Consider the following 57,671-nt stretch of genomic DNA (forward strand, 5'->3'; position numbering starts at 1 on the left):
GCGGGGCTGGACCGAGTCCGGCTCGCCGCCGGGATCGCAGCCTGTCACCACCGCGAGCGCGCAGACGAGCGCGCCAAGACTGACAGATTGGACCAGATGAAACGTGAGAGCGTGCTTCGACATATGCTTGATCTCTTGGGGGCGGGCTCTAGTCGAGCAGGTGGGTGGCGACTTCCCACCAGTTGGCGATTGGCGTGCGCAGCACGTTGGTGCCGCAGTGAACCTCGCCAAGCGCGACGTGATAGGTGTTCCAGTCGTCGACGAAGATCGACTCGGTCCCGTCGGGCATCGACGCGGCGAACGAAGTGAGCAGCGGATCACTGCCCTGATCGCCGTTGTCGGCGCGCAAGAAGGGATCGGGGATGAACAGCTTGGTCGGCTCGCCCTCGACGTTGGCGACGATCAAGTTGGCCATTCCGGGGATCAGCGCGACCACGGCCCCGCCGCAGCCGTTGACCGGCTCGAAGATGCTGGGGACGCTGATGATGTCGCTGTCGTCGAGCGCGAACTCTTGCTTGAACTGGTCCCGGATCGGGTTGAGGTAGTCGTCGCGGACGTCGTCGTTGAGCGCGCGGAGGTTGGCGTCATCGACGATCTCGCCGACCGTGGCGAAGCCGTGGTCCGCCGCGTAGCGCGGCAGCGAAGTGTTGGGATCCATGCTCTCGAGCAGCTCGTAGCCAGCGTCGATGTCGCCAAGCAGGACCTTGAAGCCCTTCGGCGAGCTTGGATCGGGCACGAACGAGGCGAACTCGTCGACGTGGCCGACACACAGCCACGTGGTGTCGATCTCGACCGGGGCCTGCACCGTCTGTGAATGCAGGAAGTCCGCGAGGATGTCGTTGATGCCCCACTGCGGGGTCTTGCCGAAGTAGATCCGCCCAAACGGGTACTCGACCCCATCAACGGTGATCGGCGGCGTGGCTTCGAGGTTGCCAAACGAGTCGAAGCTGGTCTCTGTGCCGGGGACGCCCCAGGTCTGCTTGAAGATGTTGGGCTGGATGATCTGGCTGGGGAAGCTGTTGAGACCGCGGTCGCGGATCGAGTCGATGATGATGTTGATCCGACCGATCGGCGTGACCTGGGTAGCGAACTCGATCTCGTCTTGGATCCACACGTCGTAGCCGACGGTGTTGCCCGCGACCGGCGAGAACTTGCTGCCAAGCGCCGACGCGTAGCTGTTGATCATGGCGCTGTTGGTGCCCACGTCGACCACCCAAAAGTGCTCGGCTGGCTGCAGGTGGTGGTTCATGATCAGCGGCGCCGATCGGACCTCGACCTCGGCGGTTGCGACGATCTCACCGTCGGCGTCGAGGTGGTTGACCGTCAGCGCATAGCCGTGGTTGTAGTCGTCGAACTCGACTGAGAAGCGCTGCTCTTCGCCGTTGGGCGTGAACACGTAGGTGGTGCGGACCTCGCTGACGTCGTGGCCGAGCACCGGGCTGGTGCCGTGCCAGAACCGCACGAACTCGGGCTGGGCGCCGGCGAGGACCAGCTCGACTTGGTCGCCTTCGGCGAACCCGGTGAACGCCTCGGCGGGCATGACCCACTCGACGATGTCATCGTCTGCGTCGGTGGGGACCTCGAGCCAGTCGCGCTTGCCGCTGGCGTCGTCGTCGTCCGAGTTGGTGACGCCAAGCACATCGCCGAACTCCCACGGCCCTAGCTCCACGCCGGTGTCTTCGGTTCCGGTGTCGCCGGTGTCGGCCTCGCCCGCGTCGCCGACGTCTTCTTTGTCGTCGCCTTTGCAGCCCGCGAGCGACAGCGGGGCGACGATCATGCCGACGAGCGAGAGCGCCGCCACGCGCTTCGACATCGCAGTGGGAAAAGTAATGGGCCAGGTCGCTACACGCATCGTTGCGATAGTAGCCATTGGCGGCTGCAGGACAAAGCACGAACGGGGCGCGGGCCGGGGCTCGTTCGTGTGGTCACGCGCGCAGGTCGGTTCGCCTCTCTAGTGGCCCGCCAGCTCCGCTGGACACAGCTGGGGCGCGGCTCCAAGCGCGAACGTGCCGATCGGCGCCGAGGGCTCGTGGTCGCCGGCGCGTAGCTCGACCTGGCCGGTCTTGGTCAGCCATTCGAGCTCGACCGAGCGGGTGCGGAGCTCGGGGGGCCCGTCTCCAGCGATCGTCGCGGAGCGGGTCTTGGCGGCCCGCGTGAGCCCGATGAGCCAGCGTGGGGTCCCGCTTTGCAACATCAGGACGCCCAGCCGATCGACCGACCAAGTCGTCTCGATGTTGGCGCCAGGATCGATCGCGTGACCCTGCACCGACCACTCGATCACCAGCTCGGGGAGGCCGCCGGGGGCCAGCTGTTCGGTGCGCAGCTGTAGATCTGCCAAGTTCTCGTCGGCGTATCCGACCTCGGGATGATCGACCCAGGTCAGCTCGCTGGTGTACCAGCGTTGATCGAGGACGGCGTTGAGCACGAAGATCTCCCGGGACCCGCCGGCGCCGTGCTCGAGATACGAGAACACGGCGACCTTGCTGGCCCCGTCGAGCTCGAGGTCGTAGACCGTGACAGGGCCAGACTCACCCGCCGCGCTGTGTTCGTAGGCGCAGGTCGGCGGCGGGTCCCCCGGCGCGAGCGTGCGCAGGTAGGCCGGGCACAGGTGCGCCGGTGCTGGGCCGTGGTCGATCCACCCACACTCGCTGTGGCTGATGACCTCGGTCCCGCCCGTCAGCGTCGTCAGCCGGGCGGCGACCAACTCGTTGGGGCGGAGCTCCAGGCTCTTGGTGTAGTGCTCGGTCGCAACCGGGATGTCGGCGCGAGCCTCGGCCACGCGGCCAAGCTCGAACTCAATTGCGGCGCGGGTGTGGAGATCCGTGGCGTGGTGCAGCGCGCGGTCGAGGGTGGCTTGGGCCTGATCGAGCTGACCCGCCTCGAGCTGCGCCCAACCGAGCTCGCGCGAGATCGTGGGTTGGGTTGGGTTGATCGCAGCGGCCGCCTGCAGCTGCGCGATGCCGGTTGGGGGATCCTGGGCCGCGATCGCAGCGCGGCCGGCGTCGAGGTGGCCCTGCAGCGCCAGCTTCGAGCGCTCGAGCTGCTTGGCGGTTGGTGGCGTGAAGCGGTTGGTCGCCGGGGAGCGGGGCGCGGCGGGAGCGTTGGCGGTGGGGGTTGTGGGTGGGTTGGCGTCGGCGCGCGTGGCTGCTGCGGCTCGCTCGTGTGGGGGCGGTTCGGATCCGCCACATGCAGCTGCGAGGATCGCCAACGAGACGACGCAGGCCGATCCCAACGAGGCGCGCACGCGTCGATGGTGGCATGGCTTGACAGGGATCGCACGAGCCCAGACAAGCCCCAAAGCGCGAGCCGATGTTGCTCACCCTGGCGTGCCGTCGGCCCAACCCTCGAACCAACCAGCGTACTGCTCACGCAGCGTCCGCTTGAGGAACTTGCCCGTGGCCCCGCGCGGGATCTCGTCGCGGACCACGTAGGCGTCGGGCAGCCACCACTTCTCGAAGCGCGCGGCGAGGTAGGCCGTCAGCGCCGCCTCGTCGATCTGCTTGCCGTCTTTGGCCACGACCACCGCGATCGGTCGCTCGCTCCACTTGGGGTGGGGGACCGCGATCACGGCGGCCTCGGCGATGTCGGGGTGGCCCATCAACGCGTTCTCGAGCGCGACGGAGCTGATCCACTCGCCGCCCGACTTGACCAGATCTTTGGTGCGATCGGTCAGCTGCATGTAGCCGTGGGCGTCGATCGTCGCGACATCACCGGTTCGAAACCAGCCGTCGGTGGTCCACTTGTCTTGCGAGTCGACGCCGCCGTGGTAGCCGTTGGCGACCCACGGCCCGCGGACCTGCAGCTCGCCAATTTTAACGCCGTCCCACGCGACCTCGCGGCCCTCGTCATCGACGATGCGCATGTCGACGTAGGGCGGGGCGACCCCTTGCTTGGCGCGAATCTTCAGCTGCTCGGCCGCGGGCAGCTGCGCGTGCAGAGGCTGCAAGCGCGAGACGGATCCAAGCGGCGTGGTCTCGGTCATGCCCCACGCATGGATCACGCGCATGCCCAGCTCGTCCATGGCTGCGATCATGGACTCGGGCGCCGCCGAGCCGCCCACGACCATGCGCAAGCCCGGCTGCAAGGGCCACTTGCCCGGGTCTTGTTCGACCAGCTTCTTGATCCCCATCCAAATTGTCGGGACGCCCGCGCTGACGTTGACGCGCTCTTTGACCCACAGATCCAGCAGCGCGTCGGGCTGCAAGTGCGGGCCCGGGTTGACCTGCTTGGCGCCGACCATGGTCGCCGTGAACGGCAGACCCCACGCGTTGACGTGGAACATGGGCACGACCGGACACAAGGTGTCTTGCACCGACAGATCGAGCGAATCGGGCAGCGCCGAGGCCAAGCAATGCAGCACGGTGGCCCGGTGGCTGTAGACCACGCCCTTGGGCCGGCCCGTGGTGCCGGACGTGTAGCACATTGCGATCGGGTCATTCTCGTGGGCGGGCGGCGGCTGCCATTGCGCGGGGGCGCCCGCGCCGATCAGGCCCTCATAGTCGAGCAAGCCAGGCGGCAGCGCTTGGTCGGTCCAGCGGACCACGAAGATCCGCTCGAACGGCGGCGTGGGGCCAAACTTGGCCAGCAAGGGCAGCAGCACGTCGTCGATCACCAAGTAGCGATCCCCTGCGTCGGCCACGATATGGGCGAGGTCCTCGGGCGACAGCCGCAGGTTGAGCGTGTGGTACACGCCGCCGGCCAGCGGCACCCCAAAGTACACCTCCATGTGCGCGTGGTGGTTCCACATCAAGGTCGCTACGCGGTCGCCCTTTTGCAGGCCTGCCGCGAGCAGCCCGTGGGCCAGCGCGCGCGAGCGGGCGTACAGATCGGTGTAGGTGTGGCGGACCAGCGAGCGGTCGGGGGCCTGGCTGACGATCTCGATCTCGCCGAACAACTTGGCTGCCCGCGCGATCAAGTGGTGGGTCGTCAGCGGATAGTTCATCATCGTGGCGTGCATGTCGGCGTCCGGGACCGGCATCATGCCACGGGCGCTCAGGCGCGAGGGACGATACAGACGCCGATATCCTGGTACTCGGGCGGCGCCATTTCATCTTCGAAGAAGTCCGTGCACTCGGTCCCCGGCTGCGGGCACACAGGCTGGCTGAGGCTGCAGAAGCTCCCGCAGCAGGTCGCGCCATCGCAGTCTGGAAGCGTGGCGGCGGGCAAGCAGGCCAAGCCGGGCGTGCAGGCGGCGATGGCGTCGCAGGGTTGACCGAGCGCAGTATCTTGCGTGGTGAGCAAGCAGCTGAATTCGTCGTTGAGCCAATAGCAGCCCAACCCGTCCGGGCACGCTTGCAACAGCGGGTCGCAGGTCTCGATACACAAGCTGATCACCTCGTTGTTGGCGATCAAGCACGAGGTCTGTTGCGGGCATATCGGATCCTCGAGGGTGCCCGTACAAAAGTCGGCGCAGGTGCCCGTGTCGTCCTGTTTCACGTTCCAACAAAACGAGAAGGGGCCACAGTCGTCGGTCGCCTCGGCGATGCCGCCAGACAGGCAAGGCTCGCCGTGCTCGCCGTCACCCTGGACCGGCACGCACTTCTTGGCGTCCCAGACCCCGCCGACGCTCGCGTAGGGGACACGCGTGCGCTGAGCATAATTCAGCTCGGGCGAAACCTCGCCCGAGCTGAACACGAACAGAAGCGAGCAGCCTCAGCTGCCGAGGGCTTTGTCGAGCTCGGCGGCGACCGCTGCGGCGTCGGTCGCGTTGCCGACCCGGACGCCGTTGATGAACATCGTGGGCGTACCTTCAACGAACACCTCTTGGCCAAGCGCGAGCTCGTCGTCGACGGTCTGCTTGTAGGTGCCGTCGTCGAGCGCGGCCTTGAAGGCCTTCATGTCCAGGCCGATCTCTTCGGCGTACTTCTCGAGGTCTTCGCGACCGAGCGCCTTTTGATTGGCGAACAGCTTGTCGTGGAACTCCCAGAACTTGCCCTGGGCGTGGGCGGCCAGCGAGGCCTGTGCGGCGAGGTGGGCCTGCTGGTGGAAGCTGAGCGGGAACTGCCGGAACACGAAGCGCACGCGGTCGCCGTGCGACTTCTTGAGCTCGGTGAAGGCGGTCGCCGCGGCGCTGCAGTACGGGCATTGAAAGTCGGAGAACTCGACGATCGTGACCTTGGCGTCGGCGGGGCCGTAGCTGGGGACGTCGCCAGCGGCGATCTTCGCGACGGCCTCGGCCGGGAGCGGCTTGTTCTTGGCCTCCATGCGCTGCAGATCCGCGAGGACCTTGTCGTACTCGGCGGTCATCTGCTGGCACTGCTCGGCGGGCATCTTTGGCGCTTGGTCTTGGACCATCTTGCAGGTCTGGGTCTCGGGCCCAAGATCCTTGCACAGCCGATCCGTCAGCTCTTGGCAGACCTTGCCAGCGTCGGCCAGCTTCTGCGTGGTGAAGGCGAAGTCGGCCAGACCGGCTGCGCAGGCCTTGGGCGACAGCAGGGTCGTCGTCTGGGTGACCGCGGCGCAGGTCGGGTTCTGGGCGCCGCCGACCGCGTCACAGACTTGCTTGGCAAAGGTCGCGCACGAGTCGGTGGCGCCAGCACCCTCGGCCGCAACGGCTCCCTCGTCGGGCGTACCCTCAGCCGCAGCAGCGCCGGCTTCCTGGGCGCCTGCTTTGGTCGACCCCGCGGGCGGGGGAGCGTCACAGGCGAGTAGCGGGAGCCCTGCGAGGGCGAAGAGCATCGAGAAAGCGTTGACTTTCATCGGCGCACGATGTGCGAGCGCCGAACGGGTGTCAACACGGCGCAGCCGCAAAGACCCTGCTGCGTCTCGGTCCGGGCAATGCTTGCGTCGGGGAGACACGCGGCCAGCGCGGCATCGCCGCCCCGCCCCCTCGACGTGGAGCGGGCTTGGATCTGATGTCCTCGCGTGCCCGCTGAGCTGGTTGGCGTGGCGGGCCTAAGAAACGCGGCGGCCGGCGAGGATCTGCACGAACGATCGCATCTGCAGCTCCGCCTCGGTGAGCCCGGTGACCTCGATCTCCTCGAGCGACACAGCCCCACACCCGAGCGCGCGCAAGAAGTAGTTGAGCAGGCCCTGACCGGTCGCGGCGTCATCGAACACGTCGCCGACCAGCGTGGCCTTGGCGGCTTGGTCAATGAAGTTGCGCAAGCGCTTGGCCGCCGGCTCGAAGCTCTCGAGGAAGAACGCGTAGCAGGCCGCGTAGCGGATCGGCAGCTGGGCAGGGTGCAGGTCCCAACCTTGATAGTAGCCACGCGTGAGCGAGCGGCGAATGTGGCGATGACACAGGTGCCAGGCCGCGTGCACGGCCGCCCGGTTGTCGCGGGTCTGCTCCGATGTCAGATCCCCGCCGCGGTGCAGCGGGACCGGCATCACGTTGGTGGCGCCGTCCGACAAGAACACGCCGGTCTCCGCGAACGCGGCCTTCATGAGGTCCAGCGCGAAGTCGCAGGCGGGGTGGTCCATGCGCTGGTGGGCGGCCGTGACCCCGTAGCTGGCGGTGAAGTCGTAGGTGCCAAAGTGGGCGGCGACGCAGCGGCCCTCGGCGGCGGTCAACAGCTGCGGCAGCAGCAGCTGGCCGCGCTCGTCGTAGAGCCCGTGGGCCAGCTCGATCATCAGCTCGAGCTTCATGCTCCCAGGCGCGAGGCCGTGTCGGCGCTCGAGCACCTCGAAGGCGCGGACCAGCGTCGTGACCTGCTCGGGCACGGAGATCTTGGGCAGCGTGACCACGAAGTTGTTGGGCAGCGCCCCGGTCGCGCGCACGACCGTGCTGACGAACAGATCCAAGGTGCGAAGCGAGCGAACCAGCAGCGCGCCCTCGAGCGGCTTGATTCGGATCCCGCAAAACGGCGGCAGGGTGCCCGCGCTCATGCCCGCGGCGACCTCTTGCGCGGCGCCGACGGCGGTGGCGTCTTCTTCGTCGTCGGGGCGGTTGCCGTAGCCGTCTTCGAAGTCGAGCCGAAAGTCCTCGACGGGCTCGGTCTCGAGCTTGCCACGCACCCGATCGTAGACGGCGATCGCCAGCCAGGTGTTGGGATCATCGCGGCGCAGCGCGTCGGGATCCGTGATGTAGAGCGACTTGGCGGCGGCTTCGTCGCTCGTCAGCTCGCTGGATCCAGGCAGGCCAAGCGCCCGCGCGAAGGTGAAGGGATCGGGCGCGTAGCTGTCGAGGCTTCGCAGGGCCAGCTCGCCCAGCTTGGCGGCGGAGTTGCGGGAGAACAGGTGGGCGCCGCCGTAGACCACGTGCACGGGCTGGCGCGAGGCCGGCTCACCTGGGTGGCGCGCGGCGAAGCGCTCGCTCGCCGCCTCGAGCGTGGACAGAGTCGTGGTGAGCTCGCTGGCGAGGTCGCTTTGGTATTTGATCATGGGCACGGCGGTTCAGCTCCCGCGATAGGTCGAGTAGCCAAAGGGGTTGAGCAGCAGCGGTACGTGGTAGTGGGCGCTGGGATCGCTGACCAAGAACACGATCTCGGCCCACGGGTAGAAAAACTCCGGGGTCTCGAGCTGCTCGAAGTAGACGGCGGTGTCGAAGCGGATCCTGTGCACGCCTTCGCTGAGGCTGCCCGCCGCGAGCAGGTCCGTCACGCGCCCGTCGGCGTTGGTCGTGCCCTTGCCGAGCAGCTCCCAGGTTGGCTCGCCCGCGTCCAAGTCGACCCCCGACACGCTGTAGAGGGTGACAGGCACGCCAGCGGCCGGGCGCCCAAGGGCGGTGTCCAGCACGTGCGTGGTGATTGGGCTGCGCAGATCGGTCATGGCGAGGTCTTGTCGGTGGACAGGGCTTGAAGTCGCAAGCGGGTGATCTTGGCCTGCTCGGCGGCGGCGATCCGCAGCTCCTGCTCGGGGTCGTTGTGGAGCCGAGACTCGAGGATCTCGGCCATCGCGGCGGCGCTCTTGCCGGTCGCACACACGATGAAGATGTGTCCGTAGCAAGCCTCGTAGGCCAGGTTGCCGTCGCGCAGGCGCGCAAGCTCGGGCTCGGTCGCGCGCTGGGCCCCGGCTTGCTCGCTCGCGGCCAGGGCTGCGGTGCTCGAGAATTTTTCGCGCAGCGCCTCGATGCTGGCGCCGATCCGGGGGTGGTGATCGAAGGCCTCGAGGATGTCGGCGCGGCTCATGCCGGCCCAGATCTGCGCGGCGTGGGCATGGACCGCGTCATCGTGACCAAACGGGCGCGCCGCGAGCATGCCAGCGACCCAGGCCGAGGCGCCGCAGCAGCCAGTGAGTGCCGCCCGGGCCTCGGCTTCGGACATCGCGTCGAGCGTGCTGGCCACGCTCACGAGGGGTCTCCGTCTGCGTCACCAGCCGCGGCGCGGGGCTTGGGCGCGGGCTGGCCATACACGCGCAGCCGCGCGACGCCGCCGTCGGGAAAGGTCTCGAGCCGCACGTGCGTGAACGGGCCGCGGGCCTCGAGCTCGCTGATGAACTCGCGGCGATCGGGACCCAGCGCGTGCTCGGCAACGATCCGCTCCCAGCGATCCGCGGCGATCGACGAGGGCGGCAGCACCTCGTGCCAGCCGCCGTGGGACCGATCTTGGCCCAGCAGATCGGCCAAGCTCGCCCCGGGCGCGTGCACGCCCCACACCGAGCAGCGCTGGGCGTTGTTGCCGTGAAAGTGGCCGGTGTCGACCTCGATCACGCTGAGGCTGCCGGCCGCGCCGAGCTCGAGCAGGATCCAGTCGTGGCCGGGGCCGCGCTTGCGCCGGGTCTCCCAGCCGCCGCCCATGTACGTGGACCGGCCCGGCGCGATCAGGTTGTTCATGGGCGAGAAGAACATGTCGCTGCAAGCCAGCGCCCGGCCGCCGTTGCGCAGCGCGGCCAGGTCGACGTCGCCGGGGGAGATCGTTGGGTGCGTGGCTTGGTCGGGCTGGCGATCCCAATTGGGGATCACCCGGCCCATCGCGCGCAGCCGCGCGACGCCGCCGTCTGGGGTGATCGTCAGGCGCAGGTGGGTGATCGGGCGCGACTGCGTGACCGTGAACAGGTTGTGGCTGCCAGGCGCGAGCGCCGACTGCTCGAGCACGGGGAACCACTCTGGGCTGTCGGCCGCGGGCAGCTTGTCAACGGTGCGGGCGCCGGGGCAGTGGCACGCGTCGACCCGCGCGAGCGGGGCGTGGTTGCCAAGGAAGTGGCTGGTGTCCAGGTTCAGCGCGTGCAGCTGCCCGCGCACGCCAAGCTGAATCACGCACCAATCTTCGCCGACCGATCGCCGGCGGCGGCTCTCCCAGCCGTCCATCCACTTGCCGCGCTCGGTGTAGCGATCGGGATCGAAGATCGCCGGGGTCGTCGTGAGCAGGTTCGAGGCCTCGGCGAAGAATTCGTTGCTGCAGCCGAGCACCTCGGCGCCAAAGCTGGCGCTGGCGAGATCGACGAGGGCAGGGAAGCTGGGGGCGGGAGGGGCGGTGATCATGGGGTGCGTAGCAGCGGACGGCCGCGGGGGGCGGCGGCGAAGTGGGGGGTGCGATCGATGGCGTAGATCAGCTGGCCGCGCAACCACGTCCGGTGGATCCGGCCGCGCACGCGTCGGCCGAGCCACGGCGAGACCTTGTGGCGAAAGTGCAGGTGCTCGGCGCCAACGGTGAACTCTTGGTCGGGATCAAACGCGAACAGATCCGCGTCGTGGCCTTTGGCGATCGCGCCCTTGTGACCGGCGAGCCCGGTCATGCGCGCCGGGGCTGCGCTCATCCACTCGACCAGAGACTCGAGCGCGACGCCGCGCCGCGACGCCTCGGCCCACACGCTGGACAGCCCGAGCGAGAGCGAGGCGATGCCGCCCCACGCCTCCATGAACCCGCCGGCCTTGAGGTCGGGCGTGCACGGCGAGTGATCCGTGACGACCAGATCGATGACCCCCTCGCGCAGCGCGGACCACAGCCCCTCGCGGTTGGCGGCCTCGCGCACGGGCGGCGCGCACTTGAACAGGGTCGCGTCGGGGGGGACCTCTTCGGCGCACAGGCACAGGTAGTGCGGGCAGGTCTCGACGGTGATCGGCAGGCCTTCGGCCCTGGCTGCGCGCAGCGATGGGATCGCGCTGGCGGCCGAGAGGTGCACGATGTGGACCGCGCACCCGGTCTCGCGGCACAGGCGGATCAGCAGGGCGATCGCGGCCTCTTCCCACGCGGCGGGGCGCGCGTGCAGCCAGCACTCGTAGCGGGATGGATCTTCGTTGGGGGCCTGCGACGGGTCGGCGTGGACTGGGCCCTCGAGCTCGGCGTGGGCCAGCAGCGGGATCCCAGCCTTGGCCAGGGCGACCATCGCCTCGCGCAAGGTCGCCTCGTCGCTGGCCGGGAACTCGTCGATGCCCGAGTCGCACAAGAACGCCTTGGCCCCCAGGATCCCGCGGGCGGCCAGGCCCGGGAGCTCGCCCGCGTTGCCCGGGACGACGCCACCCCAGAACCCCGCGTCGATCCACAGGCAGCTGCGACAGTCCGCGAGCTTGGCCTCGAGGCCCGCGACCGTGGTCGTGACCGGCAGACAGTTGAGCGGCATGTCGACGAGGGTCGTGACCCCGCCAGCGGCGGCCGCAGCGGTCGCGGTGTCAAACCCTTCCCAGTGCGTGCGGCCCGGTTGGTTGACGTGCACGTGGCAGTCGACCAAGCCGGGCAGCAGCGCGAGCTCGCCCAGATCTACGCGGGCCAAGCCGGCCGGGACGGCCGTGATCTCGACGACGTCGAGGATCCGCTCACCCTCGATGATGACCGCCGCCGGGCCGACGCCTTCGGGGGTGTAGACCCGCTCGCTGGTGATGACGTGGCGATCGCTCGCTTCGATTGGCATGTCGCTCATCTGTTTGGGGCCCATCTTTCAGGGTGCGTCTTTCAGGGCGCGTCAGCGACCGCGTTGACGTCGGCGCCCTGGGCGATCCAAGCCGCGATGATGTCGCGCTCTTCGTCGGTCATCCCGGTTTGATTCGCCAGTGGCATGGTCTTGGCGATCACGACCACGCTGTTGATGCGTGGGGCCAGGCGCACGATGTGCTTGGGATCGTCGAACATGACCCCCTGCGGCGCCGCTTTGTAGGCCGCGTGGGTTGGCGAGGCCGAGTGACAGGTCACGCAGCGATCACCGACGATCGTGCGCACCTCTTCAAACGTGACCGTGCGGTAGTCTGCGTAGCTCTTGGGCTTGGTCACGAACGCCAGCGCGAGCATCGCCACGGCCGCGGCGGGGAGCAGCCAGACGTTGGAGATCCCGCGCCCGCGCAGGTTGAACCAGTGTCGGGTGCCGCCGCCGATCAACGACAGCGCCGCGAGGATCGCCCAGCTCCACCCGTGGCCGTAGGTGAACGGGAAGTGGTTGCTGATCATGATGAACAGCACCGGCAGCGTCATGTAGTTGTTGTGCAGCGAGCGCTGGCCCGCGTCGTGGTTCCACTTGGGATCGGGCTGGGTGCCGGCGACCATCGCCGCGACGGTCTTGCGCTGGTTGGGGATGATGACGAAGAACACGTTGGCCGCCATCATGGTCCCGAGCATCGCGCCAACGTGGATGTAGGCGGCGCGGCTGCCAAAGGTCATGAACAGGCCATAGGCCACGCCGGTCATCGCCGCGAACCCAACCAGCGCGAACACCCCCGCCATGCGCCCAAGCGGCGATCGGCAGGCGAGGTCATACACGACCCAACCGACGATCAGCGAGCCCACGCCGATCCCAACCGCGACGGCCGGGGACAGCTCGCGGACGGCGGCGTCGACCAAGAACTGATCGCTGTCGAGGTAATAGACGAAGGTCAACAACAGCGCGCCCGTGATCCAGGTCAGGTACGCCTCCCACTTGAACCAGTGCAGGACCTTGGGCAGCTGCGCGGGCGCGACCTTGTACTTGAGCACTCGGTAAAAGTGCCCGCCGTGGATCGACCACAGCTCGCCGTCGACCCCCTCGCCGCCGACCCCGTCCGGGTGCTCGGGCGGGCGGATGTGGTTGTTGAGCCAGTTGAAGTAAAACGAGGTCCCGATCCAGGCCGCGCCGAAGATCAGGTGGGCCCAGCGGACCACGAGCTCGAGCCAGTCGATGGCGTAGGTTCCCATGCGCGTGGCCGGGATGATTGCACGAGTCCGGCCGATTTTGGGCCAGGGGGCTACATCTGACGGTGCTCGGCGAGCGTGCAGCGATCCTGAACGACCTCGATCCCGGCCGCGATCAGCTGGGCGGCGACCTCGTCGTTGCGGATCCCCAGCTGAAACCACACGACGCGCGGTCGCGGCTGCATGCCAAGGAGATCGGCGAGGTGCTGGGGCAGGGCGCGCGGGTGGCGAAACACATCGACGATGTCGATCGGCCGCTGAAGCCCAGCCAGGTTGGGTTCGAAGGGCGCGCCCCAGCGGGACTCGCCGACGTGCAGGGGGTTGACCGGGATGATCTGGTAGCCGACCGCGTGGAGGTAGTCCGGCACGTAGAAGGCTGGACGCTCCGGTTTGAGCGAGGCACCAAGCACCGCGATCGTGCGCGCTTGGGTCAAGATCTCGCGCACCCGCGCGACGCTGTCGACCTCACCGACGACGCTCATTGCTGACCCCACCCGCCCTGACCATGACCGGCATGACCAGCATGACCAGCATGACCAGCATGACCACCGCCAAAGCTGCCAGGCTGGGCGTGCGGTGGCTGCTGGGCGTGTGGATGGTGGTGTTGCGGGGGCGCGTAGTGGGGCTGCTGCGCGTGGTGGGGCTGGGGCTGCTGCGCGTAGTGGGGCTGCTGCGCGTAGTGGGGCTGCTGCTGCTGCTGCTGCTGCTGCTGCTGCTGCTGCTGCTGTGCGTAGTGGGGCTGCTGCGCGTACTGAGGCTGTTGCTGAGGCTGTTGCTGACCCCACGCTTGCTGGCCCCACGCGCCTTGGGCCTGCTGCCAGTTGGCCTGGACGGGAGCGTGGGTCTGCACGCGCGCGTTGCAGTACGGGCAGGTGAGCTGCTCGCCCTCGAACACGATCTGGCTGCCGAGCGAGCCCCCGCAGCTCTGGCAGCGCTCCGCGATCTGGCCCCCGCGAGACAGCCGATCGAGCCGCAAGTAGCGACCGCTTGGACGGTGCATGACCAGCGGCAGCTGGTACTTGGCGATGTCGCGGTTGAGCATGGCCTGCGCCTCTGCGGGGGGCTTGCCGATGTGCGCGCCCAGCTCGGTGATCGAGAACGCGTCGTGCGAGCGGACGAACCCGACCATCTGTTCCTCCGTCGCGGTGCGTCGTTGGCCCAGCAGGCCGTTGCGGAGCAGCAGCCCGCCCGGGACCCCGAACAGGCCCCCGAGGATCACCAACCCCATCACGGCGCCCCCGTTGCCATCGATCGCGGCGAAGGGGATGCACAGCACGAACAGGCCGCCCGGAACGAGCAGCAGCGACCCGAGCACCTTGAGCAGGGAGTTCACGACCGCAGCTTAGCAGCTTGGGGGGGGCGGCTCAGCCCTGATTGATCTCGATTGAGCCGGTCCCGCCAGCGCTGCTGTCGAGGTTGATGAGCAGGATCTCGCCCTCGGACATTGGGATGATCAGGTCCTGCTGGGGCATGCATTCGTCCGAGAGGATCGGGAAGCAGTCGTACTCGCTGAACTCCAGCAGCCAGCCGTCCAAGCCATTCGAGAGCAAGGTGAACACGTAGGTGCCCGTCGACGGCGCGACGAATTGGTAGACTTGGTCGGGGCCGGTGCCGTCTAGCGAGCCGCAGCTGGACGTGAAGGTGTTGGATGCATCGGTGATGTCGACCGCGTTGCTGCCGAAGGTGAGCGGCAGCGCTTCGACGGCCTCGGGGCACACGGGCGGCCCGCCGTAGTCGGCCCCGCTCGATTCGGTGTCGGTCTCGGTGTCGCCGTCGCCGTCGCCGAGGGTCGTGCCGCTCTCGGTGGTCGTCGGGTCGGTGGTCGTGCCGCTCTCGCTGGTGGTCGTGTCGGTGTCGGTGCCGGTGGTGGCGGTGGTCTCGCCCGCGTCGTCCGGCTCGGGCTTGCACGCCAGCAACATCAAGCCAGCCGCGAGCGCGACCGAGGAGATCCGGGCCGAGGTCGGTGCCGGCGTGACAGCCAGCGGGACCGCGCAAAATGGACAGGCGAGCGCGTCAGTGCGGACGTGGCGATGGCAGCCAGAGCAAGGGATCATCGCGCCAGTGTACCAGAGCGGCAGCGACGCGAGAACGAGTCTAGCGAATGTCGTCGCAAGCGGGCGAGCAGCCCTCGCCCGCGCGCACAACACCCCGCTCAGTCGTCCCAGACGTATTGGTTCTCAATCACGAAGTCGCGCGGGTGGGGGGCGGGCACCCGCATGAACCCGACCCGGTCGCCGTCCAGCGGCTCGGGCACGATCCGGCAGTCGGGCTCGCAGCGCAGCGTCTGCATCCAGTGGTAGCGCAGCACCACGTCACGGTCCGGATCGGTCCCAGACACCGCGATCCGGTTGACGCTCGCGTCGACGCGACCGGGCCCGTCGAGCAGGGCGATCTTCACGTTGACCCGGTACACGATCATGCCGTTGACGAAGCCCTCGCGGGTGAGCAGGCGCGGGTGTTTCTCCCACCACGGATGCAGTTCCGACTTGGGCACGACCACCCAACCCACCGCGTAGGTCTGCAAATAGCGCTGGAACGCGTCGGGTGAATACGGCGGCGCGCCGGCGTGGCGAAACCAATTCGCGTCGCTGTGCTGGATGTTGCGGACCCGGAACCCGCCAATGATCTGCGCGTTGGTGCGCGCCATCAGGTACTCGCCCTGGACTTGGTCGGTCACGAGCCAGCGCGACTGTCCGTCGTCATGTTCGTCGATCCACGCGATCAGCTGCTCCCAGTCGTCTTGCTGGTCATACCGATAGCTGGGGGTGTAGGCGTGGCCGAGGGTGTTCATCAGGATCTCGACGCCGTCATCGGACGCTTGGGTGGCGCGCATCGAAGGGACGAAAAAGTACGCAGCGTCGCGGACCAGCAGCGCGGCGGCCAGCGTGGCCAAGATCGCCATCAGCGCGCGGCCCCCGTCTCGCCCCCCGTCTCGCCCCCCGTCTCGCCAGGGACGGGCCGCGATCGTCTGCGCCAACCACCACCCAGCCGGGATCGTCAGCGCAAACCCGAGCGGCAGCGCGTGGCGGTAGGGCTGGATCTGCGCGGCCGGGGTGTAGCCGCCCAGGTACGTCAGCGCAGCCATGCACCCGATCAGCACGATCAGCGGCAGCCAGCGCCGATCGGCTTGGCGCCGCCAGCTTCGCAGCGCGAACACGGTGGCGCCCGCGGCCAACAAGCGCACGCCCGTGTGCGGGCCGATCATGCCCTGGGTGCTGGGGTCGTGGAGCAGGCCGAGCGCGTCGTAGGCAACGAACTCGATCCCTCCCTGCTCGTAGAACGCCGAGTCCAAGATGTAGTGAAAAAATCGCTGGGCGGTCCGCAGCCACCAAAAATTGCCGGCCACGGTGAGCCCGGCGATGCCCCAGGTGATCGCGTGATCGGCCGGGCTCAGATCCCGCTCGATCCACGCCGCGCGGGCGTACATGGCCAGCATCGGGGCCACGAGGATGAAGAACATGTAGGGGTGCAGGAGGTGGCCCAGCGCCATGCACAGCCCACAAGCCAGGGCGAACACGGGCCGCCGATCCTCGAGCCAGCGGTAGCACAGCGCGAGGGGCAACAGCGCAAAGTAGGACACCTGCACGTAGGTGACCGTGCCGATGAACCACATCCAGTGCGTGAACGAATCAAACGACCACAGCAGCACGCACAGGGTCGTGCTGGCGAGCGCCGCCCAGCGATTGAAACCAAAGGTCCGCGCGGCCGCGTACACGACCACCGGCATGCCCAGGTGCACCAACAACACGTAGGCGTTGTAGGCCCGGCCCTGCCCAACGCCGAGCTTGGTCAGGGCGTACGTCCACAGCTCCCAGCCCTTGACGTCGGCGTCGAACAGCACGCCGTTGGGGGCCCCTGCGAGCAGCTGCACGTCGTAGACCCAGTGCTGGCCGTAGCCCTCGAGCCCCTCGATGACGTGCCGGACTTGGTTGGCGTGGGTCGCAAAGTCGCCGCGCGTGAACGGGTGCTCGGGCAGCGGCAGCGCGGTAGCGAAGAAGTAGGTCACCAGCGCCAGGTGGGCACCGAAGACCAGCATGAGCGCGATGACGAACACCAGGCTGACGCGCCCGCGCCCAGGCTCGCTCACTGACCGCCCCCAAAGTACACGAACGCCGCCTCCGCGAGCATGGCCAGGCCCAGGGTGATCCGCACCTGGTTCCAGTAGCGATCGATCGCCCGCGCTTGGTCCCGACCCGCTTGGTCCGGCTGGGTCGGCGCCAGTCGCAGGGGGATCAGCGCGGCCAGCAGCGGCAGCGCGGCGATCCACCAGCTAAAGCAGACCCCAGCGTAGAGCCCCGCGGCGAGCATCAGCGCGCGGGCGAGCAGGTGCGCGCGCGGGCGGCCCAACACCACCGCGGTGGTCCGCACGCCGGCGGACTTGTCTGTGTCGTGATCCCGCATGACCTGGATCGACTCGAACACCCCCGAGAACAACCCGAGCTGACCGAGCAACAGCCAGCCCTCTGGGTGCCCCGGCGCCAGCCCGACCAGGGGCATCGCCACACCCCACGCGATCATGGCCAGCACATCCAAGCCGGGCAGCCGCTTGAGCCCGGCCGAGTAGGCCCAACACACGCCGCCGCCGGCCGCGAGCGCGAGCAGCAGCCCGCCGCCCCACCACAGCGCCATGGCGATCAGCACGACGACCAAGCCCAGCTGCGCGGTCAGGCCAGCGCGCAGGTGGGTGGCCAAGTACGCGTTCTTGGTCTGATCCTTGCCGGCCGCCGCCAGATCGTCGTCGAGGTCGTACCAGTCGTTGTTGAGGTACACGAGCAGGTTGAGCAAGAACGCGAACGCGCCGCGATACCCAACCTCGGGCCAGCTCAGGTGACAGGCGATGGCGATCGCCAGCGCGCCCGCGATGTTGGCCATCTCCAGACGACGCAGGCGGAAGCTCGCCACGTCGAGCAGGATCTTGAGCGCGGGCGGCATGGCGGGCCCGCGGATGGTCACACACTCGCGCGCCCGTGAGAACAAGCGACCGCGACTTGGGCCGAGCGCGCAGCCGAACCTGGGCCGCCCGCGATCAGCTCGCGGCTGCGACCCCGGCTGCGACGTAGAGATCGTCGACGTCGAGCGAGTAATCGATCGAGCGCAGCGGCGCGTGGGCGCCCGCGTCGTGCGCGGAGTGGATCCATCCTTCGTCGGTGCGGGTCCAGACCTCGACGCGCCGACGGTCCTGCGCGACCAAGACATACTCGCACAGCGACTCGAGCTGTTGATAGTAGAGCCGCTTTTGTTCGCGATCGTAGCGCTCGGTCGCGGGGCTGAGCACCTCGACGATGATCCGTGGATTCGTCACGTGTGAGGGCGACTCGGCGTCGCGCTGCACTGGGTCACACACGACCGCCACGTCCGGGTAGGTAGCGACCTCGGCGGCGCGAATGCTGATCTGGAGATCCGATCCGTAGGGGCGGCACGGACCCCCACGCAAGTGGGCGAACAACAAGCTTGCGAGCGCCGTAGCGAGCGCCGCGTGCTCGACCGTGCCGCCAGCCATGGCGAAGATCTCGCCGGCCACATACTCGTGCTTGACCTCGCGGCTGCGGGCTTCGAGCTCGAGGTACTCGGCGAAGGTGTATCGAGGTCGCACAGCGGCTCGCAGGGCGACCCCAGGCTAGCACGACGCCGGCCCAGCGACCCTGCTGGGAGCTGCGACACTGCCATTGGACCTCAGTGCCGTGCATGGCCCGGAGCGGACTTTCGGGTTCGGTACTAGGACGTTCGCTTGGTGATCTCGAGCGCGTCGCCGCCGTAGCCCCATGCCAGGGCCCGCTTGATCAGCGGCCGCCGATACGCGCGGGTCGAGACCAGCACGCGCATCGCCTCTTGCACGCCCAGGCGCAGCTGCGAGGGCCACACGATCGCCCGCTCACACGCCCGCTGGTAGGCCCGGATCGCCCGCGGATCCAGGCCGTTCGTGCGCAGCGCATCGGCGGCGCAGCGACCCGCGAGCACCCCCGTGTGCAGCGCCTGCCAGATTCCCTCGCCCGAGAGCGGATCGATGAAGCTGCCGGCGTCGCCGCACGCGAGCACGCCGGGCCCCGCGGGTGGCCGGCTCACACGCGAGGCCAAGGGCAGCGACCACACCCGGGTGCGCCCGCGCAGGCGGGCGTTGGCGAAGCGATCGGGGTGCCGCGCGATGAAGCGATCGAGCAGCGCGGCCAGCTTGGCGTCGCCACGCGCGAAGTGATCCGCGCGCTGGTACACGCCCACGTTGGCGAGCCCGTCCACGGCCGGGAACACCCAGCCGTATCCGCAGGGCAGGTCATCCTCGAAGTAGTGGGCCGAGACCTGATCTTCGGCGCTTGGCTCGAGTTCGTAGTACCCCGTGATCGCCACGCCCAGCCCGACGCCGCGCTCGTAGCGGCGCCCGAGGGCGGCCCAGGCCAGCGAACCAGGGCCGTCGGCGGCGATCGTGATCGGGGCCCGCCACTGGTCCGCATCGGCTTCGGCCCCGACGATCTGGCCCGCTTCCACGAGCAGCCGCCGGACCTTGACGCCTTGTCGCAGCTGGGCGCTGGATGCCTCGAGCGCCCGCCGCAGCAGATCATCGAGGTGCAGGCGCGGCACGATGTAGCCCGGCTCATGGCCAAAGCTGCGACCGACCCGGGTCCCGTCGGGCAACAGCGCGGCGGCGGCGTGAACGACCGCGTGGGGGACCGTGAGCAGGGCATCCGTGACCCCGACCAGCGCGTCTACGACCCGCGCGCCGCGGTTGGAGATCGCATCGCCGCAGGTCTTGGGCCGGGGAAACCGAGCGCGGTCGAGCACGAGCACACGGGCACCCGCTCGCGCGGCGGTGATCGCTGCGGCACATCCCGCTGGACCCGCGCCGATCACCAGCACGTCGATGGGCTCGTTCGCCACGGCGCCTCATAGCATCGAGGTGGCCGGGTTGACAGCCGGGTGTGGAGGCGCGTTGTGCTTGCCGCGACCCCATCATAGAGTGGACCCATCATGCGGTCTTTGGCTTCGAACTATCGCTTGGGTGTCGTGCACGGACTCTTGGGGCTCTCGTTGGCCCTGGGTTTGGTCACCGCGCCGCTCGCCTGTACGAGCGACGACGCGGCGAGCACCAGCGGAGACGGCGATGGCGACGGCGACGCGACGACGGGCGGACCGGGCGATGGCGATCCGGGCGACGGAGATCCAGGCGACGGCGATGGGGACGGGGACGGAGATGGCGACCCCGGCGACGGCGATGGAGACGGCGACGAGGAGGTCTGCGTCGGCGTCACGCCATTGGCCAATGAGCCTCCTGGGGACGGCGACGGTGACGGCGATGGCGACGGCGACGGCGATGGCGACGGAGACGGAGATGGCGACGGAGACGGGGACGGGGACGGGGACGGGGATGGCGACACCGGCGAGCCGCCGTGTGACAACTGCGCTCCGCATTGGCGCCTGTACGACTTCCAGCCGCAAAGCTGCGGGTTCACCCAGTACTACGGCCTCGACTCGTTCGAGAACCACGTGACGTTGGTGGCGCTCCTCGCCGGCTGGTGTTCCTACTGTCAGGCCCAGGCAATCAAGATGGAGCAGTTGCGCCTCGAACTGCGCGCAGAGGGCTACGATGCGCAGCTCGTCGCAATCAACCTAATCAGCGCAGACACCGAGGAGTATCAGCAAAACCTGATCGATCGCTGCGCGTTTCCGCTGTTTCAGGACACGGCAGAAGCGGGCGCGGTCTCGGCCCACGGCGGCGGCAAAGATGACATGTACATCTACGCGGCCGACGGCACCCTCGCGCTCGAGCTGCCCGTCAACGGCGAGCTGAGCACCAACTTGTCGACGGCCGAGGGCTACGACAACGTCAAGCAGGCGATCATCAGCGCGTTTTAGGGTGTGCGGCACTCGCCCGCGCTCGGCCGATCAAAAGAAAAAGTCCCACCACCCAGTCAGCGACAAGAACACGGTGTGCTGATCCGTAGCGAGCCCAACGTCATCGTCGCCACCAAGCTCGTGCTGGTAGAAGAACCCATTGGTCGCCGTCGAGTGGTCGTAGCGATACTCGGCGCGGACCAGCAGGTGATCGTAGAGCTGCAAGCTCGCCGTGCCGGTCCCGCTGATCAGCCACTGATCGACCCCAAAGAAGCGCCCGTCTCGATCGAGCGAAGCCTCGGGTCGCACGGCCAGATCGACCTTCGCGTGCTTGCCCTCGAACACGGTGCCGCGCGCGAACAGGGCCCCGCCCGTGTACAGCGACTGCAGCTCGTTGGCGCGCCCGGCCCGGTCGACGCCAAGATCCCAGACCGCGGCCAGCGAGAAGTGATCGTCAAAGTCGTAGATCGCCCAGGTGTCCCAGTAGACCAGCCAGTCCTTGGCCTCGAGGCTGGTGCCCTCGGGCCCAAAGTAGACGTAGGTTGCGAGCGAGAGCGCAGTCTCGCCGCTGCGAGGGGAGCTCACCGGCGTGGGCCCGCGGGTCCACGTCAGGCCAACCAGCCCGCTCGGCGCCGAGTTGAGATCTGCGTAGCTCTGGAACCCATTGACGACCCAGCCGGACAGCTCGAATCCGGCGGGCAGGGGCTGCGCGATCTTGGCGCCCGCGAGATAGTAGGGGACCAGGTTGCTCTCCCAGGTGGTCGTGTAGTTCCAGTTGTGGCGGGTCCAGAACGAGCCAATGCCCATCGGGCCCTCGAACACGCCGGCCGCGAACACGGTCTTGGCCTTGGGCAGCGCGATCCCAACGTTGCCGAGCGCGATGTGCTTGAACACCTCGGAGCCCGCGAACTTGCCGTCGTCGCCGCCCGGGATCGGCTCGCCCGAGGTCAGCGCGTCGACGGCCGCGCCCGCGTGAAAGCCCAGCTCGAAGATCCACGGCTGGCCCTCGCGCGCGGGGTGGCGAATGAACGCGCCGACGTTGTTGACCGCCAGCTCGTTGGTCCGCGGGTTCGTGAACATGCCGCGGTAGACATGGTTGTTGGGTGAGTTGGAGTTGAAGCCCCACGCGACGTCGACGAACACCTCGGCCTGCCAGCCGCCCTTGCGCTTGGCTTCGTCGGCCTCTGGCGTGGGGTGGCTGTCATCCGCGGGGGCGCTCGTGCTCGCGCTCTTGGTTGGACCGTCGGCGTTCGAGTTGTCGCCCGCGTGGGTGACTGGCGGAGCCACGTCGACTCGCTCGCTCGGCGCCTGGTCCTCGCTCGCCGCGGGCGGCGAGGTCAACAAACATGCGAGCAGCGGCATGGTTGGCATTGGCCAATAGTTAGCATGAGCGCGCACGCAATGGCTGCGTCGACGTGGTATCAAGTCGCCGCCCGCCAGCGGCGCTGGTCTCGTAACCCAACCTCCCCTCGGGCGTAGACCCGCGCGCGCCCGCAGCCTCCTCGGTCATGCCGGATCCCCACGCAAATCCACCCAAGCCTGCCCTCGATCCAGTTGTGGTCGCCAAGTGGAGCGAGCTCCAGGACCGGGCGCCAGCCCACGCCCTGGTCGCCGACATCGATCTGGTCGTGGTCCGCTACGACGACCAGGTCTCGGTCCTCTACGGTCGCTGCTTGCATCGCGGCGCGCTGCTGTCAGATGGCCACGTCGACGGGCCCAACCTGATCTGCGGCGTCCATGACTGGGACTACCGGCTCGACACGGGGGTCAGCGCCTACGCAAACCACGAGGTCCTGCACAAATTCACCGCGACGATCGATCGCCAGGCAGACAGCGTCAGCGTCGATCGGCACGAGGTCGAACGCTTCGCGCTCGAGCACCCCCAGCCCTTCGATCGCAGCGCGTACCAGGGCAACTACGCCGACACCCACCCGGCCGCCGAAGAGCCCTTCAACAAGCGGATCCGGGCGCTCGCGCGCGACGGCCTGAGCAAGACCGGCCACCACGGTCCCACGTCGGCGATGGGCGTGCCGCTGACCGAGCTGCCGCGCTGGACCAGCATTCAGGTCCTCACGGCCCAGCTGGCTCGCCAGCCGCTGCTCGACGACGCCCCGGTCGGCACCGAGGTCATCATTGGCCCAACCGCCAAAAAGCCGCTGCGCCTCGAGATCCCCTTGTTCGTCAGCGACATGAGCTTCGGAGCGCTCAGCGAGGAGGCCAAGATCGCCCTCGCCCGCGGCGCCGAGCTCGCGGGCACGGGCATCTGCTCGGGCGAAGGTGGGATGCTGCCCGAGGAGCAGCAGTCCAACTCGCGCTACTTCTACGAGCTGGCTTCGGCGCGGTTTGGCTGGAGGCTCGACAAGGTCGCCCGCTGCCAAGCGTTTCACTTCAAGGGCGGGCAGGGGGCCAAGACTGGCACCGGCGGGCACCTGCCCGGCACCAAGGTCATCGGCAAGATCGCCCAGGTTCGCGGGCTGCCCGAGGGCCAGCCCGCGATCAGCCCGGCCACGTTCCCCGACCTCCACACCGTCGCCGACTTTCGCCGGGTCGCCGACCAGGTCCGCGAGGTCAGCGGTGGGATCCCGATCGGCTTCAAGTTGTCGGCCCAGCACATCGAAGCGGACATCGACTTCGCCCTGGAGATCGGCTGCGAGTACCTGATCCTCGACGGTCGCGGCGGCGGCACTGGGGCCGCGCCCGAGCTGTTCAAGGGCAACATCTCGGTGCCCACGATCCCCGCGCTGGCGCGCGCGCGACGGCACCTGGATCGACGCCGCGGCGAGCGGGCTGGCGGCGCGGGTGGGGGGCAGATCACGCTCGTGATCACCGGCGGCCTGCGGACCGAGGGCGACTTCTGCAAGGCGCTCGCGCTCGGGGCTGACGCGATCGCCGTGTCCAACGCGGCGCTGCAGGCGATCGGCTGCCTGGGCATGCGGGCTTGCCACACCAACAACTGTCCGGTCGGCATCGCCACTCAAAAGCCGCACTTGCGCGCGCGCCTCGAGATCGACCAGTCTGCGCGCCAGCTGCACCGCTTCTTCACCGCAACGGTCGACCTCATGAAGATCATGGCGCGGGCGTGCGGTCACTCGCACCTGCGCGAATTCTCGCTGCATGATCTCACCACCTGGGATCGCGAGATGGCCGCGCTGAGCGGGGTTTCCTACGGCGGCGTCGGCTAGAGTCCACCGCAGCGCTCACCACCATCATGGCTGATAGCTTCGACTTTCCAGACACCGTCGCCAATTGGCAGGCGCTCACGCGACCGCGCTCGAGCGATCTCGAGGACACGCGCCTGCAGCTGCACTGGGCCGCGCAGCTGGTCTCTGCGATCGGCAACACGCTGTGTGCCGCTCGCAGCGACGACTCGCACACCAACCTCGAGTGGTCCGAGACTCGCCAGGGGTTGCTGAGCAAGCCCAGCGACACCGATCCATCCGTGCGCGCGCTGCTGCGGTTCCCAGACGTGAGCATCGAGCTGTTGAGCGGGCAGCAGACGGTCGCAACGCTCCCGCTCGAAGGCCGCCGGTTCAGCGAGGCCCTGGACTGGCTGACCGCCGCGGTCGCCACCGCGATCGGCCAGCCGCAGCTCGAGCTCGCGCGGCCCCGCCACGCCTTGCCGGCGCACCGCGTCGATCCAAACGGCGCAGGCGAGCCGTTTGGCGGCTGGCAACCCCACGCGCTGCGGGAGCTGACCCGGTGGTTCTCCAACGGCGATCGGGCGCTGCGAGAGCTCCGCAGCCACGACGCGCGCGCGACCGAGGTCCGCTGCTGGCCGCACCACTTCGACATCGCAACGCTGCTGGTGGTCGAGCGCGAGCACGCCAACGATCCCCACAGCGAGGTCACCCGCAGCCTGGGCGTGGGCATGACGCCCGGCGACGGCAGCTACGCCGACGCCTACTGGTACGTCACCCCTTGGCCGTATCCCGCCGCGCCCGAGCTCCCGCCGCTCGAAGGCGGCGGGATCTGGCACAAGGACGGCTGGGTTGGCGCGGTGCTGACCTCGACGGCGCTGCGCAACCCCCAGGCAGAGCGCTTCATCAAATTCCTGCGCTCGGCCTTGGCCGCCTGCGAAGGCATGCTCGGGTAGCCTGGTATGACGGTCGTCGTCACGGGCGCGTCGGGCCACCTCGGCGCCAATGTAGTCCGCGCGCTGCTCGAGCGCGGGGAGTCGGTCCGGGCCCTCGTTCACCGCAGCGCCGCCGCGCTCGACGGCCTTCAGGGTCCGCTCGAGCGGGTCGAGGGCAGCGTGTGCGAGCCCGCCAGCCTTGGCCCCGCGTTCGAGGGGGCCCGCCGGGTCTATCACCTGGCCGGGGTCATCTCGCTCGACGGCGATCCCAAAGGGAACGTGCATCGGGTCAACGTCGAGGGCACCCGCAACGTCGCCCGCGCCTGCGTCGAGCGCGGCGTTGACCGCCTGGTCCACGTCAGCTCGGTCCACGCCTACGACATGGATCCGCGCGACGAGATCCTCGATGAACGCCGCGGACAGGTCGCGGACTCGTCCGAGCACAGCGCCTACGATCGCAGCAAGGCGCTCGGCGAGCGGGTCGTGCACGAGCACATCGACGCGGGCCTCGACGCGGTGATCCTCAATCCAACCGGGATCATGGGTCCGGTCGACTTTGGGCCTTCGCGGCTGGGCCAGCTGCTGGTGGATCTGAGCGCCGGCAAGCTCCCGGCCGTGCTCGACGGGGGCTTCGACTTCGTCGACGTGCGCGACGTGGCGCTTGGGGTCATCGCGGCAGGTGAGCAGGGTCGGCGCGGTGAGAACTACATCTTGGGCAACGCCTGGTACTCCCTGCGCGAGCTGGCCAAGCTGGTCGAGCGGGCAGGGGGCGCGCGCGCCCCACGATGGGCAAGTCCGGTCTGGGCGGCGCGGCTGGGCGTCCCCTTTGCCCGGCTCGCCTCGCGGGTGGCCGGGCGCGAGCCAAGCGTCACGCGCGAGTCGCTCGACGTCCTGGTCTCGAACCGCTCGATCTCCAGCGCCAAGGCGCGCGCAGAGCTCGGCCACGCCCCGCGCCCGCTGGCCGACACGGTCGCAGACTCGCTGGCCTACTTCGCGCGCTGATCCGCGGCTGGTCTCAGCTCGGGCACTCGGGCGAGGGCGTCTCGCCCGCTCGCGGACGCCTTCGTGGATTGGTCCACCGAGCCGGCCTGTCCGATCATGCTATCGATCGCGGCCATGCTGGACAGCCCCGAGTTTCACCGGACCCTCACCTGGGTGATGATCGGTCTGGCCCTGGTCACCTTCGTCGCGGTCTCGCGGATCACCGCACCCTACGGACGCCACACCAAGTCCAGCTGGGGTCCAAGCATGCCAGCGCGGCTTGGCTGGATCGTGATGGAGTCGCCGGCGGTGCTGCTGTTCGCGTGGATCTATTTTCAGGGTGAGCACCGGTTCGAGCTGGTGCCCTTGCTGTTGCTGGGCATGTGGCAGTTTCACTACGTCCAGCGGACCTTCGTCTACCCGTTTCGCATGCGCAACGAGGGCAAGACCATGCCGGTGGTGGTCTGCGCGATGGCGTTTGGGTTTCAGGTGCTCAACGTCTACGTCAACGCCCGCTGGATCTCCGAATTTGGCAGCTACGACGTCGCCTGGCTCAGCGACCCGCGCCTGTGGATTGGCGCGGCGCTGTTCTTGGGTGGGTGGCTGATCAACGTCAAGGCCGACGCGATCTTGATCGCGCTGCGCAAGCCCGGCGAGCAAGGCTACAAGGTCCCGCGCGGGTGGCTCTACGAGTACATCTCGTGTCCCAACTACTTGGGTGAGATGCTGGAGTGGACCGGCTGGGCGGTCGCAACGTGGTCGGCTCCCGGGCTGGCGTTCATGCTGTTCACGATCGCCAACATTGGGCCGCGGGCGCTGGTCAATCATCGCTGGTATCGCGAGACCTTCCCGGACTACCCCGATCAGCGAAAAGCCGTGATCCCCTTCGTGCTGTGAGCGACAAGCCCGCGCTCGCGCGCTGACGCTGGGCGGAGTATAGGCAGGGCGCGAAGGTGATGAGCGAAGCAGACCAACATGAGTCCGGGCATGAGTCCGGGCACGAGTCCGAGCGGGTGCTGTTCAGCCAGCGATCGCCGTTCCAGGACATCGTGCTGGCGCAGGAGCCCAGCGGACACATCAACCTCACCCTCGACGACGTCTGGCAGTTTCGCTCGCAGGACGAGCACGTGTTTCACGAGGTGCTCGCGGACACGCCGATCATGATGGCTGCGTCGCCGGCGAGCGTGTTGATCCTCGGCGGCGGTGACGGCTTGGCCTTGCGCAACGTGCTGCGCTATCCCGCGGTCCGTCAGGTCACGCTGTGTGAGCTAGATCCGTGCGTGTTGACCATGACGCGCACGGTCCCGGAGCTGGTCGCGCTCAGCGAAAACAGCCTGGCGGATCCGCGCGCGCAGGTCATCGCCGCCGACGCGCTGGCCTTCGTCGAGACCGCGGACGTGCGCTATGACGTCGTCATCTGCGACTTCCCGGCGGTGACCAGCCCCGAGCTCTCGCGCCTGTTCGCGCCCGCGTTCTTTCGCCAGCTCGCGGCGATCACCCACGCACACAGCGTCGTCTCGATCCAGGTCAGCCTGGATCCGGCGGGCTTTTGGCCGATCTGCGCCGCCGTCGAGGCCTCGTTTGCATGGTTGCACCCGATGCTCGCCAATCTAGACGCCGCGGCAGATGTCGACGGCGGCGACGACGACAATTGGGCAGACTTCGTGATCGCCAGCCAGACCCCGCAGGTCCTGCGAACTAAGCCCGCCGCCGAGCTGCGCTTTCTCAGCCACGCGCGGGTGCCCCGGCTGCGCATCAAGAACCGCGCAGGCGACCGGTTCGAGACCGACGAATACGGGCAGATGCCCGACTATCGGTAGAATTCAGCGCCGCCCACGCAATCCCGGTGGCGACGCCGTCATCCCGGTGGCGACGCCGTCATCCAGTCGCGCGCGTGTCTCGGTTTAGCACCGTGCGCCCGACACATTTGCGTTCGCTGACGAACGCAGCTAGTAGACGCCCAGTTCGTCATGATTGAGGATGAGTCATTCACGGGTGTACCGCCTGCGCTTCGTGCTGCGATGGAGCTCAAGGGCTTCAAGGCCTTGACCGCCGTGCAGCGAGCGGTGGTCGAGCAAGAAGCGGTCGGCAAGAACCTGCGGATCTCGTCCCAGACCGGGTCGGGCAAGACGGTTGCGATCGGCATCGCGCTCCACGACGAGCTGGCCAACACCGAGCGCGAGCCCGGCAACAGCCCCAGCGCGATCTTGATCACCCCCACGCGGGAGCTCGCCAACCAAGTCCGCGAGGAGCTCTCGTGGCTGTACGCCAACTTGAGCGGCATGTACGTCACCGTTGTCACTGGCGGCACCGACATCAGTCGCGAGCGGCGAGCGCTCGAGCGGCGGCCCCGGTTGGTCGTGGGCACGCCGGGCCGCATGCTCGATCACATGCGCAGCGGCGCGCTCGACTGCAGCGCGGTCAAGCACGTGGTCCTCGACGAGGCTGATCAGATGTTCGACATGGGCTTTCGCGACGAGCTCGAGGCGATCATCGAGCAGCTCCCCAGCGAGCGCCTGAGCCACCTGGTCTCGGCAACCTTCCCGCGTCAGGTCCGGACCTTCGCCGACAACTTCCAGGGCCAGTACCTCCACATCCAGGGCACCAAGCTCGGCGAGGCCAACGAAGACATCCAGCACGTCGCGTTCCGGGTCCGCCCCAACGATCGCTACGCCGCCCTGATCAACGAGCTGATCTTGACCCAAGACGAGCGCTGCTTGGTGTTTGTCCGGCGTCGCGCCGACGCGGCCGAGCTCGCAGAGAACCTGGCCGCGGATGGCTTCTCGGCGCTGCCGCTCAGCGGCGACCTGCCGCAGGCCCAGCGCTCCCGCACCCTCAACGCGTTTCGCAACGGCCTGGTCAAGACGCTGGTCGCAACCGACGTGGCCTCGCGGGGGATCGACGTCGCCGACATCTCAATGGTCGTGCACTACGACCTGCCCGAAGATCCATCGGCCTACACCCACCGCAGCGGTCGCACGGGTCGCGCCGGGCAGCAGGGCAAGAGCCTGCTGTTGGTCGCTCCGCAGGCCGAGGGGCGGATCCGAAGGCTGTGGTCGCTCGCCAAGATCGAGGGCAGCTGGGTCGCGCCAATGACCCCGGCCAAGGTCCGCAAGACCTTGCGCAAGAAGCTGCGCAAGCAGCTGCATGATCAGCTCTCGGCTGACGAGTCACCCAGCGAAGAGCAGCTCGAGTACGCCCAGACCTTGCTGGCCCGGTTCTCCCCCGAGCTGCTGGTCTCGCGCCTGCTCGAGATCGCCGACCCGCCGCTCCCGCGCGAGCCCATGGAGATCGCGCCGGTCGAGGCCCGCGGCGCTCGCGGGGGCTCGAACGATCGCTCGGACGCTGGGCCTCGCTCGCGCGGTCGGTCCGACGGGTCGCGCTCGGGTCCACGCGGATCCTACGAGGGGCCGTACCAGCGCTACTCGATCAACTGGGGCCACCGCGCTGGCGCGACGCCGGCCCGGCTGCTCGCCCACATTTGCCGACGCGGGGACATCTCCAGCCAAGCGATCGGGGCCCTGCGGATCGAAGTCCGCAGCAGCACCTTCGAGGTCGCGCAGAGCGTGGCCACGCAGTTCGAGTCGCGCGCCCGGGTGCCGGACTCGCGCGACCCGGGCCTGCACATCGAGGTCATGAACGGGCGTGGGGACCATGCGGACCATGGCAATCAGGCCAGGGGTGACCACGGTGGTCCCAACGATCGGGGTAATCGCGAAGGTAAGCGCCCCGCGTTTCGCCCGCGCAACAAGGGCCCTCGCAAGCCGCGTTAGTCGCGGGTCTTCGCGGGCGCGGTCAAGCCAGCGTCAATGGGTGGGGGCGTCCCATCTGTTGGCGCTCTTTTGCGTACACTCGTGAATGGCACGAGGGGCCGGACTGAGTGCTTTAGGACAGCAATGTACACTCCATGACTGCACATTGAACCCCGGCCTGGATCCATTCGCTGAAAATCGGGCGAGATACCGCCCACGCATTTCGTCGCGAATACGATCCTTGGATTCAGCCGCCACCCCGGTCGCGGCGCAGGCGTGCCTTTTGCGCCGCGCCCTTGGCGACGAGCCTGGGCTTGAGCCAGCGACGCAGACCGGGGACCAGATAGGCCAGGGTCGCCAGCTTGGCCCCTGACACCGGAAACTCCCGCTCGACGCGTTGATCGCTCGCGCACGCGAGGATCATCTGGGCGACATCTTCGGCGCTGCAGATCTCCTGCGAGAGCACGATGTCTTCGACCTCGTCGAGCTCGTCCATGATGAAGCCGGTGTCGATCGGCCCCGGGCTGACCACGGACACGCTCACGTTGGTCCCACGCAGCTCCTCGGCCATCGCGTAGCTGAACGCCCGCAGGCCGAATTTCGTGGCCGAGTAGGTCGCTGCGCCGTCGAGGGGGACCTTGCCCGCGAGGCTGGCGACGTTGACGATGAATCCGCCGCTGGCCCGCAGGTGGGGCAGGACCATGGACGAGAGCGCGATCGGGGCGCGGAGGTTGACGTCGACCATCAGCGACAGCTCGTCGGGTTCGCGCGTGGCGACCGGACCACGAAAGTGCGCCCCGGCGTTGTTGACCAGGCCCCCGATGCCACCAAAGCGCTCGACGGTCGCGCGCACCAAGTGGGCGAGGGCCTCGTTGTCGGCCACGTCGGCGGCGATCGTGAGCGTTCGGTCGCCGTCCCCGAGCGCGGCGGCGGCCTGCTCGAGCGGCTCGAGCCGACGCGCGACCATGACCACGTTGGCGCCCTCGCGGTGAAACAGCTCGGCCGTCGCGCGGCCGACCCCGAGTGACGCGCCGGTGATGATGATGGTGCGGTCGCGAAAGCGCATGGGCCCATGTATGCCGTAGACCCGGGCCAACGAGAAGCAGGGGGCCCGCGAGCGCCTGAATTCGCCGTGGGGCGCCGTTAGTCGATGAATTGCGCGATGCGCGGACTTCGCTCCACGGGCGCGGGCGCTCGTGATGCGGCAACGAGGTGTCGCGTATCGCCGCTGCGCTCCCGTCCAGCTGTGGCGATTTGGTCCGCGCGCGCGGCATCGCTTTATTGGCACACGGAGTCAAAGTGCTGTCTTTTCAGGATGTCGTGAACATTGATCCAAATGCCACGCTTCACTGTGGTGAATCAACGCTCAATTCGGTCATTGATTTAATCATACACTCATGGCAGAGACAATGGCAGGAGGCTGCCACGCGTATGTCGAGCTGGGCGCGATCTCGCCCTGTCGATAGTTGCGATCTGCGCATTGTATCAATGTGGCACCGAGGTTCAATGTTCATATTGAGATATGCCACGCAATCCACGCATTCCCACTCTCATGTTTCCACTCGCTCTCGTTGGTCTCATCGCGTGCGATGATGATGGCAACGACACGCCGCGTGCGTACCCTACGGTCGCCGACCGGGAGCCAGGCCAGTCTGACGGGCCAACCGCGACCCCAGAGGGGCTTCGGGTCGCGTTCTTTGGTGACCAAGGGGACAGCAGCGATACACTCGCAGTGCTCGATCTGGTCAAGGACGAGGGCGCGGCGTTCTTGGTGATCGCAGGTGACTTCGACTACGGCGACAGCCCCTCGACCTGGGACAACAACAACGTCGATCGGCTTGGCGAGGACTACCCGATCTTCGCGGTGGTGGGCAACCACGACGAGGACAAGTGGGACGGCGGAAGTGGCTATCAGGCCAAGCTGCTCGATCGCATGCAGAACGCGATCGACGACGGCGCGATCTGTGAAGGCGAGCCGGGTCGCAACAGCGTGTGCACCTACAAGGGGCTGTTCATGGCCATGTCTGGCGTTGGCGTCATGGACGGCAAGGACGAGAGCGCGGACTACCTGCGCGAGCAGCTCGAGGCGAATGACGCGATCTGGTCGGTGTGCATCTGGCACAAGAACATGACCGACATGCAGACCGGCTCGAAGACCAATGACACCGGCTGGGGTGTGTACCAAGCTTGCCAGGACGAAGGCGCCATCATCATCACGGGTCACGAGCACGCCTACTCGCGGACCTTGTCGCTGACCGAGCTAGGCAGCGAGCCCAAGGGCCACGGCGCGACCGGGGACGCGGCCGAGGTGATCGTTGGCGAGGGCAGCACCTTCGTCAGCGTGACCGGTCTTGGCGGCCGCGGGATGCGGGACTTTGACGCGGACAAGCACGACGACGACACCTGGTGGGCAAGCATCTACACCTCTGATCTGTATGTGAAGAACGAGATGGTCATCGACGACTTCAACCCCGAGTCGGGCGGGGTGCTGTTCATCGACTTCAACGTCGACGGCGATCCCTATAAGGCGCACGGGTACTACAAGAACATCGCGGGCGAGATCATCGACGAGTACGACATCATTCGCGAAGGCGGTAGCGGCAGCGGTGATGGCGACGGTGATGGAGACACTGGTGACGGTGACACCGGCGACGGCGACACCGGCGACACGGCAGACGCGGGCGGCGACGGCATGACCGGAGACGGCGACGGCGACACGACCGGCGGTGACGGAGACGGCGACGTGACCGGCGGCGGCGACGAGGCCGGTGACGATGGCACCGGGTCCGACGGAGAGACCGGCGGCATGGACTGGGGGCCCGACTTCAACTTTGGCGACGACGACGCGGGCTGCAGCTGCAGCAGCAGCAGCACGCCAAGTCGGCCGCTGCCAGCCGCGCTTGGGCTGCTGGTCTTGCTGTGCGTGGGTCGTGGCCGGCGTCGCTCCAAACAGTCCGCGTAGGGTGTTCGGAGCGGGTCTAAGCTCGGGCGCAGGCATCTCGCCCGCTCGTGGGCGGCTCGGTGACGGGCTTCCCACGGGCGGGATCGGGATCGGGATCGGGATCGGGATCGGGATCGGGATCGGGATCGGGATCGAAATCGGGATCGGGATCGGGGATCGGGATCGGGATCGGGGGCGGGATGGGCATTGTCCATCCCGCCTACGACCCGCGCTTGGATCGCAGGCTCGCGCTCGGGCGCGTGTCACTCGATCTTGGTCGTCACTTCGTGCGGCCCGGCCCAGTGCTCGTCGAGCCGCCCGAGCTGCAGGGCGGCCCGGAGCAGGGCCTCGCGGCTGCCGACGCCGACCTTGGCGAAGACGTTGTGAACGTGCCACTTGACGGTCGCGCGGGTGATGCTCAAGTGCTTGGCGAGCACGCGGTTGTCAAACCCATCGAGCACGCCCGCGAGCACCTCGGACTCGCGACTTGTCAGCCGATGGCGCTGCGTGAGCCGCTGCACCGCCCACTCCAGCCGGGCGCTGCCGTGGCCCTCGTCGAGCTGGCGCACGACCTCGAAGCCGAGCGCCTCGAGCACCGCGCTGATGCGGCTGGCGTCGTCGTCGGCGACGACGTGAATGTGGACCTCGGGCTTGCTGGGGGCGGGCTTGGCTTCGTTCACAAACCCACGTTGGAGCCGGGGTCGCCGACCGTAAGGGACGCGAGCGCCACCGCGGCGTCGCACGCGAACGGTGACTCTCGGAGCTCTTGGGCCAGCCCGTCTCAGTGGGCAAATTCGACGGTGGCGAACCACCGCTCGATCTCGGCCTCGTGGGCTGCCCACTGCTCGGGGGCGCCCTCGGCCGAGATCGCGAACAGCCGATCCCCGATGATCGCCAGGCGCTCGCGCTTGCGGATCGAGCCAAGCCGCGCGTGCTCGGCGACGAGCTCCGCCTCCCAGCCCTGGGCGCCAGCGACGGTCGCGGCGTGGTCATCGAGGTACTCGACGCGCTGGAAGAACGCCTCGTTGTCCGCTCGATACAGCGACATCAACACGGTCTGTGCATCCGTCCGCTGTTCGGGGGGTTGGCGGCTGGCCTTGGCCGAGAGGAACAAGAATTCGTGGCGATCCTGGCGCCGGCAGCGGAGCGCGACGGCGGTCGCCTGTTGCTGGCCGTGGGCCTCTTCGAGACACTCCCAGCCCGGCTGCTCGGGGATCAGCACGGACACTTGGCCCTTGGCGTCGACCAATCGCCCCGGCTTGGGTGTCAGGGGCGTGGGCGCAGGCGCGGGCGTGGGTGTGGGTGTGGGCTGGACCTCGGGCGTCTTCGCCTCACACGCTGGAGTCACCAGCGCGAGCAAGCCGAGCAAGCCGATCAGGCCAAGCCAGCGCAGGCTCAGCTCCAAGCGCGCGCCCCAAGCAGCAACATCAGCAGGGCCTTCTGGGCGTGCAGGCGATTCTCGGCCTGGTCGAACACGACCGACTGCGGACCGTCCATGACCTCGTCGGTGACCTCTTCGCCGCGGTGGGCAGGCAGGCAGTGCATGAAGATCGCCTGCGGGCCGGCGCGGGTCATGAGGTCTTCGTCGACCTCGAAGTCGGCGAGCAGCTGCAGCAGGCGCGTGGCCTCGGCCTCTTCGCCCATGCTCACCCAGGTGTCCGAGTAGATCACGTCGGCGCCGACGACCGCGGCGTGGGGGTCGTGCGAGAGCTCGATCTTGGTGCCGGCGGCGGCCGCGTCGGCCCGGGCCTGATCGAGCACGAAGGCGTTGGGTGGGAGCGAGCGCGGGCAGCAGCAGACCACGTCCATGCCCGCGCGCGGTCCGGCCAGCATCAGCGAGTGCGCGACGTTGTTGCCCGCGCCAACCCAGACCAGACGCTTGCCCTTGGTCGTGCCGTGGTGCTCGCGGATCGTCTGCAGGTCGGCGAGCGCCTGACACGGGTGATACATGTCTGTCAGGGCATTGATGATCGGGATCGAGCCGTGCTCGGCGAGGCCGTCGACGTGGTCCTGGCCAAAGGTGCGGATCACGATGGCGTGGACGTAGCGCGAGAGCACCTTGGCCGTGTCGTGGATCGACTCGCCGCGGCCCATCTGCATGCCCGCGCCGCCGCTGGTGCTCAGCGCCAGCGACTGCGCGCCGAGCTGCGAGATGCCGACCTCGAACGAGATGCGCGTGCGCGTGGACTGCTTGGCGAAGATCATGGCGATCGACTTGCCGGCCAGCGCGGTCACGCAGCTGCTGGGGTCGGTCTTGATCTCGATCGCGAGATCGACGACGCGCATGGTGTCCGCGGGGCTCAGATCGAGGAGGCTTCGGAGGTGACGAGTCATGGGCGGTGGATTCTAACCTGGGCTTGACAGCGGAGTCGCCACCAACGCAACGTGAACCCTCGATTGGACGCCATGCGCACCCCCGTTCAACTCAACGACGAGATCAGCCCGCTGCGCAAGGTCGTTGTCCACCAGCCGGGCGACGAGATCGTGCGGATGACCCATTGGGACCTCGAGCGCCTGTTGTTCGACGATCTGCTGTCGCCGGCCGAGACCGCGCGCGAGCACGAGCTGATGACCCAGATCCTCAGCGACGCCGGGGCCGAGGTCGTGGAGATCACGACGCTCTTGGCCGACGCGATCACGCGGGCGCCGGTCGCCGCGCTCGAGCAGCTGGTCCATCGGATCTGTGATCTGGCCGGGGTCGGGGAGCTCAGCGCCAAGCTGGCGCGCTGGCCAAGCGACGCGCTGGCCCGTGGCTTGGTCTGCGGGATCAATTGGGCCGACGTCCCCGAGGTCCCGCCCAGCTTGGCCCGGATCCGCGCGGGGATCTTCGATCCGCGCGACATGGCGCTCAATCCTCTGCCCAACCTGATGTTCATGCGCGACCCCTGCATTGCGATCTACGATCGCCTGGTCGTCTCGCGAATGGCGACGCCGGCCCGCGCCCGCGAGGCGCTGCTGGCCGGGTTCGCGCTCGAGTGGTCCGAGCATGGGATCGCGGGCGAGCTGTCGTTCGCCGACGCCCACACGATGCCCGAGTCACACAGCGGGCTCGAAGGGGGCGACGTGCTGGTCTTGTCCCCCGAGGTCATCATGATCGGCTGCTCCGAGCGCAGCCAGCCCCAGACCATCGAGTTCCTGGCCCGCGACGTGCTGTTCCCCAGCTTCCCCAAGCTCGAGCGGGTGTACGTGGTCATGCTGCCGCAGCAGCGCTCGATGATGCACCTCGACACCGTGCTGACCCAGGTCGACGTCGGGCTGTTCTTGGGTCACGCGCCGCTGCTGCGCCGCTCGCTGGCCGCGGGCGGGGCCGGGGTCGTGTGTCTGGCCCCGGGTCGCGCGCCGCAGCTGCGCGAGCAGCAGAGCGTGCTCGATGTGCTGCGCGAGTCGTTTGGCAATGACACCAAGCTGGTGCCCTGTGGCGGCGAGGACCCGCTGCACCAAGAGCGCGAGCAGTGGACCGACGGCGCCAACGCGATCTGTCTCGCGCCTGGCAAGATCATCTTGTACAGCCGCAACGTTCGCACGATCGAGGCGCTGGCGGAGCTCGGCTTCGAGCACGCGCGGGTCAGCGTCGTGCAAGAGCCCGATCATCGGCGCGAGCTGGTCCGCGCAGGCATGGCCGCCCAGCGCACCGTGTTTGGATTCTCGGGCAGCGAGCTGTCCCGCGGGCGGGGTGGGGGACGGTGCTTGACCATGCCGCTGCGCCGCGACGTCCGATCCTGCTAGCATTGACGCAAGTGGACGACATTCAGGCTTCGCGAGCGGCTCCTGCCTCCCCTACACCGACGGTCGTCGTCGCCATGGGCGGTCACGCGTTCATGTTGCCGGGCGAGCGGGGCACCCACGAGCAGGCCACCCAGAACGCGCGCGCGATCTGTAGCGCGCTGATGGTGTTCATCGAGGCTGGCTACAACCTGGTCTTGACCCACGGCAACGGGCCGCAGGTGGGCGACCTGCTCGATCAGGTCGAGCGGACCCGCGACCACATTCCCACGCGCCCGCTCGATGTATTGGTCGCCGAGACCGAGGGCAGCCTGGGCTACCTCCTGCAGCGGGCCATGCTCAACGAGCTGCGCCAGCGCGACGTTCGTCGTTATGTCGTCACCGTGATCACGCAGGTGCTGGTTGACGAGGGCGACCCCGCGTTTGCAAACCCGACCAAGCCGGTCGGTCCGTCAATGACCGAGGCGGTCGCCAAGCAGCGCGAGGCTGAACACGGGTGGGCGATCAAGCTCGACGGCAAGCGCGGCTGGCGACGCGTGGTCGCCTCGCCGCGGCCCAAGAAGGTGATCCAGCGCCACATGATCCGCGAGGCCGCGTACCGGGGCCACATCGTGATCGCGGCCGGCGGCGGGGGGATCCCGGTCACCAAGGACGCGACGTCCAACGACTATGTTGGGATCGAGGCGGTGATCGACAAGGACCTGACCTCGAGCGTGCTGGCGACCGACGTGCGCGCGGATCTGTTGGTGATCCTGACCGCCGTCGACGGCGTGTACATCAACTGGGGCACCGACGACGAGACCCGACTGGGCGCGGTGACCATGGCCGAGTGCCGACGCTACATTGACGAAGGCCACTTTCCCGCTGGCTCGATGGGGCCCAAGGTCGAGGCGATCTACGGGTTCTTGCAGCGCGGGGGCCGACGCGGGCTGATCACCGACGCCCACAGCCTTGTCGACGCGCTCGACGGCCGGGCCGGCACCCACTTCGTTGGCCGGATCTGAAGACAGCCCAGGAACACGGTGGTTCAGGGCGACAGCTCTTGCTGGATGATCTGCTCGAACGCCGCGATCGGCTGGGCGCCCGTCAGCACCAAGCCATTGATGAAGAACGTGGGCGTGCCCTTGGCGTCGAGGTCTTGCTCGCAGAACGCGGCCTGCTCGTCGATGCGCTCGTCGGTCTTGGGGTCCGCGATGTCGCGACGAAAGCGCTTGATGTCGAGCCCGAGCTGCTTGGCCATGTCCTCGAGCTCGGCGTCGCTGCGCTGCTTTTGGTTGGCATAGAGCGCGTCGAACATCGGCCAGAACTGGCCCTGGTTCTCGGCCGCGACCGCGGCTCGGTGGGCGGCGCGAGCGGTGGTGTGAAACGCCAGCGGGTGGTGGCGAAAGTAGACGGCGAGGTCGCCCTTGTGATCTTGGAGCAGCTGCTGCAGCGTCGCGGTGCTGCGCTGGCAGAACGGGCAGTCGAAGTCGCCGCACATCAGGATCTGGATCTTTGGCTTGTTCGCGCCGCGCTCGGGCAGGCCGCTGAGCTGGGTCGCAAACCGCTGGGTTGGGATCGGGGGTGGCGCTGGCGTGGTCGTTGGCCGGACGTCGGCGGCTCGCTCCGCGGCGCTCGCGGCCAGGATCCGGGCCCAGACTTGGTCGGGTGGGGCGCCGGCTTGCAGCAGGCGCTCGGCGACGAGCAGCTCCTCGCGGACGATCGCGTCGACCTCCTCGAGCGACCGGGCCCCACGAAACGGACGACCATTCACGAAGAAGCTGGGGGTCGAGCGGACCGCGAAGGCCTGGCCAAACGCGATGTCGGCCTCGACCCGCTCGGCGTGGAAATTGTTGGAGACCTCGGCGAGCAGCCGCTGGGTGTCGATCCCCGCGCCCACGATCTGTTGCGCGATCGTCTCGGGGCTCAGCGCGCGGTTGTTGGCGAACAGCCACTCGTGCATGAACGCGAACTGACCCTGGCCATGAGCCGCGAGCGCCACCGCAGACGCGAATTTGGCCTGCGCGTGCATGTCGAGCGGGAACTGCCGCCAGACCACGCGCAGCCGCTGCGGATAGCGCTGCAGCAGATCGAGCATGACCCCATTGAGCCGCTGCGAGTAGGGGCACTGATAATCATAGAACATGACGATCGTGACCAAGGGCGTGCTCGCGCCAGCCCATGGGTGATCGCCGTCGTAGTCGACGCGATAGCGCTCACCTTCAATGAGATGCGCGAGGTCGGAGCCGACTAAGCGCCAGTCGAGGACCGGCCCGACCGGGGCGCGCACCGGGGCCTCTACGATCACGCTGGGGGCGTCTGCGAAGCCACTTGGCTCGGCCGCGGGCGGCGTGGATGGCGTGGATGGGGTGATGTTGGCCGTGGGTTGGTGGCACGCCAGGACCCACGCGCACAGGAACAGGATGACGCCGAACGCGGGACGGGCCCAAGCAGCAGCAGAGCGCATGCCGAGCACTATACGCGGTTAATCCTCGCCGCCAGCGCGGCGCCCAGCCTTCTTTTGGCTCACTCGACGCTTCTCATCCAATCGCCGCCGCTTCGCCGCCTTGCTCGGGCGCGTCGCCCGACGCGACTTTGGCCGGTCCAGCGCCGCCTGAACCAACCCGGCCAGTCGCTCGCGCGCCAGCTCCAAATTTCGATCTTGGCTCCGCGCGCTGGAGCTCGAGATCAACACGTTGCCGTCGCCATCGACCCTTCTGCCTGCGAGCGCGACCAGTCGCTCCCGCGCCCAAGCCGGCAGCACCGACGAGCTCGCCAACGCCCAGCGCAGCTGCACCTTCGTCGCGACCTTGTTGACGTTCTGCCCGCCCGGACCGCCGCTTGCGACCGCTGTCCACGACAGCTCGCGCGCGGGGATCTCGATGTCGCTGGTCACCGTCAGGTTCTCCATGGCGCGCGCAGTGTAGCGACGATCCCCGCCAGCGCCACCCGCTCAGCGCCACCAGATCGCGTCGGCTCGCGCGCGCGCCGTTGCTTTGATCTGGCGAAACAGCAGCTCCGATCGCAGCGGCTCCAACGCGGCGCAGTGCTCCAACCAATCGGCGTCTGCGAGCGGTCCCTCTCCCGCGAGCGCGAGCCAGCGCAGCCCCAGCTGCGGGTGACCGTGGCGCATCGCGGCCTCGCACGCGACCTGCAAAACGGTCGTGCGAAACCGAGGGTTGGGCACCAACGGCAGCGCCTGCTCGACCCGCGCGACGAGCTCGTCCGCCGTGAGCGGATCGAGCCACAGCGTCGCGGCGAACTCGTAGATCGGCGACCCGGGCGCGAGCAGATCCGCCATGGCAGCGGCAGGGCCAGCGAGGCGAGCCGGATCGCCAAGCCAATTCGCGGCCCGCAGCTGCAGCAGCACGACCGGGAAGTCCGTGGGCCGAGGCTCGACCGCGTAGTAGCGGCCAAGCCAGCCGTCGTAGGAAGGGACCTCACCGCGCAGCACGTGGTACCGCGCGATCGGGGGCAGGCAAAACGCCAAGCTGGGTTCGAGCTCGAACGCCAGCTCGAGGTTGTCGATCCCCGCGAGCGGGCGCCCGCCTTCGACCTGCAGCTGGCCGAGGTAGGCCAGCGCAGACGCGTAGGTCGGGGCGATCGTGAGGGCGTACGAGAGCGAGCGCGCGCCGCTGCGGTAGTCGCCGGCTTGGGTGTGCCAGCGGGCCGCGGCCAGGTGGGTCTCCGCCACCTCCGGCGCCCACCCGAGCGCGACCTCGATCGCCTGCTCGGCCATGCTCTGGTAGTCGGGCTCTTCGTCCGTTCGCGGCAAGAACCACGCATGCATGCACGCGTTGGCGTAGGCCGCCAGCGCGGGCTTGAAGCTTGGCGCCAGCGTCAGGCTGCGCTGCAGATGTTCGATCGCGCCGTCGGGCTCCTTGAACTTCCACAGCCGGGCGAGCTGGCGCGCGCGCAGGTAGTGCTCGACGGCCTCCGGGGTGGCGTCGCCGCGGTGGACCGAGTGCTCGACCTCGAGCCGCAGCGCCTCGGCGATGCGCTTGCCAAGCTTGTCTTGCAGCTCGAACACGTCGCCGATCGATCCCTCGAAGCGCTCGCTCCAGCGCTGGAAACCGGTCGCCCCATCGAGCAGGCGGGCCGAGATGCGGACCCGCTCCCCGACCACCTGGACCGTGCCGTCGACGAGCGCGTCGACGCCCAGCTCGCGGCCGATCTCTCGCGGGTCGCGATCGCGGCGGTTGGCGTAGCGGGCCGTGGCGCCGCCGCCCGAGACCCGCAGGCCGTTGGTCTGCGCCAGCAGATCGATCAGCTCGTCGCCAAGGGCCTCGCCGATATAGGCGCTGTCAGCGGGTCCGCGGTGCGAGAAGGGCAACACCGCGAGCGCGAGCTGTCGGACCAGCGCGGGGGTGTTGTCGGCGTTGTCACTCGCCTGCGCTGCCACCAACTCGGCGAGCAGCTCGGCGACCGCTGCGGCCACCCGATCGGCGCTTGGGCGCTCGCTTGGTTCGCGCGCGAGCATCAGCGAGAGCAGCTGCGCGAGCCCAGGATCCAGGTTGTGGGTGGCCGCTAGATCTGGCGGGGGCTCGTGGAGCCGCGCGAGCGCGGCCTGCATGAGGTTGACCGCCGACCCCGGCTCGGCGCCGGTCCGCGAGAACGGCAGCTCGCCCGTGAGCAGCTCGTGAAGCATGAGCCCAAGCGCGTACACGTCGGTGGCCGAGCTGAGCGGCTCACCAGCGAGCTGCTCGGGCGCCATGTAGGCCGGCGTGCCCACGGTCCCGTTGGTGTTGAGGGTGGCGTCGGATCCATGCAGGCCGCGGGCGACGCCAAAGTCCGTGATGATCACCCGGCCACCGGCGCGACCCGTGTCGGCGTTGGTGCCCTCGACCAGCACGTTGCTGGGCTTGAGATCCCTGTGCACGACCTGGGCCGCGTGGGCGGCCGCGAGGCCCTCGGCGATCTGAACCGTGATGTCGAGCACCGTCGCGCGCTCGAGTCGACGCCCGCGGGTGAGCGCGTCGAGGCCCTGGCCATCGACGTACTCCATGGTCAGGAACCGGCGTCCGTCTTGCTCGCCAAGGTCGTAGGTGCGCGCGGCGTTGCGATGGGTGACCCGTCGCGCGAGCCGAACCTCGCGGCGAAATCGCTCGATGCCGTCGGGGGTCTCGCTGGTGAGATCGAGCAGCTTGAGCGCGACGACCTCGTTGAGCTCGAGGTCGCGGACGCGATAGACCGCGCCCATACCCCCGCGCCCCAGCAGCGCCTCGAGCAGGTAGCGCTCGGCGAAACACTGACCGATCACGATCCCCGACTGCAGGCGATCGGTTGGTTGGTCCTCGGCCACCGTGTCGGCCACATGCTCACGCTACCAGACGGATCGCCGACCGGGGATGGTCACGTGGCCGCGCGAAAACGGGCCCCGCGAAGCTCAGCGGCTGGTCTGGGTCGCGCTCACGCTCGGAGCCGCCCACACAGCTTCCGCCCGGCCTCGCACGATTGTTCGCACGGCCTCGAACTCCGGCCGGTGCCGCAGCGGCGAGAACAACGGGCAGTGCTCGAGCCAGTGAAAGTCGACGAGCACCCCCGCGGCGGCCAGCTGGATGTACTCCATGGCCAGATCTTCGAGACCGTGAAACATGGCGGCTTCCGCCCCGAGCTGGCGCACCAGCGAGGCGAAGCGGGGGTTTCGGGTCACCTCGAACACACCCTCGAAGGCCGCGCGCAGGTCATCGGCGCTCGCCTTGGGGAGCGTCATGACCCTCGCGTAGGACACCAGCGCGAAGGTGTTGGGGATGCTGTCACCGAGCCGGGCGCGGGCCTCGGCGAGCTGTTCGTGGTCGCCGTACCACCCCGCCACGCGGATCTGGAGGGTCGTGATCGGAAGATCGTTGTCGCGGCCGGTCGCGGCGTAAAATCGCGCGAGCTGTTCCCGGTAGCCGTCGAGATCGCCGTCGAGCGCTCGGTAGCGGGCGATGTCCTGGATCGATCGGATCAGGCCCGGGTCGAGCTCGAAGGCGAGCTCGAGGTGGTCGACGCCCTGCTCGGGTCGGCCGGCTTCGATCTGCAGCCGACCCAGGTACTCGTGGGCGGCGGCGTAGGTCGGGGCGATCCGCAGGGCCTGACGCAGGGACTCCGCGGCGGGCTTGTAGTGGCCGTGCTGGACGGCGTGGATCGCCGCGGCGAGGTGGGTCTCGGCGAGCTCGGGGGCGCCGGACACAGCCAGCGCGACGGCGTCGCAGGCCAGCGTCTCCCAGTCTGGCTCGTCGGGCTTCCAGCTTGGCAAGAACCACGCGCGCAAGCAGGCGATCGCGTGACCGGCCATGGCTGGCTTGAACTGCGGGGCGAGCTCGCGGCACTTCTCGTACTGGGCCAGCGCGCCGGACGGGCCCTTCCAGTCCCAGGTGCGGGCCAGCTGCCGCGCGCGCAGGTAGAACTCGATCGCCTCGAGCGGCGCGTCACCGCGGTGGGCGATGTCTTCGAGCTCGAGCCGCAGCGCCTCTGCGATCCGCCGGCCCATCTTGTCTTGCAGCTCGAACACGTCCTCGAGCGCGCCATCGTAGCGCTCGCTCCACAGCTGAAAGCCGCTGTTCACGTCGAGCAGCCGGGCCGAGATCCGCACGCGCTTGCCCGCGAGCTGCACGGTGCCGTCAACGATCACGTCGACGCCAAGATCGCTGCCGATCATGCGAGGGTCCCGATCACCGGCGTCGGCGAACCGGGCCGTGGCGCCGCTGCCCGAGACCCGCAGCCCCCGCATGGTCGAGAGCACATCGATCAGCTCGTCGCTGAGCGCCTCCGCGATGTAGCGCTCGTCCTCGGGGCCGCGGAACCGAAACGGCAGCACCGCGAGGGCGCGCCCGCCGGTTGGGGTGGGGGTGCCGAGCGCAGACGGGGTGGGGTTGGGCCGGCTGCCGGGCATCGCCGAGGTCACGGCAACGGACATGGCGAGGGCCTGGGCGGAACCCCCAGCGCGGGAGCTGTCGCGCGCGGCCGGCATGCCCAGCGTGCGATCGTCGGGACCCACCTCGCTGCAGACCCCGCCAAGCAGCTCCGCGAGCGCGCTGGCCGACTCGATGCGATCGCCGATCTCGCGGGCGAGACAGCGCGTGAGCACGTTGACGAGGGGCGGCGGGATCTTGGGATCGGCGGCGAAGTCGGGCAGCGGTTGGTGGAGCCGGGCGAGCGCGATCGCCATTGGAGATCCGCCCGTGAACGGCAGCCGGCCGGTCAGCATCTCGTGGAGGATCAGCCCGAGCGCGTAGAGATCGGCCCGCTCGCCGACCCGCTCGCCCGAGACTTGCTCGGGTGCCATGTACGCCGGGGTGCCAAGCAGGCCGCCGGTCTGCAAGGTGGCGTCGTTGCCTTGCATGGCCCGCGCGATCCCAAAGTCAGTCAGAACGATCCGGCCCGTTCGCTCGACCAGCACGTTGGCGGGCTTGAGATCCCTGTGGATCACCCCGGCTTCGTGGGCCGCGGCCAGGCCCTCCGCGATCTGCTGGGCGAACCCGACCGCGCGCGCGCAGCTGAGCTGCTGCCGACCCAGGAAGGTCCGCAGGCTCTCGCCGTCGACGTACTCCATCGTCAAGAACCGCCAGGACTCGTGCTCGCCCAGATCGTAGGTTCGCGCGGCGTTGCGGTGGGTGACGCGTCGCGCCAGCCGGACCTCCCGGCGGAACCGCTCGACCGCCTCGGGGCTGGCGATCGAGCCGTCGAGCAGCTTGAGGGCGACCACCTCCGCGACCTCCCGGTCGTGGACACGAAACACCGACCCCATGCCGCCGCGCCCAAGCAGCTGCTGGATCTCGTAGCGCTCGGCGAACACGTCACCGATCTTGACGCCCGTGCGGACGACGGAGGTGGCGTCGTCCCCTTCGGTCTGGGCCATGCCGAAACCTATCAGATGCCGGTGCAGGCCTGCCAAGCTGGGTGACGTTTGGTCGTTGGTACAGGGTGACGGTCAGACGGAATCGCGCATGAGGCGCTTCGTTGATGGATCCGCCTGGTGGTCGGACCCCCGATCCCCCAGCCAATCCCGTAGCATGGCCCGGCCTTGGGACTCTCGCGCATCGTCTCGATCTTCGGCGCCCTGACCATGCTCGCGATCGCGTACGCGCTCTCGAGCGATCGCAAGCGGGTCAGCCTGCGCGTGGTCTTGTGGGGGGTCGGCCTGCAGTGGGCCTTCGCGGCGCTGTTGTTGTGGGTGCCGGCTGGCAAGGTCGGGCTCGAGGCGCTGGCTGGGTTCGTGACCGGCGTGCTCGCGCACTCCTACGCGGGCTCGGAATTCTTGTTTGGCTCGCTGGGCGCAAAGAGTGGGGGCGAGAGCGGCTTCGGGGTCGTGTTCGCGTTTCAGATCCTGCCCACGATCGTGTTCGTGGCGGCCCTGTTCGCGGTGCTCTACCACCTCGGGGTCATGCAGCTGATCGTTGGCGTGCTCGCCAAGGTCATGGTCGCGACGATGGGCACGAGCGGGGCCGAGTCGCTGTCGGTTGGCGCCGCGGTGTTCATGGGCCAGACCGAGGCGCCCCTGACGATCCGTCCGTTCCTCGAGGGGCTGACCAAGAGCGAGCTGTTCTTGGTCATGGTCAGCGGCATGGCAACGGTATCGGGCGCGATCTTGGCCGCCTACGTGATGATCGGCAACGTCGAGATGAAGTTCCTGCTCGCGGCGGTGGCGATGACGGCCCCGGCCTGCGTGGTCACGGCCAAGCTGATGATCCCCGAGGACGACAAGCCGGTGACCCTGGGCCAGAGCAATTTCGACCTGCCCAAGGACGAGGACTCCAACCTGTTGCTGGCCGCCGCCAACGGGACCACCGACGGGCTCAAGCTCGCCGTCAACGTTGGCGCCATGCTGATCGCGTTCATCGCGTTGGTCTCGCTGATCAACGCCGGGTTTGGGTTGATCGAGATCGGCGGCGAGCCGCTGACCTTGCAGCGCATGCTGGGCTGGATCATGGCCCCGGTCGCGTTCTTGATGGGCGTGCCCTGGTCCGAGTGCATCACCGTGGGTGGGGTGCTTGGGACCCGCACGGTCGTCAACGAGATCGTCGCGTTCATTCAATTGTCCGAGGTCATGGGCTCGCTCAGCACCCGCTCGCACCAGATCGCAACCTTCGCGGTGTGCGGGTTTGCCAACGTGTCCAGCATCGGGATCCAGATCGGCGGGCTCGGGGCGCTCGCGCCCAGCCGGCGAGGGGACATCGCCAACCTCGGTGTCCGAGCGCTGATCGCAGCGACCCTGGCCAACTTCATGACGGCCTGTGTGGCGGGCGCGCTGTTGGCGGGCTGAGCCGGAGCCGACCTGGGACACCCTCCCTGGCGGTTGGACTGGTTCACCCCGGGCAGCGAACTCAGCTCGGGCGAGGGCTTGTCCTGGACGCGACCGCGGGAACCGGCGACACTTCGCGTAGGGAGCTCAGCTTGATTAAGCGCCTCGAGATCGAGAACTACGGCTGCATTCGCCACGTCGAGGTCAAGCCGACGCCGCTGCACGCCTTTGTTGGGCCCAGCGACGTTGGCAAGTCGACGGTGCTCAAGGCCATCGACACCTTGTCGCGGTTCATGCGAGTGGAAGATCACCGCGACGAAGCGCCGCCGCTGATCCCACTCAAGGCTCGCAACACGATCACGCTGACCGTGGAGTTTGCCGGCAGCCTGGGCTTCAACGTTGGGTTTGCCCCGCGCTCGCAGACCCTCGAGACCTACGTGCGCGAGTCGATGCAAGGTGAGTGGCTGGGCTATCGCCACGTCACGCCCGACTTTCGCTGGGCGTCCGACGAGCCGCCGGCCGCGATCGACTTCGCCAACCAGATCCGCGAGCAGCTGCGCTGCCGCTTCGTGCACTTGCAAAACGCCGCGCTGCATCGCGACAGCCCGCTGATCACCGAGTACATGCCCGTCATGCTCGAGGAAGAGGGCCACGGGCTGGCGGGGGTCTACGATCGGATCATGGCGCGCGGTGACGATGCCTTTGATGTGATCACCCAGCGGATCCGCAGCCTGTTCCCTTGGGTCGGTGGCATCGAGGTCACGACCGTCTCACAGGTCACCAAGAACCTGTTCGTGCGCAGCCTCGACGGCCAGCGGATCCCCGCCAAGCACGTGGGGGTTGGGCTGCTGCGCATGCTCGCGTGGGAGTCGCTGCGCTACTCGGAGCGGCCGCGGGTGCTGTTGGTCGAGGAGCCCGAGGCCGGGCTCAGTCCCGCGCTGATCAGCTTGGTCATGCAGATCCTGCGTGAGCTGACGGTCGACCCCGAGCAGCCCGTGCAGGTGTTGATCTCCACGCGCAGCCCCTTGGTGGTCGCGGAGCTCAGCCCGCACGAAGTCACGCTGGTGACCCGCTCTGCCAGCGAAGGGACCCGAGTGTCAGCGCTGGCGGACCACCCGGACTACCTGGCCGCGGCCCAGCGCCTGCCCCGGGGCTTGCGCGGGCTGGATCTCGCCGATGGGGTCATGAACGCGCCCAGCCACAAGACCGTACGCACAAGGGTCTAGAGCGCCGATCAGTTTGGAGTCGCGGCGTCAGGTGCGTCTGGGGCCGTTCCTGCCTAGGAGGGAGGCCGAAGCTGTATCCGGCATACTGCGAGCGCCGACCGACAACGGCAGGGGCGGTCCCAGATGTGCCTGGCGTCGTGAATTCAAACTGATTGGCGCTCTAGACCCCAGAGGGGCCCAAGAACCGGTGGTTCCGGCGAACTCTGCTGCACGGGCGGGTTGGTTTTCGGGTAGGGTCCGTTCATGCCTGCTTCGCTCCCCCGCGAGGATCGCCTGCGCCTCATGAAGTTCGTTTGCTCGTTCGCCTGGGCTGACCTCGAGGTCCAGGACGAGGAGCGCGACTTTGTTGGCTCGATGATCGAGACCCTCAACCTTCAGGACGATCGCAAACAGATCGAAGGCTGGCTGAAGCATCCGCCACCACCCGAAGAGGTCGACCCCACCGACGTGCCGCGCGAGCATCGTGAGCTGTTCCTCGACGCGGTGCGGCGGCTGGTCGCGGCGGATGATCGGATCGATCCGCAAGAGGCAGAGACGCTGGCGCTGTTCGAACAGCTGCTGGTTTAGCTTTGACCCCCCCGGAGGGTTTCGCACTTCGGGTCACTCGCTTCGCTCGCTCCCGTTGGCAATTTGTTGGCGGGGGTGTGATTGGCCCCCTAGAAGGGGGCTCTCGTCTGGGCGCTAACGGCCGGCGGGGCGGCGCTCCATCTGTTTCTTGCCGCTATTGGGGCGGCGCTCCACTGGGTTCTTGCTGCCATTGGGGCGGCGTTCCACTGGGTTCTTGCTGCCATTGGGGCGGCGCTCCACTGGGTTCTTGCCGCCTGCGGGGCAGCAGCCTCGTGTGGCCCCAACGGAGGCGCCCCCCCGCGGCGGCAAGAAACAAATGGAGTGCCGCCCCGCTGGCGGCAAGAAACAAACGGAGGAGGCTGGCTAGCAGTTGCAGCCGCCGCCTCCTCCTCCGCATCCACCACCTCCGCAGCCGTTGCCGCAGTTGCCACAGCCGCTGCACCCGTTGCCGCAGCCGTTGCATGCGTTTCCGCAGCCGTTGCAGCCGTTGCAGCCGTTGCAGGCATTGCCGCAGCCGTTGCAGGCGCCGCCGCAGTCGGAGCATGCGTTGCCGCAGCCGTTGCAGCCTTCGCAGCCCTCATTGCACTGGCCGCAGCCGGATCCCAAGCTCGAGCAGGCTCCGCCGCAGTCTTGGCCGCATCCGCTGCAGAACCCCGTGCAGCCGTTGAAGCAGCCGCCGCAGGCTCCCAGGGAGTCGCCGCAGCCGGAGCATGCGTCGCCGATACCGCCGCAGAGCGCTTGGATCAGCTCGCCCAAGCAGTTGCAGCCGAGGCCGCCGCCTTCTCCCGTTGGCTCGAGGCCGGTGGTGGCGTCGGGGAGATCGGGGGGGATGTCGAGGGGCTCGCCAGTCTCGGTGCCGCCGGTCTCGGTGCCGCCCGTGTCTGTGCCGCCCGTGTCTGTGCCGTCCGTCTCTGTTCCGTCGGTGTCGGTGCTGCCGGTGGTCGCGGCTTGGACCAGGCGTGACCACGTCGTGGTGAAGGTGGCGATCACGAGGGCGGCGATCGCTTGGGCGAAGCGGGCGACGGCGTGGGTCTGAATCGGGCGGGGTCGCTGGCCCGAGGTGGCCAGCAACTGCTGGGCGCTGGCGGCTGCGAGCTGGGCTCGCGCGCCGAGCTGGGTGACCAGGATGTTGACGAGCACGGGGCGGTGGCGGACCAGCGGCAGGGCGTTGAGGGCCGCGGTCACGTTGGCGCGGGCGCGCTCGAGCGCTCGGGTGGCGTCGCGGATCCGGGCGCGGTCGGGCTGCGGGCGGCCGCGGTAGTCGTGGACCAAGCAGGGGTTGAAGTCGCCGGCGCGCTGGTCTTGTTGGAGATCCTCGAGGGCGTCGATCAGGTAGATCAGGGTGCCGACGCCGCGACCGAGCTTGGCCAGCAGCGCCCGCGGGTCGAGATCGCAGCGGACCAGCGCGGCGCTGCTGGCCGCTTGGCCGCTGGAGCCGGTCACGGAGCTGGTCACGGATCCGGGCAGCGCGACGATGCGCTCGAACACCAGCTCGAGCGCGGCTGCGGTCGGCTCGGCGGCCTGCTCGGGATCGGTCACGCCGATCCGCTCGGTCGCGGCCTGGCGGTGCTCGACGCCGATCAGGTCGGCGAGATCGGAGCCGAGCGCAGCCAGGGTCTCGCGCGCGCGGGTGGCTGGCCTGTCCAGCAGCGGGCGGGCGATCCGGGCGAAGCTGCGGCCATCGATCGCTCGATCCGCCAGCCACTGATCCGCGAGCAACAGCTGGATCGCGGCCGCGTAGCGCATCGCGACCGAGTCGGGGCTCACGGTTGGCCGGTGCACGACCGGCAGCATCGGACAGCGGGTCCGATCGGGGGCCGCCTCGACCTGCTGCAGGCCGTCGACGAGCAACCCGAGAAACACGGCGTCGTGGCTGAGCAGCGCGCGGTAGCCCAAGCCAAACTGGTCGCCGATGCTCTGGCAGGTCCCGCAGTAAAAGTGCTGCCAGTCGCTGCGTCCAGCGCAGTTCAACGCGGCGCGGCTGGGCCTCAGCGTCCCGAACATGCCGCGATCTCCGGTTGTTTGGTGTCCTGGTCCGCCAAGGTCATCGCCCGTTGCCAGCGCGCCCAGCCGCCAGCCCAGCCGCGACCCAGCTCGCGGCCCAGGCGGTCGGGAAACAACGCGTCGAGCTGCGCCTCGTCGAGCTCGCGCGGACACGCGGGGTGCATCAGCCAGCGCCACGCCAGGAACCCGTGGATCCAGCGCAACCAAGTCGGGACCATGCCCAGCTGTGCGAGCGCGTCCGTGAGGCCGTCGAGCTCGCCCGCGCCGGGCAGCATGGCCAGATCGATCCCGGCCGCGCACACGCCCCGGTACAGCGGGCCAAGCTCGGCGTCCACGAGCGCGCCTCGCCACAGCCTGGGCTCGACGCTCGCCAGCCGCACGCCAGGCCGACTAGCGACCAGGCCGTCGGCGGTGTCTTTGTGGAGATCCGCGAGCGCGTCGGCGCTCTGAATGTGCAGGCCCCAACGATAGAACGCAGCAGCCTCGCGGGCATTGACGGGGCGCGCCGCGTCTTCGGGGAGGCCGCCGATCATCGTGACCATGAGCAGCCACGCGCCGCTGATGTCGGCGGTCACGGCCTCGATCGCGGCCGGGTCGACCCGGGTTGGATCGCTAGACAGCAAGCGAACGGCGCGAACCTGGACCTCCCAGCCGAGCGCGATCGTGTCGAGCAGGTGATCGAGGCGCTCGCGCGAGCACGCCAGCGCGCGCAGGCGTTGGCCGAGCGCGGCCGCGAGCGCACAGCGGGGCTCGGCGGTGGCCGGCGCCGCGGCTCGCAGGGAGGCCAGCGTGGGCGCCAAGTAGGCCCGGGTCCGGCGGTCGAGCGCGATCGGATCGCGGTCGCGCGCCAGCGGTCCGCCGTGAAACTCGAGCGCGTCGATCACTTGGTCGTCGATCTTCGTGAGCAGCGAGAGCATCGCCGCGGCCTCGCCGACGGCCTCGGCGTGCAGCTGGCCGCCGAGCGCGGCGTAACAAGCACGCGCGAGGCAGGCGAGGCCGGCACACAGCATGCGGCTGCGGGGGCTGACGCTGGCGTCTGGATCGGCGGCGGCGATCAGGCCTGCGATCGGCCGCAGGTGATGCGCCGCGGTGAGCAGCAGCGCACGATCGAGTTGCGTCGCAGGGGAGCCCATGCGCCAAGCATATCGCGGCCCCACGCGGGAGCGTCGGGGCGCGCTCGGCCAGCCAGCCAAGCTGTCCGTCAGCGCGGGACAGGCAGCGCCCGCACGGCTTCGAGCTCGGGCAGCGTCGACGCCCCAGCGTAGGCGCTGTCGAAGATCAACAGCTCGCCATCTGGCCCAGCAAAGCGCGGCCGCAGATCACCGCGATCGTTGTCCGTCATCCGCACCACCGGCGCCGGCGTGTTCAGACCCAGCGCGAGCAACATGATCTCGAAGTGGGCGAGGGGTTTGTCGGGGTTGACCTCACCGACCGGCGCCGACCAGGCCGCGTGGCTACCCGTTGGCGAGATCGCTAGCTCATGGACCTTGCGGGGGAGCTCGCCCGCTACCACCTGGGCCTGGACCGTGCTCGCGTCGATCTGGGTCGCGGCGGCGAGATCGTAGCTGTCGGTCAGCGCGTCTTGCCACGACGGGTCATTGGCCGTGACCGTGAGCCTGACCAGGCGCGCGGCCTCGGGGGTGTCGACCACCGCGATCGCGGACAGCTGCGGGTTGGTCGACGGCAGCGCAAATACCTCGCGGATCGCCAGCGACGAAGCGTCTGCGCTTGGGAGCAAGCGCCCAACTGGCACGACCAGGGTCTGCAGCTCGTTGTCTTGGTTGGGGGCAGGGATCCGCACGAACACCAAGGCGTCGCCGTTGGGCGGGAGCGCGGCGAGATCGCCAGGCGAGGCCGGGTCGCTGTCGAGCGTGGGGCCGCCCTCGCGCGCGGCCGCGGCCGCCAAGCGCTGGGATCGGGCCCCGGCTGCGTCTGCGTAATTGAGCGAAGCGGGCACGACCACGATCTCGTCGTTGGCCCAGCGCAGCTCGTGCTCGCGCAGCTCGACGCCGTCGATGCGGACCTGCCGATACGCCCGCATTTTTGCGTCGGCCCACATCAGGTGGCCATCCAAGGCTTGGGCCGTGCGGCCGCTCGCGCGCGGGACCCCAAGCTCGCCGCGCCCGAGCCGACGGATCTGATCGCGCTTCTCGAACCCGCACGCGGGCCCAGACAGCACCCACAGATCTGCGACCCAGCGATCGGTGGGGATCAACAGGGCGTCGCCGGCTGGCGCGACGGCCATGCCCGCCGGGATCGTGACGGTGTCGGGCAGCCCGGTGCAGGCGAGGCGCTGGTCGAGCGCGTCAACGGCCACGACCGCGAGCGCGGCGTCGAAGCTGGGCGAGAGCTCGGCGCTCTCCCACGCGCTCTCGCGGCCGGTCTTGCTGCGCCAGCCCCCGCGGCCGCTTGCGAGCAACACCGCGCCATTGGCCAGCGGCCAGCCACGCAGCTGCTCGTAGGCGCCAGCGATCTCGCGCGGCGGTTGCTCGCCCTTTTCTGCCTCGGCGAGCTCGGTCCACGCGGCGACCTGCCGCCGCATGGTCTCTAGAGCCTTCTCGTACTCGACCACGTCCTCGACCGTTCCGGCGGATCCGAACCGGATCATGAGATCGTTGTCGGCCTGAAGGTCACGGGCCTTGGCGATCTCGGGCTGGCCAAACAGCGCGAGCAGCAGCCCGACTTGTTCGCCGGCCGGCTTGTCGTAGTTGACCTCCGGGACCACGCCGCCATAGCTGACGGTGTTGCCAAGATCGCCAACGGCGACCACAGCGAAGGTCGTGCCCAGCGGGATTGGCCCGGCGTCGGGGTTGACGCTGGCAAGGTCATACTGCTCGCCATGGGCCATGTTGAGCGCGAGGTAGCCGATCCCGTGTTGATCGGCGTACTCCACCATCGCCTCTAGATCGTTCAGGCTCGCGTCAAATTTCTGGCCCTGGCCGATCGCCTCGCCGACGCTGAGGTGATTGACGTCAAAGCCCTCGCGCTCGAGAAACCCCGCGAGCTCGGGCGTTGGCCCCACGATCAGCACCCGCGCCGGATCCTCGGCCTCGCCCTTGCCGCGGCCAAACATGAACCACGCCGCGCTCGCAACCCCGACGACGGCCACGACCGCGCCCACGCTCACGAGCGGCGAGGTCTTGGTCCGAGCGACGAGCGAGTCCGCGGGATCGATCACGGCAGCCATGCGCTGCCCATGGTGGCACGCACGCCCTCGAAAACCTACCGGTTCGTGCTGGCTGGCGGCGCGGTACTCGGAACCACGAACGCGCGAGCGATCGACACCGAGCCCAGCTCGTCGAGGGGCACCGACACCTCGCTCAGGACGATCCGACCATCCGCGCTGATCCGAGGCGTCGCGTCATTCAAGGGGTCGTCGTCGATGCGTCGAGGCTCGAGGGGCGCGCCGTGTAGGTCGGCGCTCAGCAACCGGGTCTCACCGTCGGCCTCGGCGGCGATCCAGACCGCCCGGCTGCCGTCCGCCGCGATCGCCATCGCCACGTAGGGTCCGATCGGGCCAAGGGTCTCGACGCTGAACGCGGGCTGGCCTGACTGAGCCCGGCCGGCGGACCCGTTCGCCAGCTCGACCAGCGGCGCGCTGCTGCGCAGCCGGTGCAGACACGGTTGGTCGCGCGCGGAGGCCTCGGATTCACAGCGCTCGGTCAGCAACAGCAGCTCGTGCGCGCCTGCGGGGCGGAGATCGAGGAGCGCGGCGGCCCCCGAGTCGGGATCGAGCGCGGGAAACAGCTCGTTCGCGCCAAGCTCCAGCCGCGGGAAGTGGCCCTCGTCCCCCTGCGTTCGCGGGTCAGTGTTCAGCAAGGTCACGATCTGCTCGAATCCCTGCTCGAGTCCCTGCTCGGGCCCCCCGATCGGCCGGGCGGCGACCATCGCCAGCAGCGTGTCATCGACCCACCACGGACCCGAGAACGCGGCGATCTGATCGACGCGCTCGCGCGGTTGCGAGCCTGGCTCGAACCAGTGCAGCCAATCATCGCCGTCGTGCCACGCCATCCGCCGCGCGGTGTTGGGTCGGCCGATCGCCCGCTCCCTGGCGGGCAAGGTCGCGCGAGCCTGGGCCAGGCAGTGGCCCTCGAGCGCGGCCTGCTCGTCAAACACGAACAGCTGCGTGGGGCTGCTTGGCGTCTCGCGCAGGACCAGCGAGGCGCCGTCTGGCGCGACCGAGATCTCGCTGCTGTCGGCGCTGAGCGAGCCGGGCAGGCCCACACAGCGCGAGCGTGTGCGCGACGGGTCGGGCTGGTCATCAGTCAGCGCCGCGAACGGCACGAACCACAGCGAGACCGAGTCTGCGAGCACCAGGGAGGCGCGCCGGGACTCGCCGACGCGCGGCCGCGCGGCGCGGGCTTCAACCAGGACACCGCCGCGGATCGGCGCGGCCCGGACCTGCTCCCACGCGCCCGCGAGGCTGCCCGGGACCACGCCCGGTGCAGGCCACAGCTGCGGCAGCTCGCGCCAGCGTAGTTGGTCCTCCATGTACGCCCGGCGGCGCTCGAGCAAGCCGCGGTTGGTCAACACTTGGCGCGCCTGCAGCTGCGCGCCGTGGCCCTCGGTCTGCCACAGCGCCTGCAAGTCGGGGTGCTCGTAGAGCGCCAGGCGCAGGCTCTCGATCTGCGCGCCCGAGCCTTCGTAGTCGAGCTCCGCGATCTCGGCGAAGCGCATGCGCGGACCCTGTGGGGCGAGGTCGCCCACGCTGAACACGGCGAAGTGGACTCCGGCTGGGGGCAGCGCGTCGATCCCCGGATCGTCGAGATCCAGCGCCCAGGCTTCGTCGCCAGGATCGAGGTCACCGAGCGGGAGCGCGATGAAGCCGTAGCCCTGCTGGTCGGCGTAGGTGATCGCCGCGAGATAGGCGGGCGTGTCTTCATCGAGGAGGTCGCGACCGAGCGCGATCGCGTTGGCCCGGCCGATCCGCGTGACCGAGAACCCGTCGACCTCCTCGAGCGCCGCCGCGGTCGCGACCGAGGCGTCGACGAGCATCAAACGCAGCGCGCTGTCAGACTCGCCGCGGCCGCGGTGGGGGCCAAAGCGATCTCGGGCTGCGAGCGCGAGCGCGACCACTAGCAGCAATCCGAATATCACGTAGTTGCGGGTTGCGGGTGTCAGTCGTTCGTCCACCGCTCCGGCCATCGTTGGCACTTGTACCACTGCGGTGGTTGCAGCTCAGGGCTGTGCGTACGACCGCGTGTGGGGGGATGCTTGCCAGCGCTCCACGGCTCCCCCGTACACGCGGGGATGAACCCCACCCCGGAAGTGGCCACCCCGTGACGCCTGGGCTCCCCCGCACACGCGGGGATGGACCGTCCAGGTTTCCAGTTCCAACGCTGTACAGCCTGGCTCCCCCGCACACGCGGGGATGGACCCCTCACGGCGTCGGCCGGTGGCGGCCGAGTCCCAGCGGCGAGCTCGCCGGGTCCATCCCCGCGTGTGCGGGGGAGCGAGAGCTGCAGAAGTTGCTTGCGCACGGGGGCAAAAGCAAGCTGCGGGCTTACGTTGAGGGCCTACGTTGAGGGCATGTTCACGAAAACCATGTTTGTCATCCTTCTCGCCGCCTGCGGCACCCACTCCAACGCGCCCGCGCCTGACGATCGCGAGCCGCCCGACCCGCCACAGATTGACCAACACTTCTGCTGCAACAGCGTCAACAGCACGGGGCACGGCAGCGGGCAAGGTTGCGTCGCCATCAACAAAGAGAACATCAACACCTGTGCTGAGATCTTGTACTGCGCTAGCAACTGGACGAAGAACAGCGACGGCGACGTGAAATGCCTAAACTAGTGCCCCGTCGGCTCCCCCGCACACGCGGGATGGACCCGATCGCGGCTCCCCCGCACACGCGGGGATGGACCGACCACCCCGAGAGCGCCCCTGGCCCAGCACCGGAGGGGGTCGACCACCCCCCCAGCCCCCCAGGACCCGACCCGTCCGCGACGCGATCCCCCCTCAGATCACCTCCGACCCAACGCGGGAGCAACGCGACCACCCCCAAAAATGCCCCTGGCCCAGCACCGGAGGGGGTCGACCACCCCCCAAACCCCCCAGGACCCGACCCGTCCGCGACGCGACCCCCCTCAGATCACCTCCGACCCAACGCTGGACCGACGCGACCGCCCCAAAAAACGCCCCTGGGCCAGCGCCGAGGCCGCTCGACCACCGACAAAACCGCCCTCGCCGCGATGATCGAGCAACACGACCACGTCGAATTCCGCCCCCGACCCGTCCTCGACGCCACCCGACCGGGCTGACTCGCGCTCGCCAGCCGCCCCGCGAGTGACTCGACCGTGGCGATTTTTGCCCCACACCCACCGTCCGTGTCGAGCGACCACGGCGAAATTGCCCACACTCCGGCCGGCGAGCGAGTCGACAATGTTGACATTTGCCCCGCACGCTCCGAGCACGCCGATCGCCTAGCAATCCAGCTGCCCTTGTCCCGTTTCGACCCAGGTCGTCTCGCGTTTGTCATCCTGGGCCTCGCTCGGTAGAAGCGTTCGTAATGCTGCTATCTCTCAGTTCATTGTTCGCTCTTTACATCGCCACACCGGGCCGCCGAATCTATGCACTTGGGGGCGTCCGCAAGCTCGCCGAGGCTGCAAACCTGCCCGAGTTGGTCGAGTCGATCGACGTCGCCATAGCCCATGATCGCAACGCGCTCGAGATGGACGCGGCGCGCCGCCGCGCCAGGACCACGAAAGCGCCGCCGGTGCGCGACAAGGATCAGGCCGTCGACAACACGCTCGTGACTCTCGCCGCTCTACTATCACACTATGCGCAATCCGAGGTCGAGCCCTCGACCGCTGCATCGATCCTGGCGACCCTGTTTCCAGTTAGCGTCTCCCACCACACCCAATTGCCGTTCGTCGAGCAGTCCGCGGCCAACGAGCGAGTGCTGTCGGTGCTCGAGGGGCCCACCCACAAAGCGTGGTTGGACGCGCACGGCATCACCCCGTTGACCAAGCAGCTGCGCGCGAAACATGAGGAGTTCGCGGCGGCGCTCCGGTTCCGCGACGCCCAGACCGCGCCGAGCTGGGACGACGTCAAAGCTGCGCGCGAGATCGGCCAGGATCTCTATCTGAAGGTTGTCGTGCAGATCCTCGCGAGCTTCATCGACGATCCCGACCAACGCAGCGCCATGATGCAGCCGATCTGGGCCCAGAACGAACAGATCCAGGCATACCGTCGGCAGCGGCGACGACCGGTCGACATCAACCCAGACTCCGGCGAACCGCTCGAAGACGAAGACCAAGACGGGGCCGACGTTCAAGCCGAGGCAGAGCCGGAGCCACCAGCCGAACTGCAGATTGACGCCAACCCCAACAACGAGGGTTGAAGGTCACCACGCGACACGGGCCCTGACCGCCAGCGCGTGGACGCAGGGTCCGCGTCGTCGAGAGCTACCCGGCGACGCACCAACAGGCCGCGACGCCATCTTCGTCGGCCATGCACCCGGTCGAGATCGGGGTCGCCAAGCTCGACGCGCACAAGCTATCGCAGTCATACACAACCCAGACTTGGCCGGTGTCGCAATAGCCAAGCTCGGTGTCGGACTCGCAGGCCGTCGTCGCTGGTGCGCAGGCGCCCGGCTCGGGCACGCACGCACAACTCTCGAGCGGGCCATCTACGACGCAGCCCATGGACAACATCGCGGGGCCGAGGTCGGCGCAGCTCTCCTCGCAGCTGCGGTCGACCCAGACGTTGTCGACACATTCGCGGACCGTTTCGTCGTCGAGACAGCTGGGGTAGGGGGAGCGGCATGGATCGCCGGCCTGATCGAGGAGCGGCGGGTACCCGTCATCGGGCGCGCAGGCACAGCACGCGAGGATGAGCAGCGTCGCCAGGCGGCGCCTCATTCCGTCGGCTCCGGTGTCTGGGGGATCGGTCCCGGGGCGGCCCGCACCGTGAGCTCGGCGGTCTGGATCTCGTGCCCCCCATGTCCCACAAATAGTTCGTAGCGACCCGGCACGAGGTCGAGCACTGACTTGCCTCGGTCGCCGGTGAAGACGAGCAGGAATCCCCCGGAGGCTGGAGGCACGTCGCCGTAGGCCGGGTCCCCAACCAGGACCGGCGTCTCGAGATCCTCGTCAAAGCACGGTGCGATCCCCCCCTCCTGCTCCGTGGTCGTGAGCTCGTAGAAGCCACGCTCGGTGATTGTGAGCACCCGAAACGCTCCTATCCCCCGGGAAGTACCCCACACGTCGGGGGCCGCGCAGTCGATCTCGATTGTCTCCGACCATTGCAAGTCGCCGGTTTGAGGCAAGTCGGGGTGGTCGCAGGTATTGAAGGCTCCGTAGGCGTGGGGCGCCTCGGCGAAGTAGAGCGCCTGCGCTTCTTCTATTGTCATGTCGTAGGTCTGCTCGAACGCCTCGCGCGAGCTCCCGCGTGCGCGCAGG

50 protein-coding genes (2 of these 50 running past the window's edge) are annotated in these 57,671 nt (G+C 68.6%); 15 read left to right on the forward strand and 35 right to left on the reverse strand.

Features of this window, described 5'->3' with window-relative positions; genetic code table 11:
• The 19 genes from DB30_RS03920 to DB30_RS04010 all read right to left on the reverse strand — a co-directional run.
• Positions 1-123, reverse strand: partial view of a HEAT repeat domain-containing protein gene (locus DB30_RS03920; protein ID WP_052546621.1) — the start only. The gene continues 738 nt to the left of window position 1, outside the view; 123 of the gene's 861 nt are visible here — the first part of the coding sequence; its start codon is at positions 121-123; the stop codon falls past the left edge of the window.
• A 25-nt stretch (positions 124-148) separates the two neighbouring features.
• The gene (locus tag DB30_RS03925) at positions 149-1,813 is read right to left on the reverse strand and encodes a protein-arginine deiminase family protein (protein ID WP_052546622.1); all 1,665 of its coding nucleotides are present in this window, start codon (positions 1,811-1,813) and stop codon (positions 149-151) included.
• A 138-nt stretch (positions 1,814-1,951) separates the two neighbouring features.
• The gene (locus tag DB30_RS03930; protein WP_052546623.1) at positions 1,952-3,244 is read right to left on the reverse strand and encodes a tetratricopeptide repeat protein; all 1,293 of its coding nucleotides are present in this window, start codon (positions 3,242-3,244) and stop codon (positions 1,952-1,954) included.
• Between the two features lie 72 nt (positions 3,245-3,316).
• Positions 3,317-4,957: a long-chain fatty acid--CoA ligase gene (locus DB30_RS03935; RefSeq protein WP_052546676.1), complete on the reverse strand. Its 1,641-nt coding sequence runs from the start codon at positions 4,955-4,957 to the stop codon at positions 3,317-3,319.
• A gap of 35 nt (positions 4,958-4,992) precedes the next feature.
• Positions 4,993-5,634: a hypothetical protein gene (locus DB30_RS03940; RefSeq protein ID WP_052546624.1), complete on the reverse strand. Its 642-nt coding sequence runs from the start codon at positions 5,632-5,634 to the stop codon at positions 4,993-4,995.
• Positions 5,635-5,652: 18 nt separating this feature from the next.
• The gene (locus DB30_RS03945) at positions 5,653-6,699 is read right to left on the reverse strand and encodes a DsbA family protein (protein ID WP_052546625.1); all 1,047 of its coding nucleotides are present in this window, start codon (positions 6,697-6,699) and stop codon (positions 5,653-5,655) included.
• 195 nt (positions 6,700-6,894) lie between these two features.
• Positions 6,895-8,322, reverse strand: coding sequence for a DUF6986 family protein (locus DB30_RS03950; RefSeq protein ID WP_052546626.1), 1,428 nt, complete (start codon positions 8,320-8,322; stop codon positions 6,895-6,897).
• Between the two features lie 12 nt (positions 8,323-8,334).
• The gene (gene uraH, locus DB30_RS03955; protein ID WP_205632902.1) at positions 8,335-8,709 is read right to left on the reverse strand and encodes a hydroxyisourate hydrolase; all 375 of its coding nucleotides are present in this window, start codon (positions 8,707-8,709) and stop codon (positions 8,335-8,337) included.
• The gene (gene uraD / locus DB30_RS03960) at positions 8,706-9,230 is read right to left on the reverse strand and encodes a 2-oxo-4-hydroxy-4-carboxy-5-ureidoimidazoline decarboxylase (RefSeq protein ID WP_240480159.1); all 525 of its coding nucleotides are present in this window, start codon (positions 9,228-9,230) and stop codon (positions 8,706-8,708) included. The genes uraH and uraD overlap by 4 nt, the downstream gene beginning before the upstream one ends.
• On the reverse strand, positions 9,227-10,360 hold the full coding sequence (gene alc / locus DB30_RS03965; protein ID WP_052546627.1) for an allantoicase: 1,134 nt from the start codon (positions 10,358-10,360) through the stop codon (positions 9,227-9,229). Before alc ends, uraD begins: the two co-directional genes overlap by 4 nt.
• On the reverse strand, positions 10,357-11,736 hold the full coding sequence (gene allB / locus DB30_RS03970; RefSeq protein ID WP_240480160.1) for an allantoinase AllB: 1,380 nt from the start codon (positions 11,734-11,736) through the stop codon (positions 10,357-10,359). Before allB ends, alc begins: the two co-directional genes overlap by 4 nt.
• Positions 11,737-11,768: 32 nt before the next feature.
• A complete protein-coding gene (locus DB30_RS03975; protein ID WP_052546628.1) occupies positions 11,769-12,977 on the reverse strand; it encodes a urate hydroxylase PuuD in 1,209 nt (402 codons plus the stop codon).
• A 50-nt stretch (positions 12,978-13,027) separates the two neighbouring features.
• Positions 13,028-13,456 (reverse strand): CoA-binding protein, encoded by a 429-nt coding sequence (locus tag DB30_RS03980; RefSeq protein ID WP_052546629.1) that lies wholly within the window; start codon positions 13,454-13,456, stop codon positions 13,028-13,030.
• Positions 13,453-14,307: a hypothetical protein gene (locus DB30_RS03985; RefSeq protein WP_052546630.1), complete on the reverse strand. Its 855-nt coding sequence runs from the start codon at positions 14,305-14,307 to the stop codon at positions 13,453-13,455. The genes DB30_RS03980 and DB30_RS03985 overlap by 4 nt, the downstream gene beginning before the upstream one ends.
• Before the next feature lie 31 nt (positions 14,308-14,338).
• Entirely contained in the window at positions 14,339-15,028 is a 690-nt protein-coding gene (locus DB30_RS03990) for a hypothetical protein (protein ID WP_052546631.1), read from the reverse strand.
• Between the two features lie 98 nt (positions 15,029-15,126).
• On the reverse strand, positions 15,127-17,061 hold the full coding sequence (locus tag DB30_RS03995) for a hypothetical protein (RefSeq protein WP_052546632.1): 1,935 nt from the start codon (positions 17,059-17,061) through the stop codon (positions 15,127-15,129).
• Positions 17,058-17,906, reverse strand: coding sequence for a UbiA family prenyltransferase (locus tag DB30_RS04000; RefSeq protein ID WP_146657995.1), 849 nt, complete (start codon positions 17,904-17,906; stop codon positions 17,058-17,060). The genes DB30_RS03995 and DB30_RS04000 overlap by 4 nt, the downstream gene beginning before the upstream one ends.
• A gap of 94 nt (positions 17,907-18,000) precedes the next feature.
• Positions 18,001-18,567, reverse strand: coding sequence for a Uma2 family endonuclease (locus DB30_RS04005; RefSeq protein ID WP_240480161.1), 567 nt, complete (start codon positions 18,565-18,567; stop codon positions 18,001-18,003).
• Between the two features lie 122 nt (positions 18,568-18,689).
• Complete coding sequence (locus DB30_RS04010; RefSeq protein WP_052546635.1) at positions 18,690-19,844, reverse strand: NAD(P)/FAD-dependent oxidoreductase; 1,155 nt, start codon at positions 19,842-19,844, stop codon at positions 18,690-18,692.
• A 126-nt stretch (positions 19,845-19,970) separates the two neighbouring features.
• On the opposite strand from DB30_RS04010, the gene DB30_RS41210 reads away from it, so the two are divergent.
• Positions 19,971-20,819 (forward strand): peroxiredoxin family protein, encoded by an 849-nt coding sequence (locus DB30_RS41210; RefSeq protein ID WP_146657996.1) that lies wholly within the window; start codon positions 19,971-19,973, stop codon positions 20,817-20,819.
• Between the two features lie 30 nt (positions 20,820-20,849).
• Here the strand turns inward: DB30_RS41210 and DB30_RS04020 are convergent, their stop codons facing one another.
• Positions 20,850-22,160, reverse strand: coding sequence for an outer membrane beta-barrel protein (locus DB30_RS04020; RefSeq protein WP_205632903.1), 1,311 nt, complete (start codon positions 22,158-22,160; stop codon positions 20,850-20,852).
• 146 nt (positions 22,161-22,306) lie between these two features.
• On the opposite strand from DB30_RS04020, the gene DB30_RS04025 reads away from it, so the two are divergent.
• The 6 genes from DB30_RS04025 (at position 22,307) to DB30_RS04050 (ending at position 29,624) form a co-directional block, all read left to right on the forward strand.
• On the forward strand, positions 22,307-23,980 hold the full coding sequence (locus DB30_RS04025; protein ID WP_052546638.1) for a glutamate synthase-related protein: 1,674 nt from the start codon (positions 22,307-22,309) through the stop codon (positions 23,978-23,980).
• 26 nt (positions 23,981-24,006) lie between these two features.
• Entirely contained in the window at positions 24,007-24,891 is an 885-nt protein-coding gene (locus tag DB30_RS04030; protein WP_052546639.1) for a hypothetical protein, read from the forward strand.
• Between the two features lie 6 nt (positions 24,892-24,897).
• On the forward strand, positions 24,898-25,872 hold the full coding sequence (locus DB30_RS04035; RefSeq protein WP_052546640.1) for an NAD-dependent epimerase/dehydratase family protein: 975 nt from the start codon (positions 24,898-24,900) through the stop codon (positions 25,870-25,872).
• A gap of 114 nt (positions 25,873-25,986) precedes the next feature.
• A complete protein-coding gene (locus DB30_RS04040; RefSeq protein ID WP_052546680.1) occupies positions 25,987-26,748 on the forward strand; it encodes a DUF1295 domain-containing protein in 762 nt (253 codons plus the stop codon).
• A 59-nt stretch (positions 26,749-26,807) separates the two neighbouring features.
• Complete coding sequence (locus DB30_RS04045; RefSeq protein WP_052546641.1) at positions 26,808-27,671, forward strand: spermidine synthase; 864 nt, start codon at positions 26,808-26,810, stop codon at positions 27,669-27,671.
• 150 nt (positions 27,672-27,821) lie between these two features.
• On the forward strand, positions 27,822-29,624 hold the full coding sequence (locus DB30_RS04050) for a DEAD/DEAH box helicase (RefSeq protein ID WP_146657997.1): 1,803 nt from the start codon (positions 27,822-27,824) through the stop codon (positions 29,622-29,624).
• A 226-nt stretch (positions 29,625-29,850) separates the two neighbouring features.
• Here DB30_RS04050 and DB30_RS04055 read toward each other — a convergent pair whose 3' ends face one another.
• Positions 29,851-30,669, reverse strand: a complete 819-nt coding sequence (locus DB30_RS04055) for an SDR family NAD(P)-dependent oxidoreductase (RefSeq protein WP_052546643.1) — start codon at positions 30,667-30,669, stop codon at positions 29,851-29,853.
• A 486-nt stretch (positions 30,670-31,155) separates the two neighbouring features.
• Here DB30_RS04055 and DB30_RS04060 point away from each other — a divergent pair, with 486 nt between their 5' ends.
• Positions 31,156-32,565: a metallophosphoesterase gene (locus tag DB30_RS04060; protein ID WP_052546644.1), complete on the forward strand. Its 1,410-nt coding sequence runs from the start codon at positions 31,156-31,158 to the stop codon at positions 32,563-32,565.
• 16 nt (positions 32,566-32,581) lie between these two features.
• Here DB30_RS04060 and DB30_RS04065 read toward each other — a convergent pair whose 3' ends face one another.
• The 4 genes from DB30_RS04065 to argF form a co-directional block, all read right to left on the reverse strand.
• Positions 32,582-32,752, reverse strand: coding sequence for a hypothetical protein (locus DB30_RS04065; protein WP_153258214.1), 171 nt, complete (start codon positions 32,750-32,752; stop codon positions 32,582-32,584).
• Between the two features lie 55 nt (positions 32,753-32,807).
• Positions 32,808-33,224: a helix-turn-helix domain-containing protein gene (locus DB30_RS04070; RefSeq protein ID WP_052546645.1), complete on the reverse strand. Its 417-nt coding sequence runs from the start codon at positions 33,222-33,224 to the stop codon at positions 32,808-32,810.
• Positions 33,225-33,325: 101 nt separating this feature from the next.
• Complete coding sequence (locus DB30_RS04075) at positions 33,326-33,949, reverse strand: hypothetical protein (protein WP_052546646.1); 624 nt, start codon at positions 33,947-33,949, stop codon at positions 33,326-33,328.
• Positions 33,940-34,878 carry an ornithine carbamoyltransferase gene (gene argF / locus DB30_RS04080; protein ID WP_052546647.1) on the reverse strand — a complete coding sequence of 313 codons (939 nt, stop codon included), beginning with the start codon at positions 34,876-34,878 and terminating at the stop codon, positions 33,940-33,942. Before argF ends, DB30_RS04075 begins: the two co-directional genes overlap by 10 nt.
• A gap of 51 nt (positions 34,879-34,929) precedes the next feature.
• Here argF and DB30_RS04085 point away from each other — a divergent pair, with 51 nt between their 5' ends.
• Together DB30_RS04085 and DB30_RS04090 are read left to right on the forward strand one after the other, a co-directional pair.
• Positions 34,930-36,270 (forward strand): arginine deiminase, encoded by a 1,341-nt coding sequence (locus DB30_RS04085; protein ID WP_146657999.1) that lies wholly within the window; start codon positions 34,930-34,932, stop codon positions 36,268-36,270.
• 11 nt (positions 36,271-36,281) lie between these two features.
• A complete protein-coding gene (locus DB30_RS04090; RefSeq protein ID WP_276204328.1) occupies positions 36,282-37,271 on the forward strand; it encodes a carbamate kinase in 990 nt (329 codons plus the stop codon).
• Between the two features lie 23 nt (positions 37,272-37,294).
• Here the strand turns inward: DB30_RS04090 and DB30_RS04095 are convergent, their stop codons facing one another.
• From DB30_RS04095 to DB30_RS04110, 4 genes are all read right to left on the reverse strand, one after another.
• Positions 37,295-38,713, reverse strand: coding sequence for a DsbA family protein (locus tag DB30_RS04095; RefSeq protein WP_146658000.1), 1,419 nt, complete (start codon positions 38,711-38,713; stop codon positions 37,295-37,297).
• A gap of 18 nt (positions 38,714-38,731) precedes the next feature.
• Positions 38,732-39,157: an alternative ribosome rescue aminoacyl-tRNA hydrolase ArfB gene (gene arfB, locus DB30_RS04100; protein ID WP_052546651.1), complete on the reverse strand. Its 426-nt coding sequence runs from the start codon at positions 39,155-39,157 to the stop codon at positions 38,732-38,734.
• A gap of 42 nt (positions 39,158-39,199) precedes the next feature.
• On the reverse strand, positions 39,200-41,560 hold the full coding sequence (locus tag DB30_RS04105; protein ID WP_052546652.1) for a serine/threonine-protein kinase: 2,361 nt from the start codon (positions 41,558-41,560) through the stop codon (positions 39,200-39,202).
• Between the two features lie 72 nt (positions 41,561-41,632).
• Positions 41,633-44,089 carry a serine/threonine-protein kinase gene (locus tag DB30_RS04110; protein WP_052546653.1) on the reverse strand — a complete coding sequence of 819 codons (2,457 nt, stop codon included), beginning with the start codon at positions 44,087-44,089 and terminating at the stop codon, positions 41,633-41,635.
• A 165-nt stretch (positions 44,090-44,254) separates the two neighbouring features.
• Here DB30_RS04110 and DB30_RS04115 point away from each other — a divergent pair, with 165 nt between their 5' ends.
• The 3 genes from DB30_RS04115 to DB30_RS04125 all read left to right on the forward strand — a co-directional run bounded on the left by DB30_RS04115 (position 44,255) and on the right by DB30_RS04125 (position 47,265).
• Positions 44,255-45,493, forward strand: coding sequence for a NupC/NupG family nucleoside CNT transporter (locus DB30_RS04115; protein WP_240480162.1), 1,239 nt, complete (start codon positions 44,255-44,257; stop codon positions 45,491-45,493).
• A gap of 131 nt (positions 45,494-45,624) precedes the next feature.
• Entirely contained in the window at positions 45,625-46,698 is a 1,074-nt protein-coding gene (locus DB30_RS04120; protein WP_052546654.1) for an AAA family ATPase, read from the forward strand.
• Positions 46,699-46,941: 243 nt separating this feature from the next.
• Positions 46,942-47,265: a tellurite resistance TerB family protein gene (locus DB30_RS04125; protein ID WP_052546655.1), complete on the forward strand. Its 324-nt coding sequence runs from the start codon at positions 46,942-46,944 to the stop codon at positions 47,263-47,265.
• Between the two features lie 363 nt (positions 47,266-47,628).
• Here the strand turns inward: DB30_RS04125 and DB30_RS04130 are convergent, their stop codons facing one another.
• From DB30_RS04130 to DB30_RS04145, 4 genes are all read right to left on the reverse strand, one after another.
• The gene (locus tag DB30_RS04130) at positions 47,629-49,269 is read right to left on the reverse strand and encodes a DUF5685 family protein (protein WP_052546656.1); all 1,641 of its coding nucleotides are present in this window, start codon (positions 49,267-49,269) and stop codon (positions 47,629-47,631) included.
• A complete protein-coding gene (locus DB30_RS04135; RefSeq protein WP_052546657.1) occupies positions 49,254-50,402 on the reverse strand; it encodes a hypothetical protein in 1,149 nt (382 codons plus the stop codon). Before DB30_RS04135 ends, DB30_RS04130 begins: the two co-directional genes overlap by 16 nt.
• Before the next feature lie 68 nt (positions 50,403-50,470).
• Entirely contained in the window at positions 50,471-52,456 is a 1,986-nt protein-coding gene (locus DB30_RS04140) for a hypothetical protein (RefSeq protein WP_052546658.1), read from the reverse strand.
• 35 nt (positions 52,457-52,491) lie between these two features.
• Complete coding sequence (locus DB30_RS04145) at positions 52,492-54,414, reverse strand: hypothetical protein (protein ID WP_146658002.1); 1,923 nt, start codon at positions 54,412-54,414, stop codon at positions 52,492-52,494.
• 384 nt (positions 54,415-54,798) lie between these two features.
• Between DB30_RS04145 and DB30_RS04150 the strand changes: the two genes are divergently transcribed.
• Both DB30_RS04150 and DB30_RS04155 read left to right on the forward strand, forming a co-directional pair.
• Positions 54,799-55,062, forward strand: coding sequence for a hypothetical protein (locus tag DB30_RS04150; protein WP_052546660.1), 264 nt, complete (start codon positions 54,799-54,801; stop codon positions 55,060-55,062).
• Positions 55,063-55,798: 736 nt separating this feature from the next.
• On the forward strand, positions 55,799-56,611 hold the full coding sequence (locus DB30_RS04155) for a DUF6261 family protein (RefSeq protein WP_146658003.1): 813 nt from the start codon (positions 55,799-55,801) through the stop codon (positions 56,609-56,611).
• Positions 56,612-56,675: 64 nt separating this feature from the next.
• Here the strand turns inward: DB30_RS04155 and DB30_RS04160 are convergent, their stop codons facing one another.
• Entirely contained in the window at positions 56,676-57,131 is a 456-nt protein-coding gene (locus DB30_RS04160; RefSeq protein ID WP_052546663.1) for a hypothetical protein, read from the reverse strand.
• Positions 57,128-57,671 carry the 3' portion of a hypothetical protein gene (locus DB30_RS04165; RefSeq protein WP_052546664.1) on the reverse strand. The gene runs 557 nt beyond the window's last position, so the window shows 544 of its 1,101 coding nt (coding positions 558-1,101); the start codon falls outside the window, past its right edge; its stop codon occupies positions 57,128-57,130. The genes DB30_RS04160 and DB30_RS04165 overlap by 4 nt, the downstream gene beginning before the upstream one ends.

The organism is Enhygromyxa salina (genome assembly GCF_000737335.2).
Lineage (GTDB): Bacteria > Myxococcota_A > Polyangia > Nannocystales > Nannocystaceae > Plesiocystis > Plesiocystis salina_C.

Excerpts from the sequence above, each read along its gene's own strand:
- DB30_RS03925 (WP_052546622.1), bottom strand. The coding sequence starts at position 1,813 with ATGTCGAAGCGCGTGGCGGCGCTCTCGCTCGTCGGCATGATCGTCGCC.
- DB30_RS03935 (WP_052546676.1), bottom strand. The coding sequence starts at position 4,957 with ATGCACGCCACGATGATGAACTATCCGCTGACGACCCACCACTTGATC.
- DB30_RS03945 (WP_052546625.1), bottom strand. The coding sequence starts at position 6,699 with ATGAAAGTCAACGCTTTCTCGATGCTCTTCGCCCTCGCAGGGCTCCCG.
- DB30_RS03950 (WP_052546626.1), bottom strand. The coding sequence starts at position 8,322 with ATGATCAAATACCAAAGCGACCTCGCCAGCGAGCTCACCACGACTCTG.
- uraH (WP_205632902.1), bottom strand. The coding sequence starts at position 8,709 with ATGACCGATCTGCGCAGCCCAATCACCACGCACGTGCTGGACACCGCC.
- alc (WP_052546627.1), bottom strand. The coding sequence starts at position 10,360 with ATGATCACCGCCCCTCCCGCCCCCAGCTTCCCTGCCCTCGTCGATCTC.
- allB (WP_240480160.1), bottom strand. The coding sequence starts at position 11,736 with ATGAGCGACATGCCAATCGAAGCGAGCGATCGCCACGTCATCACCAGC.
- DB30_RS03975 (WP_052546628.1), bottom strand. The coding sequence starts at position 12,977 with ATGGGAACCTACGCCATCGACTGGCTCGAGCTCGTGGTCCGCTGGGCC.
- DB30_RS03980 (WP_052546629.1), bottom strand. The coding sequence starts at position 13,456 with ATGAGCGTCGTCGGTGAGGTCGACAGCGTCGCGCGGGTGCGCGAGATC.
- DB30_RS03990 (WP_052546631.1), bottom strand. The coding sequence starts at position 15,028 with ATGATCCCTTGCTCTGGCTGCCATCGCCACGTCCGCACTGACGCGCTC.
- DB30_RS04000 (WP_146657995.1), bottom strand. The coding sequence starts at position 17,906 with ATGCCGCCCGCGCTCAAGATCCTGCTCGACGTGGCGAGCTTCCGCCTG.
- DB30_RS04020 (WP_205632903.1), bottom strand. The coding sequence starts at position 22,160 with ATGCCGCTGCTCGCATGTTTGTTGACCTCGCCGCCCGCGGCGAGCGAG.
- DB30_RS04025 (WP_052546638.1), top strand. The coding sequence starts at position 22,307 with ATGCCGGATCCCCACGCAAATCCACCCAAGCCTGCCCTCGATCCAGTT.
- DB30_RS04030 (WP_052546639.1), top strand. The coding sequence starts at position 24,007 with ATGGCTGATAGCTTCGACTTTCCAGACACCGTCGCCAATTGGCAGGCG.
- DB30_RS04035 (WP_052546640.1), top strand. The coding sequence starts at position 24,898 with ATGACGGTCGTCGTCACGGGCGCGTCGGGCCACCTCGGCGCCAATGTA.
- DB30_RS04040 (WP_052546680.1), top strand. The coding sequence starts at position 25,987 with ATGCTGGACAGCCCCGAGTTTCACCGGACCCTCACCTGGGTGATGATC.
- DB30_RS04045 (WP_052546641.1), top strand. The coding sequence starts at position 26,808 with ATGAGCGAAGCAGACCAACATGAGTCCGGGCATGAGTCCGGGCACGAG.
- DB30_RS04050 (WP_146657997.1), top strand. The coding sequence starts at position 27,822 with ATGATTGAGGATGAGTCATTCACGGGTGTACCGCCTGCGCTTCGTGCT.
- DB30_RS04055 (WP_052546643.1), bottom strand. The coding sequence starts at position 30,669 with ATGCGCTTTCGCGACCGCACCATCATCATCACCGGCGCGTCACTCGGG.
- DB30_RS04060 (WP_052546644.1), top strand. The coding sequence starts at position 31,156 with ATGTTTCCACTCGCTCTCGTTGGTCTCATCGCGTGCGATGATGATGGC.
- DB30_RS04065 (WP_153258214.1), bottom strand. The coding sequence starts at position 32,752 with ATGCCCATCCCGCCCCCGATCCCGATCCCGATCCCCGATCCCGATCCC.
- argF (WP_052546647.1), bottom strand. The coding sequence starts at position 34,878 with ATGACTCGTCACCTCCGAAGCCTCCTCGATCTGAGCCCCGCGGACACC.
- DB30_RS04095 (WP_146658000.1), bottom strand. The coding sequence starts at position 38,713 with ATGCGCTCTGCTGCTGCTTGGGCCCGTCCCGCGTTCGGCGTCATCCTG.
- arfB (WP_052546651.1), bottom strand. The coding sequence starts at position 39,157 with ATGGAGAACCTGACGGTGACCAGCGACATCGAGATCCCCGCGCGCGAG.
- DB30_RS04110 (WP_052546653.1), bottom strand. The coding sequence starts at position 44,089 with ATGGCCCAGACCGAAGGGGACGACGCCACCTCCGTCGTCCGCACGGGC.
- DB30_RS04125 (WP_052546655.1), top strand. The coding sequence starts at position 46,942 with ATGCCTGCTTCGCTCCCCCGCGAGGATCGCCTGCGCCTCATGAAGTTC.
- DB30_RS04130 (WP_052546656.1), bottom strand. The coding sequence starts at position 49,269 with ATGTTCGGGACGCTGAGGCCCAGCCGCGCCGCGTTGAACTGCGCTGGA.
- DB30_RS04135 (WP_052546657.1), bottom strand. The coding sequence starts at position 50,402 with ATGGGCTCCCCTGCGACGCAACTCGATCGTGCGCTGCTGCTCACCGCG.
- DB30_RS04140 (WP_052546658.1), bottom strand. The coding sequence starts at position 52,456 with ATGGCTGCCGTGATCGATCCCGCGGACTCGCTCGTCGCTCGGACCAAG.
- DB30_RS04145 (WP_146658002.1), bottom strand. The coding sequence starts at position 54,414 with ATGGCCGGAGCGGTGGACGAACGACTGACACCCGCAACCCGCAACTAC.
- DB30_RS04150 (WP_052546660.1), top strand. The coding sequence starts at position 54,799 with ATGTTCACGAAAACCATGTTTGTCATCCTTCTCGCCGCCTGCGGCACC.
- DB30_RS04160 (WP_052546663.1), bottom strand. The coding sequence starts at position 57,131 with ATGAGGCGCCGCCTGGCGACGCTGCTCATCCTCGCGTGCTGTGCCTGC.